Below are 55,558 nucleotides of genomic sequence, written 5' to 3'. Positions count from 1 at the left end.
CTGTCCATGATGGGCCTGGACGCACTGCCGATCCTGATGATCGGCGCATTCGTGGCCGCCATGATCGTCACCAGCGCCTACGGTTACAGCATCGAACGGGTCGCCTATCGCCCACTTCGCGGCAGTAACCGGCTGATCCCGCTGATCTCCGCGATCGGCATGTCGATCTTCCTGCAGAACGTCGTCCTGCTGGCCCAGGACTCCAAGGACAAGGCGATCCCCAACCTGATGCCGGGCAACCTGGTCATAGGCGAAAGCGCCATGAACGGCGTGGTGATCTCCTACATGCAGATCCTGATCTTCGTGGTCACCTTCGTCGCAATGTACGGCCTGACCCTGTTCATCTCGCGGTCACGTCTGGGTCGCGCCTGTCGCGCCTGCGCCGAAGACCTGAAGATGGCCAACCTGCTGGGCATCAACACCAACAGCATCATCGCCCTGACCTTCGTCATCGGCGCTGCGCTGGCCGCCGTCGCGGCGGTGCTGATCAGCATGCAGTACGGGGTGATCAACCCGCACATCGGCTTCCTTGCCGGTATCAAGGCATTCACCGCGGCAGTGCTAGGCGGTATCGGCAGTATCCCGGGTGCCATGCTCGGCGGGCTGGTGCTTGGCGTCGCGGAAGCCTTCGGTGCGGACATCTTCGGTGACCAGTACAAGGATGTCGTCGCGTTCAGCCTGCTCATCCTCGTTCTGCTGTTCCGCCCCACCGGCATCCTCGGCCGCCCGGAGGTGGAAAAGGTATGAGCGGCAATCTCCGTACAGCCTTCTTCAGCGCCTTGCTGGTCATCGCCGTGGCGGTACCGGTGTTCGGCCTGAAGCTCACCACCGTCGGCATCCGCGTCGAGGTGCATGGTGCCGATATCGGCACCTTCTGGATCATCGCCGCCTGCGCAGTGGCCATGTTCGTCTGGCAGCTGTTCCGCACGCACCTGGCCGCTGGCTGGGCCGCAAGCCCCAGCTTGCCAAGCGTGCCTGCCGGCGCCGGCAACTTCCTCACGCTGCCCTCGACCCAACGCTGGATCATCCTGGCGCTGGTACTGGTTGCGCTGGTCTGGCCGTTCTACGGCTCGCGTGGCGCAGTGGACATCGCCACGCTGATCCTGATCTACGTGATGCTCGGCCTCGGCCTGAACATCGTTGTGGGCCTGGCCGGCCTGCTCGATCTGGGTTACGTCGGCTTCTACGCCGTCGGTGCCTACACCTATGCGCTACTCTCGCACTACTACGGTGTCGGGTTCTGGACCGCCTTGCCCATCGCCGGCGCGATGGCAGCCCTGTTCGGCTTCCTGCTGGGCTTCCCGGTGCTGCGCTTGCGCGGTGACTACCTGGCGATCGTGACGCTCGGCTTCGGCGAGATCATTCGCATCCTGCTGCGCAACATGACCAGCGTGACCGGCGGCCCGAACGGTATCAGCGGCATCGACAAACCGACGCTGTTCGGCCTGTCCTTCGACCGCCGTGCCGCCGAAGGCATGCAGACGTTCCACGAATATTTCGGGGTGGCCTACAACTCGGTGAACAAGGTGATCTTCCTCTACCTGATCGCCCTGCTGCTAGTACTGCTGACGCTGTTCGTGATCAACCGGCTGCTGCGCATGCCGATCGGGCGCGCATGGGAAGCCCTGCGCGAAGACGAGATCGCCTGCCGCGCATTGGGCATGAACCCCACCGTGATCAAGCTTTCGGCGTTCACCCTGGGCGCGACCTTCGCCGGTTTCGCCGGCAGCTTCTTCGCCGCCCGTCAGGGGCTGGTATCACCGGAATCCTTCACCTTCATCGAGTCGGCGATCATCCTCGCCATCGTGGTGCTGGGTGGTATGGGCTCGCAGCTCGGGGTGATCCTCGCGGCGATCGTAATGATCCTGCTGCCCGAGCTGATGCGCGAATTCAGTGAATACCGCATGTTGATGTTCGGCGCCCTGATGGTGCTGATGATGATTTGGCGCCCGCAAGGTCTGCTGCCGATGCAGCGCCCACACCTGGAGCTGAAGCAATGAGCCGCCCGATTCTAGAAGTACGCGGCCTGATGATGCGTTTTGGCGGCCTGCTAGCCGTCAACGAGGTGGGGCTGACGGTACATGACAAGCAAGTGGTCTCGATGATCGGCCCCAACGGCGCCGGCAAGACCACCGTATTCAACTGCCTGACCGGCTTCTACCAGCCGACTGCCGGGGAAATCCTGCTCGACGGTACGCCGATTCACGGTCTACCCGGCCACAAGATCGCTCGTCAGGGCGTGGTACGCACCTTCCAGAATGTCCGCCTGTTCAAGGACATGACGGCGGTGGAAAACCTGCTGGTGGCACAGCATCGCCATCTGAACACCAACTTCCTCGCCGGCCTACTGAAGACTCCGGGGTTTCGCAAGAGCGAGCGCACGGCGATGGATTTCGCCGCGCATTGGCTGGAGCAGGTGAATCTGACCGACGTCGCCAACCGTCCGGCTGGCACCCTCGCCTATGGCCAGCAGCGCCGCCTGGAAATCGCCCGTTGCATGATGACGCGCCCGCGCATCCTCATGCTCGACGAGCCGGCGGCCGGCCTCAATCCGAAGGAAACCGAAGACCTCAAGGCGCTGATCGCCATGCTGCGCGACGAGCATGGCGTCACGGTGCTGCTGATCGAACACGACATGAAGCTGGTCATGAGCATCTCCGACCACATCTATGTGATCAATCAGGGAACGCCGCTGGCCGATGGTTCGCCCGAACAGGTGCGCAACAATCCGGACGTGATCAAAGCCTATCTGGGGGAGGCGTAAGCATGCTGACTTTCGAAAACGTCTCGACCTTTTACGGCAAGATCCAGGCGCTACACGACATCAATGTGCAAGTGGAGCAAGGCGAAATCGTCACCCTGATCGGCGCCAACGGTGCCGGCAAGTCGACCCTGCTGATGACCCTATGCGGCTCGCCGCAGGCGGCCAGCGGCAGCATTCGCTTCCAGGGCGAGGAGCTGGTTGGCCGGCAGACCTGCGACATCATGCGCAAGGCGATCGCCGTGGTACCCGAAGGGCGGCGGATCTTCGCCCGTCTGACGGTTGAAGAGAACCTGTCCATGGGCGGTTTCTTTACTGGCAAGACGGACTTCCAGGAGCAGCTGGACAAGGTGCTCGGCCTGTTCCCGCGGCTCAAGGAACGCTATCAGCAGCGGGGCGGCACCATGTCCGGTGGCGAGCAGCAGATGCTCGCCATCGCCCGCGCACTGATGAGCAAGCCCAAGCTGCTGTTGCTCGACGAGCCGTCACTCGGTCTGGCACCGATCATCATCCAGCAGATCTTCGAGATCATCGAACAGCTGCGCGAGGACGGTGTAACAGTGTTCCTGGTCGAGCAGAACGCCAACCAGGCACTCAAACTGGCCGACCGCGGTTACGTGCTGGAGAACGGGCACATCGTCATGCAGGGCAGCGGCGAGGACCTGCTGACCGATCCGAAGGTACGTGACGCCTACCTGGGAGGTTGACGCCAGCCATTCCCGTGGAAGAAAAGCCCCGCCGCTCGGCGGGGCTTTTTTATTCGCGGCACATACGCGTCCCGCCAGCCCGGCAATTCCAGCTGCTGCGCACGCACTCGAAGAACCGCTATTCTTCGTCTAACCCCCTTCGCCAAGATACCGATCATCAAGGAGACCTCACGATGCGCCACTGCCTGTTCGGCCTGCTCATGGCTGCCAGCGTCACTGCGAATGCCGCGATTCAGACGCAGGAAATCCCCTACACCGCTGCCGACGGCACCGAGATGATCGGCTACTACGCCTACGACGACGCCATCGAGGGCAAGCGCCCCGGCATCGTCGTGGTCCACGAATGGTGGGGGCTGAACGACTATGCCAAGCAGCGCGCCCGGGACCTCGCCGAGCTGGGCTACAGCGCCCTGGCCATCGACATGTACGGTGAAGGCAAGAATACCGACCACCCGAAAGACGCCATGGGCTTCATGCAGGCGGCGCTGAAGGACGCCGATGCGGCCAAAGCGCGCTTCAATGCCGGCCTCGACCTGCTCAAGGAACAGGCGCAGACCGATACCGCCAAACTCGGCGCGGTCGGCTACTGCTTCGGCGGCAAGGTCGTGCTGGATATGGCCCGCCAGGGTGTTCCGCTGGATGGTGTGGTCAGCTTTCATGGCGCACTGGCCACCGAGACACGCGCCGCTCCGGGCAGCGTCAAGGCGCGCGTGCTGGTCGAACATGGCAGCGAAGACAGCATGATCAGCACCGACGACATCGCCGCACTGAACGTCGAGATGGTCAAGGCCGGCGCCGACTACCAATTCGTCAGCCTGCCAGGTGCCAAACATGGCTTTACCAATCCAGGCGCCGACGCCCACCAAGCGCATGGCCTCGATGTGGCCTATCAGAAAGCCGCGGACGAACGCTCCTGGCGCGATATGCAGCGCTTCTTCGAAGAGACGTTCGGCTCACCGGCAGCCGCCCAGGCGCAGTGACGACCGCTCCTCTCGGAAGTGATTCGTCCCGGCGGCACGCCTGCCGCCGGGGCGCGTGCTAGCATTGCACGCACAACTCACCGTCGAACACGAGTCATGGCCGAACACGATTTCCGCTACACCCTGCTCAACCCCGCGCACACCCTCACCGAATGCCGCGCCTTGGCGCCGGGCCGCTACCAGGTCACCGGAAATGGCGGCTCGATTCGCAGCGGCGATGTACTGATCGTCACCCTCAAGGGCAGCCGCGACCTGTCCCAGCGCCTGACGGTGGAGAAAGTGCGTCACCTGATCAACCCGCCTGGGCAATGGATGGCGGTGGCTAGCGGGCCGGTGTTCCGCGAACTGGAAATCCTCAACTGGCAGGTCGCTTGCGATAGCTGCGGCAAGCAGCTGGACTTCGAGTTCGCCGTCGACGCCAAGCTCGGCGAAGCCGCTCGCAAACCTGCCGCGCAGATCCGTGTCGCCGAGCAGGGCTGGTCAGACGTAAATGGCCAACACCTCTGCCCTGACTGTCAGAAGGAGAAACAGGCATGACTTTGCGTATGTTGCCTTTGGTCACGGCGCTTGGCCTGGCGGGTTGTGCGACAGAGCCTCTTGAGCTGCAGCGCGACGTTACCTATATCGCCGAGTGGATTGGCGACGAGCCCGTGATTGGCCGCACCGCAGTATCTCTCACGCTCAGCGAAGGGCGTGCGTATGGGAATGCCGGCTGCAATCACTGGTTCGGCAGCTACGAACAGAGCGGCCAGCAGATTCGCTTCGGCAACCTGGGTAGCACGCGGAAACTCTGCCCGGAAGAAATCATGGAGCAGGAACATCACTTCCTTGACCTGCTCAGCCGAGTCGAGCGCTGGGACGTTTCCAACATCGACCAGCTGCGGCTATGGCCCGCCGAAGGCACCCCGCTACGTCTTTGGCCCGAGCAGGAGTAATCGCGCCAAATGTGCGCATGCAACAGCGCCTGCGCACTCTGATCAGGCACCAGCCGCTCGCGCCCTCCGCCAGCATCGGCCACAGCGCTTGAGCCTCGGACAGTCCGAAAGCAGCCAAAGCCCGGTATTCCTTAGCTAAGCTACCCAAAGCAACCTCCTGCACCTGCGTTTAACGAAACTGGCATATCCAGTGCATAGACTGGTTTAGCCAGTTTCGGGGACCCTGGTACAGGCAGGCCAGGGATTCCCCTCTTTTATCTGCAACCACACGAAGCCGCTCCTCAGAGCGGCTTCGTGCTTCCGGGAGCGAGCGCTGCAAGGCGGGCCTCAGAACAGCCTCAGCTGCTCGAAGCCACCACGCAGATCGACCAAGCGTACGCCGACACCGATCAAGCGAACCGGCCGGGCGCCGCGAGCGAAAGCGGTGGCGAGCAGATCAGAATAGTCGTCCAACTCAAGCCCAGCGCCTGCTTGCTCTAAAGTGGTCTGGGTAAAGTCATGGAATTTGAGCTTTACGAAGGGCTTGCCGGGCCGATAACCGCTATCCAGCCGAGCCAAGCGGGTAGCGAGTTGCTGCAGCAGCTCCGGCAGTCGCTCGAGACAGGCAGTCAGATCGGGCAAATCCCGATCATAGGTTTGCTCAACACTCACCGACTGTCGGCGACTCTCGACCTGTACCGGCCGCTCGTCGATCCCACGCGCCAGGCCCCAGAGTCGCTCGCCGAACGCACCAAACTCGCGAACCAGTTCCAGTCTTCCCCACTCACGCAGGTCGCTGCAGGTGCGAATTCCAAGCCGCCCAAGCTTCTCAGCGGTGACGCGCCCTACCCCATGCAGCCGCTTGACCTCGAGCGCCTGCACGAACTCATCGACTTGCGCCGGCGTGATGACGTACAGGCCGTCAGGCTTGTTCCATTCGCTGGCGATCTTGGCGAGAAACTTGTTCGGCGCCACCCCCGCCGACACCGTAATGCGCAGCTGCTGCCAGACCCGCCGGCGGATGTCCTCGGCGATACGCGTGGCGCTGCCGGAAAAGTGCTCGCAGGCGGTGACATCCAGGTAGGCCTCGTCCAGCGACAGCGGCTCGATCTGTTCGGTATAGGTGCGGAAGATATTCTGAATCTCGCGCGATGCCTCCCGATAGGCGTCCATCCGCGGGCGCAGGATGAGCAGATCGGGACATAGCTTCAATGCGTGACCCGAAGCCATGGCCGAGCGCACCCCGTACGCACGCGCCTCGTAGTTGCATGTGGCGATGACCCCGCGCCGATCTGCAGCCCCACCCACGGCAATTGGCCGCCGAGCCAAGCTGGGATCGTCGCGCATCTCGATTGCGGCATAAAAGCAGTCGCAGTCGATATGGATGATTTTTCGAAGGCTGGACTGACTCACGAAAAACAGGGCACCGGGCAGGAGTGAACGAATCTTCAGCGCGACGGGTCGGTTATCGAGATGGTAAGTCCTTTACCGCCCCGATAGTCGGAGGTTCAGATGAAAATCTTGTACGCAGGCATCATCACGCTGGGCAGCTTGTTTGCCACAGTTGCGACGGCCGATCAGGACATGATGAATACGCAGCCGCAAGGCACCAATATTCAGCAGGAGAAGGAAGGCGAGGCCCGGGTTCGCGACAACGAAGATCGCGGCGCCGATCCGAAGATGAAAGAGCAGATCCAGGAGGATTGGCGCGACGACGCGGAGAAGCGTCGCGAGAGCGACGTTATGAAGCCCGAGCAGCGCGGATAACCGGCCCGGTTACAGCTCCAGCGGGTAAGGTTGCACCAGTGCCTTGCCGTAGCCGTCGATAAACTCTGGCGGCATGCGCTTGGGTTTCCCGCTGGAGAGCTCGATACAAACGAAAGTGGTCTGCGCGCGCAGCAGGGTCGCGCCATCGGCCGGCCTGATGAGCTGGAAGCATCGCTTCATTTTCAAACGCTGATCCGACTCGGATATCCAGGTTCCGAGCTGCAGCACGTCCCCCTCATAGGCTGCAGCAAGATAGTCGATCTCGTGTCGCAGCACCGCCATGGCTCGATCCAGGCGACGGTAGTCGTCGATTCCCAGTCCGAGACTTTGTGAATGCTGCCAGGCGCACCGCTCGAGCCAGGTCACGTAGACGGCATTGTTGGCGTGCCCGAGCTCGTCGATATGCTCAGGCTGCACCTGCAGGTCGATGATGAACGCTTGTGCCTGATCCCAGCTCATTCGTCAGATGCCTCGATGGCGGATTTGCGATGACCTATGAAAGCGCAGCGAAGGCGGCGAGTCACGCATGTCGCCGTGCGCAATGATGCGACATTCAGCAGCAAACCGCTCTATGTTGCTTTTCGACCGCACAAAACAAAAAGGGCCATCTCATGAAAGATGACCCCTTGAAGCCCAAAACGGGCAATAAAAATGGCGTCCCCTAGGGGACTCGAACCCCTGTTACCGCCGTGAAAGGGCGGTGTCCTAGGCCACTAGACGAAGGGGACGAAACCTTCGCAAACCTGCCGATGAACTGCTTATCGACAAGCCGTGATTGGTGGAGCTAGACGGGATCGAACCGTCGACCTCTTGCATGCCATGCAAGCGCTCTCCCAGCTGAGCTATAGCCCCGGATTTATCGTCTCTCGACGCGCGATAGCAACATCGCTGAATAATGGCGTCCCCTAGGGGACTCGAACCCCTGTTACCGCCGTGAAAGGGCGGTGTCCTAGGCCACTAGACGAAGGGGACGCAAACCCTTCAAGCGCAGCCCGTATTCGTCATGTTGCAAATACAGGCTGGTGGCAAATTCTGCTCTTCGAGATTGGTGGAGCTAGACGGGATCGAACCGTCGACCTCTTGCATGCCATGCAAGCGCTCTCCCAGCTGAGCTATAGCCCCATCTCGAGGACGGGGCGCATATTAGGGGCGCCCCCAGGTAGTGTCAACAACAATTTCGAAGGTGTCGAAGATTTTTTGGCATTAGGAACAACTACTTACCACCGACGGGCGGTAACGAACCGCCCTACGGCGAGACTGACCGGTTAAGTCGCCTCTGCTCAAACTGGTCAGACGATAGACGCCAACAGCTTTTCCCACTCCTTGGCTTCCTTCTTCGAGGCACCTCCGAGCAGCTCGAGCGCATTGCGCAGACGGAAGCGCGTCAGATCCGGGCCTATGATTTCCATGGCGTCCAGCACCGACACCGAACTGGCCTGCCCAGTGACGGCTGCGAACATCAGCGGCATCACATCGCGCAGTTTGAAGCCAAGGTGTTCGGCCACCTGAGTGATGCATGCGGTGATGCGCTCCTTCTCCCACTGGCGCAGCGCCTCCAGCTTCCACAGGATCAGCTGCATGACCTGGCGCACCTGCGTCGCGTCGAGTTTCTTGTGGGCGAACAGTGCCGGGTCGAGCGGCAGCGCACCGGAGAAAAAAAAGCCGGCCAGCGGCGCGATCTGGCTGAAGGTTTCCACCCGCTGCTGCACGTGGGGGGCGATCTGCATCATGTACTGCGGATTGAATGCCCACTTCTGCACTTCGGCAGCGAACTGCTCGACCGGCAGCTCGCGCAGCCACTGGCCGTTGAGCCAGGACAGCTTCTCCAGATCGAAGATCGGCCCACCGAGCGAGACACGATTGATGTCGAAGTGCTCGATCATCTCGTTCAGCGCGAATTTCTCGCGCTCGTCAGGCATCGACCAGCCCATGCGCCCGAGATAATTGAGCATCGCCTGCGGCAGAAAACCCATGCGCTCGTAGAAGGTCACCGAGGTCGGGTTCTTGCGCTTGGACAGCTTGCTCTTGTCGGGATTGCGCAGCAGCGGCATGTAGCACAGCTGCGGCTGCTCCCAGCCGAAGTACTCGTACAGTTTGATCAGCTTGGGCGCCGACGGCAGCCACTCCTCGCCTCGCAGCACATGGGTGATGCCCATCAGGTGATCGTCGACCACATTGGCGAGGAAGTAGGTCGGCAGGCCGTCGGCCTTCATCAGCACCTGCATGTCCATACGATCCCAGCCGATCTCGACGGTGCCACGCAGCATGTCCTGGACCTGGCACACGCCTTCGCTCGGCACCTTCATGCGGATCACATGGGATTCACCAGCAGCGATGCGACGCTGAGCTTCGGCCGGGTCGATGTGCATGCAATGCCCGTCATAACGCGGCGTTTCCTTGTTTGCCATCTGCTCGGCGCGCACCTGATCCAAGCGTTCGCTGCTGCAGAAGCACGGGAATGCATGGCCCTTGCTGACCAATTCGTCCGAGTATTTCTTGTAGATCTCACCGCGCTCGCTTTGCCGGTAGGGACCATGCGGGCCACCAACGTCGGGGCCCTCGTCCCACTCGATACCCAGCCAGCGCAGCGCATCATAGATCTGCTGCTCGGACTCACGAGTCGAGCGCACCTGATCGGTATCCTCGATGCGCAGGATGAACTGACCGCCGTGCTGTCGGGCGAAGCACAGGTTGAACAGCGCGATATAGGCAGTTCCAACGTGGGGATCACCGGTGGGAGATGGCGCGATACGGGTGCGGACGGTGGTCATGGAGGCTCTCGAACGAATAGGACGAACAGAAAATCAGAAGGGCCGAATGTTAACAGGCGAGGTGCAGCCGGCTCCAGCCGGACACCGACTGGAGCACTTTGCTATGCAGAAGCGAACGTACAGCCGCCTTAGGGCCACCGTAGAAGGATGGCCCTGAGGCCAAACAAGCACAGGAGCTTCAGACCTGCAGCAGGCGTTCGCGCAGCTTGTGGATTTCGTCGCGCGCCTCGGCAGCCGCCTCGAACTCCAGATCGCGCGCCAGACTCAGCATCTTCTCTTCCAGCTGACGAATCCGTTTGGTGATCTCGCTCGGTGAACGCAGTTCGTTCTCGTAACGCGCACTCTCCTCCGCCGCCTTCGCCTCTCCACGCCGCTTCTTGCTACGCGAGCCCGGCACTGTGGCGCCTTCGAGAATGTCCCGCACGTCCTTCTTCACACCCTGCGGCACGATGCCGTTAGCTTCGTTGAAGGCAATCTGCTTATTACGCCGCCGCTCGGTTTCATCCATGGCGCGCTGCATGGACCCGGTGATGTTGTCGGCATACAAAATCGCGCGGCCATTGAGGTTGCGCGCCGCGCGGCCGATGGTCTGGATCAGCGAGCGCTCTGAACGCAGGAAGCCTTCCTTGTCCGCATCGAGGATCGCCACCAGCGACACCTCGGGCATGTCCAGGCCTTCGCGCAGCAGGTTGATGCCCACCAGCACGTCGAAAGTGCCCAGCCGCAGGTCGCGGATGATCTCGACCCGCTCCACGGTATCGATGTCCGAATGCAGGTAGCGCACGCGCACGTCATGGTCGCTCAGATAGTCAGTGAGGTCCTCGGCCATGCGCTTGGTCAGCGTGGTGACCAGCACTCGCTCTTCCTTGACCACGCACTTGCGGATCTCCGACAGCAGGTCGTCGACCTGCGTCAGTGCCGGACGCACTTCAATCTGTGGATCGACCAGACCCGTCGGGCGCACCACCTGCTCGACCACGCGGCCAGCATGCTCGGCCTCGTAAGGGCCGGGCGTCGCGGAAACGAAGATGGTCTGCGGGCAGATCGCCTCCCATTCATCGAATCGCATCGGCCGGTTGTCCAGCGCCGATGGCAGACGGAAGCCGTACTCCACCAGGGTTTCCTTGCGCGAGCGGTCACCCTTGTACATAGCGCCGACCTGCGGCACCGAAACGTGGGACTCGTCGATCACCAGCAGCGCATCGGCGGGCAGATAGTCGAACAGCGTCGGCGGCGGCTCACCCGAATCGCGCCCAGAGAGGTAGCGCGAGTAGTTCTCGATGCCGTTGCAGTAGCCGAGCTCCATGATCATTTCCAGATCGAAGCGGGTACGCTGCTCCAGCCGCTGCGCCTCCACCAGCTTGTTCTGGCTACGCAGGTAGTCGAGGCGCTCGCGCAGCTCGTCCTTGATCTTCTCGATGGCGTCGAGCAGCGTCTCCCGCGGCGTCACGTAATGGCTCTTGGGATAGAAGGTAAAGCGCGGCAGTTTGCGGATTACCTCCCCCGTCAGCGGGTCGAAGGCCGACAGGCTCTCCACCTCGTCGTCGAACAACTCGATGCGCACGGCTTCGAGGTCCGATTCGGCGGGAAAGATGTCGATCACATCGCCGCGTACACGGAAGGTTGCACGGGCAAAATCCATGTCGTTGCGCGTGTACTGCAGGCCGGTCAGCCGGCGCAGCAGTTCGCGCTGGTCGAGCCGATCGCCGCGATCCACATGCAACACCATCTTCAGATAGGACTGCGGATCACCCAGACCGTAGATACACGACACCGTGGTGACGATGATCGCATCCGATCGCTCCAGCAACGCTTTGGTTGCCGACAGCCGCATCTGCTCGATGTGATCGTTGATCGATGCGTCCTTCTCGATGAAGGTGTCCGAAGACGGCACATAGGCTTCCGGCTGGTAGTAGTCGTAGTAGGAGACGAAATACTCCACCGCATTGTTCGGGAAAAACGCCTTGAATTCGCCATAGAGCTGCGCGGCCAGCGTCTTGTTCGGCGCCAGCACCAGCGTGGGGCGCTGCACATGAGCGATGACATTGGCGATGCTGAAGGTCTTGCCGGAGCCAGTCACGCCCAGCAGCGTCTGGTGCGACAGCCCCGCTTCGATGCCTTCGATCATCTGCCGAATGGCCTCCGGCTGATCGCCGGCCGGCTTGAAACGGGTGACCAGTTCGAACTTGGACATTTCGCCTCTCTAGGTAACGTTTGCCTGCTTGCCAGCCGGACCTTAGACAGCCATCCAGCGGTTTGGCGCGACGGCGGGCGCATCTCGACATCTGCCGGAGGCGATGGGCGCGCAAAGCTGAGAAACCGCCCATCTTTCCAGCATGCGAAACGCACCAATAATGCTCAGAAAAGCTCAGTAGCATATCGCAGGCCACAGGCATGATCGCTATACTACCGCCCCGTTTGCGCATCACCCTGCGCGCCGACGCGAGGGTGGTGAATCTAGTCACTCTTCTCTTTCGAGCCCCCTCACCATGAGTTTGTTCTCTGCTGTCGAAATGGCGCCGCGCGATCCTATCCTCGGCCTCAATGAAGCCTTCAACGCCGACACGCGGCCGAACAAGGTCAATCTCGGTGTCGGCGTCTACTACAACGAAGAAGGTCGCATTCCGCTGCTGCGCGCCGTGGTCGAGGCCGAGCATGCCCGCATCGCCACCCACGCACCGCGAGGCTACCTGCCGATCGAAGGCATCGCCGCCTACGACGCGGCCGTACAGAAGCTGCTGTTTGGTGAAGATTCCCCGCTGATCGCCGAAGGCCGGGTGGTGACTACCCAGGCGCTCGGTGGAACCGGCGCACTCAAGGTCGGGGCAGATTTCCTCAAGCGCCTGCTGCCTGACGCCGTGGTTGCCATCAGCAACCCGAGCTGGGAAAACCATCGCGCACTGTTCGAATCGGCCGGCTTTCCAGTACAGAACTATAGCTACTACGACGCAACCAACCACGGCATCGACCGTGCCGGCTTGCTGGAGGACCTGAAGAACCTGCCGCCCCGCTCCATCGTCGTGCTGCACGCCTGCTGCCACAACCCGACCGGTGTCGACCTGAACCTGGATGACTGGAAGCAGATCCTCGACGTGCTGCGCGCCCAGGATCACGTCCCGTTCATCGACATCGCCTACCAGGGTTTCGGCGACAGCATCGAAGAAGACGCCGCCGCCGTACGCCTGTTCGCCGAGTCGGGCATGACCTTCTTTGTTTCCAGCTCGTTCTCCAAGTCCTTCTCGCTGTACGGCGAGCGCGTCGGCGCGCTGTCGATGGTCACCCAGAGTCGCGAGGAGTCTGCGCGCGTACTCTCGCAGGTCAAGCGCGTAATCCGCACCAACTACTCCAACCCGCCGACCCATGGCGCCACAATCGTCTCCGCGGTGCTCAACAGCCCGGAACTGCGTGCCATGTGGGAAGCCGAGCTAGGCGAGATGCGCAGCCGCATCCGCGAGCTGCGGCTAAGCATGGTCGAGCAGCTGGCGGCTAAAGGCGCGAAGACCGATTTCAGCTTCGTTGCTGCCCAGCGCGGCATGTTCTCCTACTCCGGCCTCACAGCCGAGCAGGTCGAGCGGCTGCGTGTCGAGTTCGGCGTTTACGCCATCAGCACCGGTCGAATCTGCGCCGCCGCACTGAACCGCAACAACATTGGTCACGTCACTGACGCCATCGTCCAGGTGCTCTGATTCGATCCACCCCGGGGCTGTTTCAGGCCCCGGGCGTGGCATCCTCCCTGCCGGCGCGAAGGGTTGACTTCTCTTTTGCAAACAGTAGGATACGCACCGTTGTTCCGCGATAGCTCAGTCGGTAGAGCAAATGACTGTTAATCATTGGGTCCCTGGTTCGAGTCCAGGTCGCGGAGCCAAATTCGAAAGCCTCGGTTAATACCGGGGCTTTTTTATTGCCACTGGACTCTCACCAGGGACTACGTCCCAGGTTATTCGCTTCGCTCACCCCTTCGGGGCCGGGCTAAAGCGCGTTCTGCTAGCGCAGTCGAGTCCAGGTCGCGGAGCCAAATTCGAAAGCCTCGGTTGATACCGGGGCTTTTTTATTGCCACTGGACTCTCACCAAGGACTGCGCCCCAGGTTATTCGCTTCGCTCACCCCTTCGGGGCCGGGCTAAAGCGCGTTCTGCTGACGCAGTAGAGCCCAGGCTACGGAGTCACTCCGGCAGCGGTTCGCCTAGCCGCTGGCGCCACCAGCCCTGCGCCAGCATGGAACAACCCCAGCCCAACAGAACGCCAAGCACGTTAGCCAGCATGTCCCAGCGGGATGCAGTGCGATGCGGCAGCAAGCCCTGGCCCAGCTCGATCAGCAGCGCCGCGCAGACGGTCAGACAAAGCCCCCAGGTGAACGGTATGCGAGGAAAGCTCAGGCGCAGCGTGAACGCCAGCGCCGCAAAGCCCAGCAAATGGTGCAGTTTGTCCTGCTGATCGAACAGCTGCGGCACCGGCTCCGGCTTCAAACCATTGAAGAGCACGATCGCCAGCACGATCAGAAAAGGCAACACTCGCAGATAGGGCATAAGGGAAGGGTCTCTCACTCGAAGGCGCAATGCGTAAAAGAGGACGGTGCCCTCAACGCGACCTATGACCCACGAAAAGCGGTAAAGATCACTGAAAGCTGCTGCCCTTTCTTTACTTCATGTCTCGATCACAAACAAAAATGCCCGCATCACTTGATGCGGGCATACGCAAAGCATCTACGACTGGCGCCGTATTTATGCTTCGGCCTTGCCGACAGCGGACTTGATCAGAGTCTGCAGCTCACCCTTTTCGAACATCTCGAGGATGATGTCGCTGCCACCGACCAGCTCACCGCTCACCCACAGCTGCGGGAAGGTCGGCCAGTTGGCATAGGTCGGCAGGCTGGCACGAATTTCCGGGTTCTGCAGGATGTCGACATAAGCGAACTTCTCGCCACAGCCCATTACCGCCTGGGTCGCACGGGCAGAAAAGCCGCACTGTGGGGCGTTCGGCGAGCCCTTCATGTAAAGCAGCACCGGGTTGTTGGCGATCTGTTCTTTGATGGTTTCGATGATATCCATGGAGTACCTCGGCTAGACACGGTTGCCGCGCATTGTAACGGAAAACGCGCGGGAAAGCCGAGCGGAGGACTCGGCTTTGTGGTGGCGCAAAGGCCGTCAATACTGCGATTCAGCCCACCACAGGCCGTGGGTAGAGGATTTGCGCCTGCGCTCGCTTTCTGGATAAGATCGCGCCTTTCCCGTTTCGTCGCTCCCCGTGCGACCCCCAGTCGTCGGTCCCCTTTTTCTGTCGAAAAGCACTGGATCGCGCTGCGGCAATAAAGGTAGTTGATATGAGCGCAAGGCATTTTCTCTCACTGATGGACTGCACGCCCCAGGAGCTGAACAGCCTGGTCCGCCGCGGCATCGAGCTGAAGGATCTGCGCGAGCGCGGCGTCCTGTTCGAACCCCTGAAGAATCGCGTGCTGGGCATGATCTTCGAGAAAGCCTCGACCCGCACCCGACTGTCATTCGAAGCTGGCATGATCCAGCTCGGCGGCCAAGCGATCTTTCTTTCGCCGCGCGATACCCAGCTCGGCCGCGGCGAACCGATCAGCGATTCGGCCATCGTCATGTCACGCATGCTCGATGCCGTGATGATCCGCACCTTCGCCCATTCGACACTCACCGAATTCGCCGCCAATTCCAGCGTCCCAGTCATCAACGGCCTGTCCGATGACCTGCACCCCTGCCAGTTGATGGCCGATATGCAGACCTTCCATGAGCACCGCGGCAGCATCGCCGGCAAGACGGTGGCGTGGATCGGCGACGGCAACAACATGTGCAATACCTATATAGAAGCTGCCATCCAGTTCGACTTCCAGCTCAAGGTCGCTTGCCCCGAGGGCTACGAGCCCAACGCCGAGCTGATGGCACGCGCCGGTGATCGCGTGCAGATTCTGCGTGATCCGCGCGAGGCGGCCGCAGGCGCGCATCTGATCAGCACCGACGTCTGGGCCTCCATGGGCCAGGAAGACGAAGCCGCCGCGCGCCTAGCCACGTTCCGCCCCTATCAGGTCGACCGAGCACTGCTCGATTGCGCTGCCGCAAACGTGCTGTTCATGCACTGCCTGCCAGCCCACCGCGGTGAGGAAATCAGCCACGACCTGCTCGACGATCCGCGCTCCGTAGCCTGGGACCAGGCCGAAAACCGTCTGCATGTACAGAAGGCCCTGCTTGAGTTCCTCGTCGAGCCGGCCTATCACCACGCATGAAAAATGATCCGCCGCTGCTGCAATTGCGCGATCTGGCCTGCGGCTACGGCGAGCAGAGCATTGTTCAGCACCTCAACCTGCACCTGAACCGCGGTGATATCGGCTGCCTGCTGGGCCCATCCGGTTGCGGCAAGACCACTACGCTACGCGCCATCGCTGGGTTCGAGCCGGTACACCAGGGCGAAATCCAGCTGGAGGACACGGTCATTTCCCGCTCAGGCTTCACCCTGGCGCCGGAGAAGCGCCGCATCGGCATGGTGTTTCAGGACTACGCGCTGTTCCCCCATCTGACCGTGGCGGAGAACATCGCCTTCGGCATCCGCAAGCAGTCCGACTGTTCGCGAATCGTGTCGGAAATGCTCGAACTGGTGCACCTGTCCGCCTTGGGCAAACGCTACCCGCACGAACTTTCCGGTGGCCAACAACAGCGTGTGGCATTGGCCCGCGCCTTGGCGCCTGAGCCTGCGCTGTTGCTGCTGGACGAGCCCTTCTCTAACCTCGACGTCGAACTGCGTCGGCGTCTCAGCCATGAAGTGCGCGAGATCCTCAAGGCGCGCAACACCAGCGCCATTCTGGTCACCCACGACCAGGAAGAGGCCTTCGCCGTCAGCGATCAGGTCGGCGTATTCAAAGATGGTCGTCTGGAACAGTGGGACACCCCTTTCAACCTCTACCATGAACCGCTGACGCCCTTCGTCGCGAGCTTCATCGGACAGGGTTACTTCATTCGCGGGCAGCTGCTCGACCCGGAAACCGTGCAGACCGAGCTCGGCATTATTCGTGGCAATCGGGCCTACACCTGGCCGGCAGGCAGTTCGGTGGATGTGCTGCTACGCCCCGATGACATCGTCTACAAGCCGGACAGCCCGCTACGTGCGCTGATCGTTGGCAAAACCTTCCTCGGTGCGTCGACGCTGTACCGGCTGCAGCTGCCCACCGGCAATCAACTGGTGGCGATCTTCACCAGCCATGCGGACTACCCCACTGGGCAAGAAGTCGGCATCGCCATAGCCGCCGACCATCTGGTGGTCTTTCCGGCGCAGGGCAGCGTCGCCGCCCATGAAACGCTGCAGCCGACAACGGCAGCGCGCTAACCCTTCTGCCGGCGCTGGCGGAAGAATTCGCTGAGCTCCTTACCACACTCCTCGGCCAGCACGCCGCCCTCGACCAGCACCCGGTGGTTGAGAAAGCCCTGATCGAAAAACTGGCCGCGACTGACAACCACGCCGGCCTTCGGCTCGGTGGCGCCATAGACGACGCGCTGGATCCGCGAATGCACGATCAGACCGGCGCACATGCTGCAGGGCTCCAGCGTCACATAGAGTGTGCTACCGGGTAGCCGATAATTTTGTACTGCCAGCGCCGCGTCGCGCACCGCGACCATTTCCGCATGGGCACTGGGGTCGTGCCGGGAAATCGGACAGTTATAGCCGCGCCCGATGATCAGCCCGTCCTGCACCAGCACGGCGCCCACTGGCACCTCGCCCAGCGCCGCACCCTGCGCCGCCAGTGCCAGGGCTTCACGCATGAAGTGCTCGTCCTGGCTGCGGTCGATGATCAACGGTCTCCTCACTGCTGCGCCCTGCCCTTTCTCATACCACCTCGATCGCCGCCATCAGACCGGTTTCCATGTGGTCGATGACATGACAATGGAACATCCAGACACCGGGATTATCGGCGACCAGAGCGATACGCGCCGTCTCGTTCTTGCCCAGCAGGTAGGTATCGGTGAACCACGGATCGATCTTGCGGCGATTGGAGGAAATCACCTTGAAGGTCATGCCGTGCAGGTGAATCGGATGCTGGTACTGACTGAGGTTGCGCAGCTCGAAGATGTAATGGCCATCCTTTTTCAGCGTCGCAATCGGGCGATCGGCACAGGTCTTGTCGTTGATGTCCCAGGCCTGGCCGTTGATCTGCCAGAAGGTATAGGCGCCGCCCTGCTCGACGTCCGCCGACAGGTGGCCGGCCCATTCGAAGTTGAAGCGCAGTGTTTCCGCACGCTGCAGATCCGGCTCTGCCACCGGATTGGCCGGCAGCGCTGGCGGCCAGTCGCCAGCAGCGCCCTCGTACGCCACAGAACGCAGTGTCGCCAGTCGCAGCGGGCCATTGCGCAAGGATAGCTCCGTACCGATCTCCGGCACCTTCAGCGCCAGGTCGATGCGCATACCCGGTCCGAGCCAGTACTCCTTGCCCAGCGGCATCGGTACGACCGGATGGCCATCGAGCGCATAGATGCGCGCCTCGCCCTCCGGCAGGTTCAGCCGATAGGTCAGCGTATTGTCCAAGTTCAACACCCGTAGCCGCACGACCTGCCCGGCCGGCAGGTCAAGCGTGGGCGCATGTGTGCCATTCACCGTCGACAGCACGCCTGGCGTGCCACCTCGAGCAGCCTCGCGAGGCACGCTGAACTCGGTGAAAGCGCCCTGTTTATCGACATGCCAGCTTTTCAGATTGAGTGTGCGCTCGTGCCTGAAACCGCTCGGTTCGCGCTCCTCGACGATCAACGGACCGACCAGCCCACGGCCCAACTGGGCGGCACTGCTGGTATGCGGGTGATACCAGAAGCTGCCGGCATCGTGCAGCTGGAAGCGATAGTCGAAGAACTCACCGGGCAATACCGGCAACTGCGATACGTAGGGAACGCCATCCATTTCCAGCGGCAGACGAATGCCATGCCAGTGGATGGTGGTGGGCTCCGGCAGGTTGTTGATGAAGCGCACCCGCAGCCAGTCGCCCTGCCGGCCGCGCAATTCCAGGCCAGGTGCCTGCCCGCCATAGGCCCAGGCAGGCGTGACATGACCGGGCACCAGCTCTACGTCCAGCGGGGCGGCAATCAACTCATAGTCATGGGTGGTGATGTCGGCCGGGCGGCCAAGCCAGTAGCGCGCGCCACTGCCGGCAAGGCCGACCACGCCAAGACCGGCCAGGCCGGTGAGAATCTGTCTACGGGTAAAGGACATGCATGGGCTCCAGCCAGTCCGAATACATGGGCCCATCAGGCTCGACGCGCCCCTCTGGGGAGGCTGCGCATAGCATGAGGGCAGCCTGGGCTGCCCTCATTGCTTCAGATCACTCCCACTCGATGGTGGCGGGCGGCTTGCTCGACACGTCATAGGTGACGCGGGAGATGCCTTCGATTTCGTTGATGATGCGGTTGGACACCTTCTCCAGCAGCTCGTAAGGCAGGTGCGCCCAACGTGCAGTCATGAAGTCGATGGTTTCCACCGCGCGCAGCGCAACGACCCAGGCGTAGCGACGGCCGTCGCCGACCACACCGACCGACTTGACCGGCTGGAACACCACGAAGGCCTGGCTGGTCTTGTGGTACCAGTCGAAGTTGCGCAGCTCTTCGATGAAGATATGGTCGGCACGACGCAGCAGGTCAGCGTATTCCTTTTTCACTTCACCGAGGATGCGCACACCCAGACCCGGGCCAGGGAATGGGTGACGGTAGACCATGTCGTAGGGCAGGCCGAGTTCCAGGCCGATCTTGCGCACTTCGTCCTTGAACAGCTCACGCAGCGGCTCGACTAGCTTGAGGTTCATTTCCTCCGGCAGGCCGCCGACGTTGTGGTGCGACTTGATTACGTGTGCCTTGCCGCTCTTGGCGCCGGCCGACTCGATCACGTCGGGGTAGATGGTGCCTTGGGCGAGGAACTGGATGTTGTCCAGCTTGCTGGCCTCTGCATCGAACACGTCGATAAAGGTACGGCCGATGATCTTGCGCTTCTTCTCCGGGTCCGCCTCACCTTCGAGGTTACCGAGGAACTGTGCCTCGGCGTCGGCACGAATCACCTTGACGCCCATGTTCTCGGCGAACATGGCCATCACCTGGTCGCCCTCGTGCAGGCGCAGCAGGCCGTTGTCGACGAAGACACAGGTCAGCTGGTCGCCGATCGCCTTGTGCAGCAGCGCCGCAACCACCGACGAATCGACGCCACCGGAGAGGCCGAGCAGTACGTTGGCATCACCGACCTGGGCACGCACCTGGGCGATGGCATCTTCGACGATGTTGGACGGCGTCCACAGTGCTTCGCAGCCGCAGATGTCGAGGATGAAGCGGGAAAGGATGCGCCCGCCCTGGCGGGTGTGGGTCACTTCCGGGTGGAACTGCACGCCGTAGTAACCGCGGGAATCATCGCCCATGGCGGCTATGGGGCAGCTCGGGGTGCTGGCGAGAATGTGGAAACCAGCCGGAATCTCGGTGACCTTGTCGCCGTGGCTCATCCAGACATCGAGGCCGAACATACCGTCGTCATCCATGTGGTCTTCGATGCCGTCGAACAGCTTCGATTTGCCGACCAGGTCGACGCGGGCATAACCAAACTCGCGGACATCCGAGCCCTGTACCTTGCCGCCCAGCTGCTCGGACATAGTCTGCATGCCATAGCAGATGCCAAACAGCGGCACACCAAGATCGAACACAGCCTGCGGCGCGCGCGGGCTGCCCACCTCATGAACCGATTCCGGACCACCGGCGAGAATGATGCCGCGCGGGGCGAAGGCACGGATGTCGTCCTCGCTCATATCCCACGGATGCAATTCGCAGTAGACGCCAATCTCACGCACGCGGCGGGCAATCAGCTGGGTGTACTGGGAACCGAAGTCGAGGATCAGGATGCGGTGGGCGTGGATGTCAGGATGAGCCATGTGGGGCATCTCTCGTGGTAGTCACAAATGACACGGGGCTGATCGAACAGCCCCGTTGTTCATGCATTCCAAAAATCGGGTTGCCGCTTCGCGAGCAACGGACAGGCAATGCGCAGAGCAACGAGAAAGCGGAGTCTGCCGAAACAAATGAGGCATCGACTCGCTTCGTTCGCCCTCCGGGCCGTCCTGTCGGACGTTCGCTGGCAAGCCAGCGCCAAGTTTCCTCCAACGCAGCATGACCTAGCGCAGCTGCGTCAAATCGATCTTCAGCCGACGCGGTAGTTCGGAGCTTCCTTGGTGATCTGCACATCATGCACGTGCGACTCGGCCATGCCGGCGCCGGTAATGCGCACGAACTGCGGCTTGCTGCGCATCTCGTCGACGGTGGCGCTGCCGGTGTAACCCATGGAAGCACGCAGACCGCCCATCAGCTGGTGGATGATCGCTGCCAGCGAGCCCTTGTACGGCACACGGCCTTCGATACCTTCCGGCACCAGCTTCTCGGCGCCAGCGGCGGAATCCTGGAAGTAGCGATCCGAGGAGCCTTGCGCCTGGGACATGGCACCCAGCGAGCCCATGCCGCGATAGGCCTTGTAGGAACGCCCCTGGAACAGCTCTATCTCACCCGGCGCTTCTTCGGTACCGGCGAACATCGAACCCATCATCACGGCGTTGGCGCCGGCGACGATGGCCTTGGACAGGTCACCGGAGAAGCGGATGCCACCGTCGGCGATCATCGGCACGCCGGTGCCTTCCAGCGCGGCGGAGACGTTGGCAATGGCAGAGATCTGCGGCACGCCAACACCGGCAACGATACGGGTGGTGCAGATCGAGCCCGGGCCGATACCGACCTTGACCGCGTCGGCGCCGGCCTTGACCAGGTCCAGCGCCGCTTCGGCAGTGGCGATGTTGCCGCCGATCACCTGCACCTGCGGGAAGTTCTCCTTCACCCAGCGCACGCGGTCGATCACACCGCGGGAATGACCATGCGCGGTATCCACCACCACCACGTCGACACCGGCAGCGGCCAGCGCCTCGACGCGATCACCGGTATCAGCGCCAGTACCGACTGCTGCACCGACGCGCAGACGACCCTGGCCGTCCTTGGACGCCAGCGGATAGGTCTTGGCCTTCTCGATGTCGCGGAAAGTCACCAGACCGCGCAGGTGGAAATTGCCGTCTACCACCAGCATCTTCTCGATGCGGTGCTTGTAGAGTTCGGTTTTGATTTCTTCCAGGCCGGTGCCTTCGAGCACGGTCACCAGCTTGTCTTTGGGCGTCATGATTGCCGCGACGGAATCGCCGGCGTTGGGCGTGAAGCGCAAGTCGCGGCCAGTGACGATACCGACCAGCTCTTTGCCGGAGACCACCGGGAAGCCGGAGAAGCCCAGCTCATGTGCCTTGCGCAGCAGCTCGCTGATCTTGGTTTCCGGGGTGACGGTGACCGGATCGTGAACGATGGCGGTCTCGTGACGCTTGACCTTGCGCACCTCGGCAGCCTGCTGCTCGATGCTCATATTCTTGTGAATGATACCGATGCCGCCTTCCTGGGCCATAGCGATGGCCAGGCGCGCTTCGGTGACGGTGTCCATGGCCGCGGAAACCAGCGGAATGTTCAGCTCGATTTCGCGGGTCAGACGGGTCTTCAGACTGACATCCTTCGGCAAAACCTCGGAATATCCCGGGATCAGGAGAACATCATCGAAAGTCAGGGCTTCTTGGCTGATACGCAGCATGGCGGGGGCTCCCAGGCGGGAAAAAGGAAGCGCGGCATTATACCCACGCACTCCCTCACGCTCAATGCGGATGTGAGGCGCGGCGCGCGCACCAAAAAGCGTGGCATTGCTGAAATGACTGAATGGTCACGGGCGATCAACCACCAGCGCTACTTTGAAACCCAGGCGTTCGGCGAATTCGTCGAGAAATGACGGCTTGAAGCCCGCCTCGCCCCAGCCGTTGAAGATGAAGCCCAGATTAGAAAAGCCGCAGGCCGGGATGAACAGAAAGCCGTTGATATCATCCTCGAAGCCACATTCCGGACAGGTGAAATTATCGGTCTGGCGAGGCATCCACTCGTCCAGGCTCTCGAACAGCGCCTCGCCGATCTCGCGGCGGCACTCGGGACACCCAGCCTCCTCGGGAAAGTCGCGAGTAGGTGTATAGATGCAGCGCTTGGTCACAACTTCAAGGCCGTTGATGGCTTCTGCAAAGGGCAAGCGTTCCGGATGCATCACGACGTTTCGCGCGCCTGGAGCAATCGCGTAGCCCATGCCGCCAACACCGCGGCCGCAGGTGGTCGGCAGCGCCTCGACGATGTGCCGCTCGGCCAGCCAGCGCAGGATCATCCGCGCCTTGGCTTCGTGCCCTGGTAACGTGGAAATGCGCGGCACGATGATCGCTTGGCTTTGGCTCATGGATACTCGGAGCGTGAGATGGACGGAGGTCGCGCAGCTTAGCGCCATGCCCGAACCGGTCAAGGCCAGGCAGACCAGTGCCGTGCAGTTTCGGTTTGCGCAGGGTCGCGCCCGGCTTATCATCGCCGCCATGCTCAAAGATCCCTTCCAGCGTCTCAATCTCGATCGCGAAGTGCTGACTGTCAGTCAGCTCAACGGTCGCGCCCGCCTGCTGCTCGAGGACGTATTCGCCCAGGTCTGGGTCGAAGGCGAGATTTCCAACCTCGCCCGCCCGGCTTCCGGCCACATCTATTTCACCCTCAAGGACAAGAACGCCCAGGTGCGTTGTGCGCTGTTCCGGCAGAACGCGGCGCGGGTTCGCCAGGCCCTACGTGATGGCCTGGCGGTACGGGTGCGCGGCAAGGTCTCGCTGTTCGAGGGACGCGGCGACTATCAGCTGATTCTCGACACGCTGGAGCCGGCCGGCGACGGCGCGCTGCGCCTGGCGTTCGAAGCACTGAAAGAAAAGCTCAGCGCCGAAGGCCTGTTCGCCGCCGAACGCAAGGCCGCCCTGCCCGCCCATCCACGACGCATTGGCATCGTCAGCTCGCCGACCGGCGCAGTGATCCGCGACATCATTTCGGTGTTCAAACGCCGCGCGCCGCAGGTCGAGCTGACGCTGATCCCGACCGCGGTACAAGGCCGCGAAGCCACCGGGCAGATCGTCCGAGCGCTGCAGCTAGCCGACGCTCAGGGCTTCGATGCGCTGATCCTGGCCCGCGGCGGCGGTTCGCTCGAAGACCTCTGGTGCTTCAACGAAGAAGCCGTGGCACGCGCGGTGGACGCCTGCGTCACGCCGATCGTCAGCGCGGTGGGCCACGAAACCGATGTCTCGATAGCCGATTTCGTCGCCGATGTTCGCGCGCCGACGCCATCCGCGGCTGCCGAGTTGCTGGCACCAAGCAGCGCCGACCTGCAACACCGGCTGAGCGGGCTGCAACAGCGCCTGGTACTGCGCATGCGCGACCGCCTGCACCGTGATGCCATGCGCCTGGAAGGTCTGACCCGCCGCCTGCGCCATCCCGGCGAACGGCTGCAACAGCAGGCACAGCGTATCGATGATCTCGAGCAGCGCCTGCTGCGCGCGGTCGACCGTCGCCTGTGCAGCAGCCAGGAGCGCCTGGCTCGGCTGGAAACGCGCCTGGCCTCACAACATCCGGGCCGTTCGCTGAATCTGTTGCGCCAGCGCCTCGACCACCTTTCCTCGCGACTGCCGCGGGCGATGCAGGCCAGTCTGAAAGGCCGCCGTCAACAGCTTCAGGGGCTCGTCCAGACGCTCAATGTGGTGAGCCCGCTGGCCACACTCAGCCGCGGCTACAGCATCCTGCTCGACGAGCGCGGCCAGGCGATCCGCAGCGCCAGCCAGACCCAACCCGGGCAACGTCTCAAGGCTCGACTCGGCGAGGGCGAACTCCAGGTGCGGGTGGAAGACAATCATCTGGAGCCAGTAACGCTGCCGTTGCTGTAGACCCTGCGGCAGCCGCTTGGCCGGAAACGTTCTGACATCCCTGGGTCTTTCTCTATTCCAGCGTTTACGCGAGGATGGGCCGTTTCCTGCAACGGACCCACCCATGCCTCGCGTCTTCGCCCTGCTGTTCGCCCTCACCCTTGCCCTCCCCGCCCATGCCGAGGGATTCATCACCCGCCTGCTCAACAAACCCGTACCCGGCGGCGTAGCCGTGATCGAACTCGGCAACGGCCCGAGTGCGCCGCAGGCCCGCTACCAGGGCAAGCCGACGCTGGTGGTACGCGAGGATGGCCAGCGCTGGATCGCTATCGTTGGTATCCCGCTTTCGGTGAAGCCGGGCGCGCAGCAGTTGGAGATCGATGGTCGCGCGCAAGCCTTCCAGGTCGAAAGCCGTGAATATCGCGCACAGCACATCACCCTGAAAAATCAGCGCCAGGTCAATCCCAACCCGGCCGACCTCAAGCGCATCGAACGTGAGCTGGACGAGCAGAACCGCGCCTATCGCCAGTTCAGCGCTAACCAGCCGAGCAATCTGCTGTTCGATCGCCCGGTCGACGGCCCGCTGTCATCGCCCTTCGGCCTGCGCCGTTTCTTCAACGGCGAGGAACGCAACCCGCATTCCGGCCTGGATTTCGCCGCCAAGACCGGCACGCCAATCAAGGCACCGGCAGCCGGCAAGGTCATACTCACCGGTGACTACTTCTTCAATGGCAAGACGGTATTCGTCGATCACGGCCAGGGGCTGATCAGCATGTTCTGCCATCTTTCCGAGATCGGCGTGAAAGTCGGCGAGCAACTGGCGCGGGGTCAGGAACTGGGCAAGGTCGGCGCAACCGGACGCGCAACCGGTCCGCACCTGCACTGGAACGTGAGCCTGAACGACGCGCGGGTCGACCCAGCCATCTTCATCGGCGCGTATAAGCCTTGAACACATCACGAGGAACGACAGCGATGCGCATCAAAGCAACGGATTCCACCCTGCTGATCATCGACATCCAGGAGCGCCTGTTCCCGGTCATTCTCGAAAGTGAAGCCATGGCCGAGCACACTGCCTGGCTGCAGCAGGTAGCACAGCGAGTAGGCGTGCCGGTGCTGCTGACCGAGCAGTACAGCAAGGGCCTCGGCCCGACCATCGCCGCCCTGCGTGACGGCGTCGACGAGGCCGCCATTCTGGAGAAGCTGCACTTCTCCGCGGCTGGCGACGGCGAGCTGTTCCAGCGCCCCGGCGGCGAACGCCGGCAGTTCGTCATCTGCGGCTGCGAGACTCACGTGTGCGTGCTGCAGACCGTGCTCGACCTGCGCGCCCGCGGCAACGAAGTTTTCGTCGTCGAAGAAGGCGTCAGCTCGCGGCGGGCCAGCGACAAGGCGCTCGCGCTGGCGCGGATGCGTCAGGCTGGTGCGGTGATCGTCTCGCGGGAGATGGTCGCCTTCGAATGGATGGAACGCGCCGGCACCGAACTGTTCAAGAGTATCAGCCGCGAATTTATCCGCTGACCAAGCCACATCGACAAGCCGGGCAGCGACCAAGGCGATTTGCCAAGGCCGCGCCCTCACCTCTCAATGGAGATTCACATGTCTGACGATCTGGCCGGCTGGCTGGACTGGCTCAGAGCCCACCCCGAACTGCAGACGCTGCTCGCCAGTGCCACGCTGATCTTCGCCGCCTGGCTGTCTAACTGGATCGTCAAACGCATCCTGGTGCGTGGCCTTTACCGTTTACTGCGCCACACCCGCGATGGCGAACTGCAGGATTTCGGCATCATCAAGCGGCTGTCGAACATCGTCCCCGCACTGGTGCTGTCGCTTGGCGTGACGACCGTACCGGGCCTGCCGGAAGCCGCGGTGACCGTGGTGCAGAACGTCTGCGGCGGCTTCATCGTGCTGACCATCGCGCTGGCCCTGGGCGCGGTGCTGGACATCGTCAACCTCATCTACCAGCGCCGTCCGGATTCCCGCCTGCACCCGATCAAGGGTTATCTGCAGGTGGTGAAGATCGTCGTCTACGCCATCGCGACGATTCTGATCATCGCCACGCTGATCGACCGTTCACCGCTGATCCTGCTGTCCGGCCTGGGTGCCATGGCGGCGGTGCTGATGCTGATTTTTCAGGACACCCTGCTCTCGCTGGTGGCCAGCGTGCAGATCACCTCCAACGACCTGATTCGCGTCGGTGACTGGGTAGAGATGCCGCAGCTCAACGCTGACGGCGACGTGATCGACATCGCCCTGCATACCGTCAAGATTCAGAACTGGGACAAGACGATCACCAGCATCCCGACCAAGCGCTTCATTTCCGATTCGTTCAAGAACTGGCGCGGCATGCAGGAAAGTGGTGGCCGGCGCATCAAGCGCAGCCTGTATCTGGATCAGCAGAGCGTGCATTTCCTAGACGCCGACGAGCGCAAGCGGCTCTATCGCTTCAGCCTGCTGGAGGATTACCTGGTCAACAAGCGCAAGGAAATTGATGAGTGGAACGCCAAGCTCGCCGAGCGCGGGCAGGACCCGGTCAATACCCGCCGGGTCACCAATCTGGGGACGTTCCGCGCCTATGTTGAACGCTATCTGCGCGCCCATCCCGGCGTGCACCAGCAGATGACGCTGATCGTACGGCAGCTGAGCCCAACCGCCGACGGTCTGCCGCTGGAGATCTACTGTTTCACTAACACGGTAGCCTGGACGCAGTACGAAGCGATCCAGTCGGACATCTTCGATCACTTGCTGGCGATCCTGCCGGAATTCGGCTTGCGCGTGTTCCAGCACCCGAGCGGCGCCGACATGCGCAACTGGGGCGAGTCGCTGATGCCCCGCGGCGCACCAGTACTGGCGGCGCGTGAGGAACATTCGACCGAAGATGATGGCAAGGACTTGCCGGGCGCATTCCAGCAAAGATAGACAAGAACGGTGACGATGCTGACCGAGCAGCCAGGCATGCGGCATCGACTAATCGGAGGTTGGCGCTGAGGCACGAAGCAGATGGCGCAGCCTTGAGCACTGCCCATTGCGTCCTCCCTGACGCCAGCGCCGCGGGCCACACCTTCAAACCCCGCGCCTCAGCGCCAACCTACGTCCGGAGCGAGGGAACGCCTCGCTCCTTTACCGCCGTTATTTCCTTCAGAAGCTCATGTCGACCCGCGCCCAATAGGTGCGGCCCGGCTCGTTGACCCGACTGGTGGGTTCGAGTCCGTAATCGGCGAAGCCCGCACTGCCAGCGAGATTGAGGTGCTCGCTATAGTTCTTGTCCAGCAGGTTGTCGACGCCCGCGCTGAGCTTGAAGTTCTTGTTCAGCCGGTAGGCGCCATTGACCGCCAGCACGCCGAAACCGGCGCTCTCGTCGAAGTCCTTGCCGACCACGGTGCCCTGGTTCTCGGCAACGCGGTTCTGCGCAGCGACGACCCGCCACAAGCCACTGGTGCTCCAGTTGTCGCGCTCATAGGTCAACCCAAGACGCCCTTCCAATGGCGGAATCTGCGGCATGGCGCGGTCATCGCTGCGGTTCTTGCCCCAGGCGTAAGCCAGGCTCGCATCACCCTTCCAGTTGCTAGTGAAACGGTAACTTGCGCCCATCTCGGCACCGGCGATGGTGGCGTCGATGTTGCTGACTTCGGCGCGAAGCATGCCGGGCATCACGCCGGGCACATAGCTGAACAGGATGTAGTCCTCGACAAGGCCGGCATAGGCTGAAACCCAGGCTTCCAGCGGCCCCTTGGCGTATTGCAGGCCGATGTCGAGCTGGGTGGTCTTCTCCGGGCGTACCGAATCGAACGGCTGCACCGTGCCGACCGGACCGGGGTTGGAAACGAACAGCTCCCAGTAGTCAGGGAAGCGCTGTGCATGACCGAGGCCGGCGTACCAGGTCGCCGGCAGGCTGACCAGCTCTTCCTCGTAGCGCACGAAGCCGCTGTACAGCGTATCGCGACGGGTTTCGCCGGCGGTGGGGTTGTCCCAGTCCTGACTGACGGGCATACCCATCCCGTTCTTGAGCGTCGGATGGTGGCTGTTGAAGTAGTCGCGCTCATCGGTCGCCTCATGCAGATCCAGACGCAGACCGCTGATCAGCTTCTCGCGCTCGCTTAGCTGCCAGGTCAACTCGCCAAAGACGCCGTAGCTGTGCAGCATCGCGTCCGGCACCCAGGGCAATGCATCGCTACCAGCCGCAGCAACCATCTGGTTCACGTGCAGATTCGGATTCATCACCTTGCGATGCTCGCTGCGCTGCGCATCGACGCCGGCCTTGAGTTCGACATCGGTCCACTGCCAGGTGCCGACCAGCCGGCCCCCTAGGGTGCGACGATCCACGCGCGACAGTGTCGGCACCTTCATCATCGAGGTCGGCACGAAGTCACGCAGGCTGTAGTTGTCCATGATGTGATCGGCGTAGTTGTAGTAGACCTGCGCCTCCAACCCATAGAACGTCTCGCCGATATTGCTCTTCTCGAAGCGCAACCCCAGGCTTTCGCGCTGGAACTGACTGCCGTCCATGCCGCGCCCGGCATAGCGTGCGAAGCCGTCACCACGGCCGGCGGTCAGCTCGACCAGCGTGTCTTCATCCGGAGTCCACCCCAGCGCCACATCGGTGTTCCACTTGTCGTAACGCGACGGCACGGTATCGCCGTTGCCATCGGCGTAATCATCAGCCTGGGAGCTGTTGGCCATCAGTCGTGCATAGCCCTGACTGTTGCCGGCGGCGGCATCCAGGTTGCGGTCGAAGCGACCGTTGGAGGCGATCAGCAGACTGCCGTTGATGCGGTAATCCGGCTCGCTGAACTGCTCCGGCTCGCGTTCGAAGAGCACCGTGGCGGCCGACGCTCCTGGCCCCCAGAGCACTGTTTGCGGGCCCTTGATGACGGTCAGCTTGTCGAAGGTATCCGGGCTGATATAGGAACTCGGCGAATCCATGCGGTTGGGGCAGGCGCCGAGCATTTCACCGCCATTGGAGAGCAGCTTCAGCCGCGAGCCGAACATGCCACGGAACACCGGATCGCCGTTCACCCCGCCGTTACGTACCGCGGAGAAACCGGGAATGGTCTTCAAGTAGTCGGCGCCATCGCTGGCCGGCATCGGCTGCCGTGGAATCTTGGGATCGGTCACCACGGTGAGTGGGGATTGCTGGCTAACGCCGGTGATGATCATCGGCGCCAGCTCGACGGCATCGGACTGCTCTGCATGAGCGGAGTGGTCGGCTTCGGCCAGCGCGCTGCCGGCGAGCATTCCCAGCAGGGCGGCATGGGCGAACTGCCAGCGCAGGCGGGATGGTTGAATCGAAAAACGCTCAGACAGGCGCGCACGCGCCTTACAGCCATGAGTAATGCGGGACATAGGAACTTCCACTTCTGCATGTAATTAGGCCGCACGAGGCGGCTGATGACGGTCAGCTGTGGAAATGCGGAGGGGCGCGAGGATGGCCGCTGCTGCGGCGCAGCGCTGGCGGCAAGGGCTGTTCGGGAAGTGACTGGAAATAGCCCGGCTCGTGCCGCGGCAGAACCAGGTGAACGGACAGGCTGAGTGGCGGATTGACCGTCAGCAGCTCGCAATAACCGCAGAGTTCGAGTGCCGTCAGCCAGGCGGGTTCGCCTGCGCGCGCGCGGCCATGATGACCGTGAGCGGAGGATTCATGCTCGGCGTGGTGATGATGTTCGCTGACCTGCGCGACTTCGGCGGCTTGGGCGGCCTGCACCGCCGAGTACAACGGGCCGACATGGATCATCAGCATGGCGAACAGGCCAAGCCAGATGCTCATTGTCGAATACCGTTTGCGTGTCACCAGCGTGTCCTTCGTGACATGACCCTATGAAGTGGCGGGATGATCGCACAGCCTTTTCGCCCCGTCCGCTGCGACATGAGGCCGCAACAGAGTCGAGCAATCAATCTTCTCTTTTTACCTGCGAACCAGCACAAATCACCGGAAGGCTTTTAATACAGCAATAAATCATCAACTTTATATCACGACTTGCAATAGCCAACCATTAAGCAATAGCTTTGCACCATAAACCACTGCCCGTACTGGGCAAACAAGTTGCTAGCTCAAGCTTCACCTGGGGAAACGCCATGACCATGCTCAAGAACCCGTCGAAAAAATATCGCGCCTTTCCGGCCATCGACATCCCGGATCGCACCTGGCCGTCCAAGTCGATTACCCAGGCGCCGATCTGGCTGAGCTCCGATCTGCGCGACGGCAACCAGTCGCTGATCGAGCCAATGGACGCGGCGAAGAAGATGCGTTTCTTCAAGACGCTGGTTCAGGTCGGTATTAAGGAAATCGAGGTCGGCTTCCCCTCCGCCTCGCAGACCGATTTCGACTTCGTCCGCGAGCTGATCGAAGGCGGCCACATCCCCGACGACGTCACCATCCAGGTGCTGACCCAGGCCCGCGAGGATCTGATCACTCGCACCTTCGAGTCGCTGAAGGGCGCCAAGCAAGCCATCGTCCATTACTACAACGCCACCGCGCCGAGCTTTCGCCGCATCGTTTTCAACCAAGACAAAGCCGGCGTGGTGAAGATTGCGGTCAACGCAGCGCAGATCATCAAGCGCCTGGCCGCGCAGAATCCGGAAACCGCCTGGCGCTTCGAGTACTCGCCGGAGATCTTCAGCTCCACCGAGCCGGAATTCGCTGTCGAGGTGTGCAACGCCGTGATCGAGGTGTTCCAGCCGACGCCCGAGCAGAAGCTGATCCTCAATCTGCCGGCCACCGTAGAAGCCGCCACGCCGAACATCTATGCCGACCAGATCGAGTGGTTCTGCCGCCACGTCAACCGTCGCGACAGCGTGCTGGTCAGCCTGCACACCCACAACGACCGCGGCACCGGCGTGGCCGCCACCGAACTGGGCCTGATGGCCGGCGCCGATCGCGTCGAAGGCTGCCTGTTCGGCAATGGCGAGCGCACCGGCAACGTAGACCTGGTGACCGTGGCACTGAACATGTACACCCAGGGCATCGACCCACAACTGGACTTCTCCGACATTGACGCCGTGCGCAAGGTGGTTGAGGAATGCAACCAGCTGCCGGTACACCCACGCCATCCCTACGTCGGCGACCTGGTGCATACCGCGTTCTCCGGCTCGCACCAGGATGCGATCCGCAAGGGCTTTTCCCAGCAGGACCCGGAAGGCGTCTGGGAGGTGCCGTATCTGCCGATCGACCCGGCCGATATCGGCCGCAGCTACGAGGCAGTGATTCGCGTCAACAGCCAGTCCGGCAAGGGCGGCATCACCTTCCTGCTTGAGCAGGAGTACGGCATCAGCCTGCCACGCCGCATGCAGATCGAGTTCAGCCAGGTGGTGCAGAAGGAAACCGATCGCCTCGGCCTGGAGATGAGTGCCAAGCAGATCTACGCCCTGCTGGAAGCCGAATACCTGCAGGCAACCGCGCCCTATACGCTCAAGGGGCATCGCCTGCAGGAAGAGAACGGCACCAGCGCGGTGGACGTGGAAGTCGCGACCGATGGCGAGATCGCTCACTGGCGCGGCATCGGCAAGGGGCCGCTGGAGGCGCTGGTAGCTGCGTTGCCAGTGAAGCTGGAGATCATGGACTACCACGAGCATTCCATCGGCGCCGGCAGCAATGCCAAGGCCGCTGCCTATATCGAGGTGCGTCTGGACGGTGAGCGGCCGCTGCACGGTATCGGCATCGACGAGAACATCACCACTGCCAGCATCCGCGCCCTGTTCAGCGCCATGAACCGCGCCCTGCGCGAGGCCCAGGACAAGGCAGCCTGAGCCTGAACGGCGGGCCCGCATCCGGGCCCGCCTTCGTTTCACCCTGCGGCCTATCGCACGGCCCGCCTTCCCCGCCCGCTATCCGCCATCAGTGGCAACCTCCAAACAGCGATGAGCGACTGAACTGTTCGTCACTGAACGCCTCCCAACTCAGTCTGCGCTAACAGCCCTGGCGACCATTGCGGCAGAAACGCACCAGCCTTCGGCAGGATTGTGCAAACGCAGCCGACTTCGCCGCCATTAGGCTTGGCCTCTGTAAATTCCGAACACACAAAGGAGCCGTCATGAGCAACAGCATCGGTTACGCCGCACTCGATCCAAGCGCCCCGCTCGCCCCCTACTCCTTTTCGCGCCGCGAAGTAGGACCAAACGATGTGCGCATTGAAATTCTCTTCTGCGGCGTTTGCCATTCGGACCTGCACACCGCACGCAACGAGTGGAACAACACCCTGTATCCCTCAGTGCCCGGCCACGAGATCGCTGGCCGTGTGAGCGCGGTCGGCGCGAACGTCAGCAAATTCAAGGCGGGCGATATCGCCGGCGTCGGCTGCCTGGTCGACAGCTGCCGCACCTGCTCGTCCTGTGGCGAAGGGCTGGAGCAGTATTGCGAGAACGGTTTCGTCGGCACCTACAACGGTCCGGCCTTCGGCGGTGGCGAGAACACCCTCGGCGGCTATTCCGACAACATCGTGGTGGACGAAAAGTACGTGCTGCGCATCAACCACACCGACAACCTCGCCGCCGTCGCGCCGCTGCTTTGCGCGGGCATCACCACCTACTCGCCGCTGCGCCAGTGGAAGGTCGGCCCGGGGCAGAAGGTCGGTGTGGTCGGCCTCGGCGGTCTCGGCCATATGGCGGTGAAGATCGCCAACGCCATGGGCGCGAAGGTCGTGCTGTTCACCACCTCGCCAGACAAGCGGGAAGATGCCCTGCGCCTCGGCGCCTCGGAGGTGGTGGTGTCGAAGAACAAGGAGGAGATGGCTGCACACGTCAACAGCTTCGACTTCATCCTCAACACCGTTGCCGCGCCGCACAACCTCGACGCCTTCGTCAATCTGCTCAAGCGCGACGCCACCATGACCCTGGTTGGCGCACCGGCTTCGCCGCACCCGTCGCCGAGCGTGTTCGGCCTGATCTTCAAGCGTCGCCGCATCGCCGGCTCGCTGATCGGCGGCATCGCCGAAACCCAGGAGATGCTCGACTTCTGCGCCGAGCACGGCATCGTCTCGGACATCGAGATGATCCGCATGCAGGACATCAACGAAGCCTACGAGCGCATGCTCAAGAGCGACGTGAAGTACCGCTTCGTCATCGACATGGCCACCCTGAAGCAGGCCTGATCGTTCGGCTGGCGAGCCCAGTGGGCGCGCCGGCCCTTCCCTCTTTCATGCGCAGCCGCTAAGGTCGCCGGCCTTCGTCGTGGAGGCGGCATGCGCTATCTGATCTTCGTCACCCTGCTCTGGGCCTTTTCCTTCAACCTGATCGGCGTTTACCTGGCCGGCCAGGTGGACAGCTATTTCGCCGTGCTGACGCGGGTGATTCTCGCCGGCCTGGTGTTCCTGCCATTTACCCGCTGGCGCGGCGTGGCGCCCGGCTTCATCGCTGGCGTGACCCTGGTCGGCGCGCTGCAATTCGGCGTCACCTACCTGTGCCTGTACATGAGTTTCAACGTGCTCACGGTCGCCGAAGTGCTGCTGTTCACCGTGCTCACCCCGTTGCACGTGACACTGATCGACGATGCGCTCAATCGGCGCTTCAACCCCTGGGCGCTGGTTGCGGCAGCCGTGGCGGTGTTCGGCGCCGGCCTTATCCGTTACGACGGCGTCTCCGGCGACTTTCTCGGTGGCTTCCTGCTGATGCAGCTGGCCAACTTCACCTTCGCTGCCGGCCAGGTGTTCTACAAGCACTTGGCGCAGCGCTACCCCTCCGACGTGCCGTTACATCGACGCTTCGGCTACTTCTTCCTCGGCGCACTGGTGATCGTGCTGCCGGCGTGGCTGCTGTTCGGTAATGCGGAAAAACTGCCGACCACCACGACGCAATGGGCGGTGCTGATCTGGATGGGCGTGCTGGCCACCGCCGTCGGCCAGTTCTGCTGGAACAAGGGCGCGACACTGGTGGATGCCGGCACCCTGGCGGTGATGAACAACATGGCGGTGCCGGTGGGTCTGGTACTCAATCTGCTGTTCTGGGGCACCACGACCAATCTGCTAATGCTCGCGGTGGGTGGGGCGATCATCCTCGCCTCGCTATGGCTCAATCGACTGGGGCAAATGAAGGCCCAGTGATATCACGCAAGTTATTGTTTTATATGGCTTTTAATAGCCAGGACGGTAGAATGCCGGCCCTTCGCATGGATGCGACACTCGTTCAGTTGTCGAGAGCCCCATGCGCCGCTTCAGCCTTTTCCTGCTTGCCCTGTTCTGCTGCTCCATTACCTATGCCGATGCACCTCGCACCTTCCGCGAAGCGAAGAAGGTTGCCTGGACGATCTATGCCGAACGACCAGTGGATTTCTACTGCGGCTGCAGTTTCAAAGGCAATCGCATCGACCTGAGCAGCTGCGGCTACATTCCACGCAAACAGCCCAAGCGAGCCGAACGGGTGGAGTGGGAGCACATCGTGCCGGCCTGGGTCATCGGCCACCAGCGCCAGTGCTGGCAACAGGGCGGACGCAAGCAGTGCACCGCCAAGGACCCCGTTTTCAGCCTGGCCGAGGCCGACCTGCACAACCTGGTCCCGGTGGTCGGTGAGGTCAACGGCGACCGCAGCAATTTCGGCTTCGGCATGCTCAGCGAAAAGCCCAGCCAGTACGGCGCCTGTCCCTTCGTGGTCAACTTCAAGCAGCGCACGGCGATGCCGCCCGAATACAGCCGCGGCGCCATTGCCCGCACCTATCTGTACATGAGCGAGCGCTACAAGCTGCGCCTGTCGAAGCAGGACCGGCGTCTGTACGACATCTGGAACCGCCAGTACCCGGTCAGCGAATGGGAGCGCTGGCGCAACCAGCGCATCGCCTGCGTACAGGGCAACGCCAACGACCATGTCGGCAGCGTTGACCGGCGAAGTTGCAGCAAGGCCCCGTCGGTCGCTGCGCGCTGACGCTCCAAGCGACCGCTTGCCGTAGTTGCAACGCAGCGCCATGCTAGCGCCAGTATTCGCCCAAGGCAGACCCTATGCAGCGAACCTCCGTCAATGTTGCGCTGGTGGGCGCCGTCCTGCTGGCGCTGATCGTTTCCGGGATAGCTCCCTACGATAGGCCGACCTGGCTACTGGAGGTCGCGCCGGTGCTGATCGCGGCGCCGATACTGCTCTGTACCTACCAACGGGCGCCGCTTACACAGCTGCTGTACGTACTGATCGCGGCCCATGCGCTGGTACTCATTCTCGGCGGCGCCTATACCTACGCGCGGGTGCCATTGGGCTTCTGGGTGCAAGACTTCTTCGAACTCAGTCGTAACCCATATGACAAGCTGGGGCATTTCATGCAGGGGCTGGTGCCGGCGCTGATCGCCCGGGAAATTCTGCTGCGCGGCGGCTATCTGGCCAGGGGCTGGATGCTCAATCTACTGGTGGTCTGCGTAGCGCTGGCGATCAGCGCCTTCTACGAGCTGATCGAGTGGTGGGTGGCGCTGATCGCCGGCCAGGGCGCCATCGAATTTCTCGGCACCCAGGGAGACCCGTGGGATACCCAGTCGGACATGCTCCTGGCATTGATCGGCGCCCTGAGTGGCCTGTTGCTGTTCACAAAGCTGCAGGACCGCCAGCTTGCCGAGCTGCCCGGTGCCCGTCCCGCCAGGTCATCGCCATGATCTACCGCGTTGCAGCGGACGGGTTGCTGCTTCTGCACCTTGCCTTCGTGCTGTTCGCTCTGCTGGGCGGCCTCCTTTGCCTGTGGCGCCCAAGCATGATGCTATGGCATTTGCCGGCGGCGGCCTGGGCTATATTCGTCGAAATAGCCGACCGTGGATGCCCACTGACACGTTGGGAGCAGCTGCTGCGTCTACGTGCGGGCGACGCTGGCTACAGCGAAGGCTTCGTCGAGCACTATCTGATGCCGCTGATCTACCCAGACTGGCTGACCCTGCCGGCGCAATACGTGCTGGCCGCGGTGGTGCTGCTGGTCAATGTGGGCATCTATGGCTGGGTATGGCTACGCCGCCGCTCAACGCATCTTTGAAGCGAGCTGGATTTCCTTTCCGGCCAGCATGAACTTGCCGTAGCCCCGATGATGCAGCGTACGTGGCGCAGTGACGGAAGGATCGATCCACGCCTGCACCACCTGCAGGATGAAGAAGTTGTAGCGATCCACCAGCTGCCGATCCACCACGCGGCATTCCAGATTCGCATAGCACTCCTCCACTCGCGGCACCGCCACCTCTGCCGAGGGCAACGGGGTAAGCCCGAAACAGGCGAACTTGTCGCACTGATCGCCATGACAATTGCCGCAACCAACCAGTTGCCGAGCGAGTGACTCGGTCGGGACGTTGATCACGCATTCGCCGGTGGCCTGCAGGGCGCTGAACGAATGGTTTCCAGCGCTGACCACGCAGCCGACCAGTGGTGGCGCAAACTCCATCATGCAATGCCATGACAGCGGCATAAGATTGGCCCGCCCGCCCAGCGCGGTGCCAAGCAACACCACCGGGCCCGGCTCGAGAATGGCATAGACTTCGCTGAGCTGAAGAAGGCTCTTCACCGGACACCTCCCAGGTGGCTGGACTTCCGAATGGTGGCTTGCTGCTCAGGGGAAGCCAATGAATACGCAGCGATCAGCGGCCCAGCGACCCAGCTGGGTTCTTTACCGGATCGACGATAACGGCAACGAAGTGGAAATGCGGCGTTTCCATGATCGCGCCAGCGCCGAGCGGTGGATGGAAACCTACCAGCGACGCGGACACAAGCAGACCTATCTGGTCACGCGGACCGCTGAACAGCGCTGATCGGCATTCCGTCAGAGTTTCAGCTCGAACTCGTCGCCATCGTGATAGGCCGGGAAACGCTCTCGGAACGCCGCCAGGTCGCGCGCGCGCAATGTGCAGCGCAATACGGCGTCGCGATCTTCGCCGTTCAGCAGCGTGTCGCCCTTGAAGTCGAGCACCTGGCTGTCGCCGCTGTACGGGTAGCCCTTGCCGTCCTCGCCGACCCGGTTGACCGCGGCCACGTAGCACAGATTTTCGATGGCACGCGCCGGCAGCAGGCGATTCCAGGCATCGCGACGCGCGGCTGGCCAGTTTGCCGTGTAGAGCAGCAGGTCGGTGCCGTGCGGGTCGCGACTCCAAACAGGGAAGCGCAGGTCGTAGCAGATCAGCGGGCGCACGCGCCAGCCGTTCAGCTCGAACAACGCCTGCTGCTGCCCGGGGGTGTAGTGCTTGTGCTCTCCAGCCATGCGGAACAGGTGGCGCTTGTCATAGTGCAGCACCTCACCATCCGGACGCGCCCAGAGCAGGCGGTTGCGGTGACTGCCGTCCGCCGCCTCGATGATCACGCTGCCGGTGATCACCGCTTCCAGCCGTGCGGCCTGGGTGCGCAACCAGGCATAGGTAGCGCCCTCCTCCGGCTCGGCGAGCGCGGAAGATTCCATGGAGAAGCCGGTGGTGAACATTTCCGGCAGCACGATCAGATCCGCGCCGCTGGCCTGATCCAGCAGCGTGGCGAAGCGTTCGTGATTGGCGGCAGCGTCCTGCCAGATCAGGCTGGTCTGGACCAGCGCCAGTTCCAGGTCGGGCAGATTGTTTAAATCGCGCATAGTCGTTCCGCCGCTTGTCGCAGCGTCTCCTCTCGTTTGGCAAAGCAGAAGCGCACCAGCCTGAGATCGGCCGGCGGGTTCTGGTAGAAAACCGATATCGGAATGCATGCAACGCCGTGCTCGCGGGTCAGCCACTCGGCCATGGCGACGTCGTCGAGATCAGGGCGAATCGCCGAATAATCGGCCAGCTGGAAGTAGGTGCCGGCAGCACGGGTAAAGCTGAAGCGGGAACCGGCCAGCAGATCGCAGAACAGATCGCGCTTGGCCTGGTAGAACGCCGGCAATTCGGTGATGTGCTCGGGATGCGCCGCCATGAAATCGGCCAAGGCCCACTGCAGCGGCGTCACGCCGGTGAAACTGACGTACTGATGCACCTTGCGCAGCTCGACGCTGAGCATCGGCGGCGCAACGACGTATCCGGTTTTCCAGCCGGTGACGTGGTACGTCTTGCCAAAGGAACTGATGACGAATGCACGCTGGTAGAGCTCATCATGGCGGAGCACGCTGGCATGCTCGCGGCCGTCGAACAGCAGGTGTTCATAGACCTCGTCGCTAAGCAGGTAGATATCGCGCTCGCGAATCAGCGCAGCCAGCCGATCGAGATCATCGGCATCGATCAATGCGCCGCTGGGATTGTGTGGCGTGTTCAGCACGATCATCCGCGTGCGCGGTGTGATGGCGTCAGCCAGGCGCTGCCAGTCGATGCGGAAATCCGACAGGCTCAGCTGCTGGTGGATGCAGACGCCACCAGCCAGCTGGACCGATGGCTCGTAACTGTCGTAGCAGGGGTCGAATACGATGACCTCGTCACCGGGGCGGATCGCCGCCTGGATCGCGCAGAAAATGGCCTGGGTAGCGCCGGGGGTGATGGTGACCTCGGCGGCGGCATCCACATCGCGCCTATATAAGTCAGCGACCTTCGCCGCGACCTGCTCACGCAACGCCGGCAGACCGGTCATCGGCGCGTACTGGTTGTGTCCCGCCATGACGTGGCGCGCGACGGCTTCGCGCAATGCCTCAGGGCCGTCGAAATCGGGAAAGCCCTGGGACAGGTTCAACGCCCCCGTGTCCGCAGCCAGCTGCGACATGGTGGTGAAAATGGTGGTGCCAACGTTGGGCAGTTTACTGATGAGCATGACGGCCTTCCGACAAGCCTGCCGCATGGGGGACGGCAGGAAGGCAAACAGAATAGCCGATGACGACTGCCCGATACGAGGCCGCCACAGCAGCCGCTGTCGGACTGCTACAGTTGCAGCCAACGGGCATCACTCGTATCGAACATAAGGAATTTCCCATGCCGAGCCATTCCGTCAGCGCTTTGTGGAACGACCTGCGCAATCAGGCGCAACATGCACTGGATACGGAGCCGACGCTGGCCACGGTGTTTCGCCAGGCCGTCCTCGATCGTCCCGACTTCGGCTGTGCGCTGGCGTATCGCATCGGCCATGCGCTGGCCGAAAACGCCGACCAGAGCCACACGTTGGCCGATCGCTTCGCCGGCATACACCACCACGCCCCACAGCTCGCCGAGGCGGCGTGCAGCGACTTGCAGGCAATCGTCAGCCGCGATCCGGCGTTCGATACGGCACTGGAAGTCTTTCTGTTTTCAAAAGGCTTTCTTGCCCTGCAGGCCTATCGCGTCGGGCACGACCTGCAAGCCCGGGGCGAGCGTCTGCTGGCGATGTTCATCCAGGCGCGCTGCAACGAACGCCTCGGTATCGATATCAACCCGGCCAGCCGCATCGGTAGTGGCATCATGCTCGACCACGGCACCGGCATCGTCATTGGCGAGACCGCGGTGGTAGGCGATGACGTGTCGATTTTGCAGGGCGTTACCCTGGGCGGCACCGGCAAGGAAGGCGGCGACCGTCATCCGAAGGTTCGCAGCGGGGTGATGATCGGCGCAGGCGCGAAGATTCTCGGCAATATCGAGATTGGCGAGGGGGCCAAGGTGGGTGCCGGCAGCATCGTGCTGCATCCCGTTGCGCCACATACCACGGTGGTCGGCAACCCGGCGCGCCAGGCCGGCACGCCGCGCCACGCACGACCGGCCCTGGATATGGACCAGTCGTTCGACGGAGATCGCTGAGCAGTCAGCGCTTGTCGCGGCGCTTCTTCTCGGCCTTCTTGTGGTGCGACATGAGACGGCGCTTCTTGTTGACCTGGCGGTCGGTAAGCGTGTTTTTCTTGCCCTCGTAAGGGTTTTCTCCGCCCTTGTACTCGATCCGGATGGGCGTACCGACCAGCTTCAAAACACGCCGATAGGTGTTCTCCAGATAGCGCGTATACGACTTGGGTATCGAATCCACCTGGTTTCCGTGAATCACGATCAGTGGCGGATTGGCGCCACCCAGGTGCGCATAACGGAGCTTGATCCGACGGCTGGCAACCATCGGTGGTGCGTGTTCGCGCACCGCGTCCTCGAGGATCTGCGTAAGGCGGCTGGTCGGCCAGCGGGTAATGGCCGACTTGAATGCAGCCTGTACCGACTTGTACAGATGGCCCACGCCGGTGCCGTGCTTGGCTGAGATGAAGTGGATATCGGCGAAATCGACGAAGAACAGCCGGCGCTCCAGCTCGGTCTTCACATAGTCGCGCTCGCCCGGCTCCATGCCGTCCCACTTGTTCAGGGCGATGACCAGCGCGCGACCGGTTTCCAGCACGAAGCCCAGCAGATTGAGGTCGTGCTCGACGACCCCTTCGCGGGCATCCATGACGAAGATGACCACGTTGGCATCCTGGATAGCCTGTAGCGTTTTGACTACCGAGAACTTTTCCACCGCCTCGAAGATCTTGCCGCGACGACGTACGCCTGCGGTGTCGATCAGGGTGTATTTCTCGTCGTCACGCTCGAAGGGGATGTAGATGCTGTCCCGGGTGGTGCCGGCCTGGTCGTAGACGATGACCCGCTCCTCGCCGAGCATGCGGTTGACCAGCGTCGACTTGCCGACATTGGGGCGACCGATGATGGCGATCTTGATGCCGTCTTTCTCGCTGGGCCCGGGGATGCGCTTGGGCTCCTGGCCCTCGGCGACGACTTCCTCACCGTCGATCAACTCGGCAGCGTCGACGCCTTCGGCGTCCTCGGCATTGTCCTTGGGGAAAATGCCCAGCGCTTCTTCGAGCATGTGACTGATGCCACGGCCGTGAGCGGCGGCGATCGGTAGCGCATCACCCAGACCCAGCGGACTGAATTCCGCGCGGGCGATGTCCGGGTCGACGCTGTCGACCTTGTTCGCCACCAGGAAGCAGCGCTTGTTTCGCTTGCGCAGATGCTCGCCGATCATCTGGTCCGCCGCGGTCATTCCGGCGCGGGCATCGACCATGAACAGCACGGCATCGGCCTCTTCGATGGCCTGCAGTGATTGCTCGGCCATCTTGGCATCAATGCCCTCTTCGTCACCGGAAATACCGCCAGTGTCGATCACGATATAGGTCCGCCCCTGCCACTTGGCCTCGCCGTACTGGCGGTCACGGGTCAGACCGGCGTATTCGGCAACGATGGCGTCGCGGCTCTTGGTCAGGCGGTTGAACAGGGTGGACTTGCCGACGTTCGGGCGGCCCACCAGGGCGATTACGGGAACCATGCGGCTCTCCACTGCGATATTTCAGAAAACACGAAGGCCGCTGCAAGGCAGCGGCCGAATATTCATGGCTCCGCCAGGCGGAGCCGTAGGCACAACCTGCGGTCAGTCGGCCTGACGAATCGTCAGCGCCACCAGCTTGCCGTCGTTGCCGAATGCGTACAGCCAGTCACCTTCGACTACTGGCCGTGCACGTACGCCGGAGCTGTCGATACGCTCGCGGGCGACGAAACGACCATCGACCTGGCTCAGCAGATGCAGATAGCCTTCGATGTCGCCCACCACAACATAGCTGGAAAACACGGCGGGAGCCGAAAGCTGGCGACGGGCCAAGGAATCGTTACGCCACAAGGCAGTGGTGGAGCGCTCATCGATGCCTTCGACGGTGCCGTCGGCAAGGCTCAGATAAACACTGCCATAACCCAGCGCGGCGCCCGAATAACTGGAGGCATCGCGCTGCCAGAGGATACGACCACTCTCCAGTTCCAGCGCTGCGGCACGGCCCTGATAGCTTGCGACGTAAAGCGTGCCGCCGGACAGCAGCAGACCACCGTCGATATCAACGACCCGATCGAGCTCCGAACGACCTTGCGGAATGGCTACGCGCTGCTCCCAAACCGGAAGTCCGCGGCGGGTATCCAGCGCAACGACCTTGCCACTCGAAAGACCGGCGATGGCCAGCTGATTGGTCAGCAGTGGCGCGCCAGTGCCGCGCAACGTCAGCACGGCAGGCGAACTTTCATAGCTCCAGCGCTGCGCGCCGGTGTCCATTTCCAGGGCGATCAGGCGATCATCCTGGGTCTGGACCAGCACGATGTCACCGTTGACGGCCGGAGCGGCCAGCACTTCACTGCTGACCTGACTGCGCCAGCGCTCCTCGCCCGTACTGACGTCCAGTGCCAGCACTTCCCCGCGCAGGGTGCCGACCAGTACGAGACCGTATCCGGCACCGACTGCGCCGGATACCGGCTTGTCGAGCTTCTTCTTCCAGTTGACCTTGCCGGTCAGGCGGTCCATGGAAACCACCAGCCCTTCGACATCGGCGGCATAGATCTGATCGCCGTATACCACTGGCGTCAGCAGATTATAGGTCTTGCCCTGGCCTTCGCCGATTGAGCGGCTCCATTCCTTTTTCAAGGAAATTTCAGCCTTGAACTTGACCAGTTCTGCCGGCTCCGGCTGTTTGGTGTCCTTGCTGCTGCAACCTGCGGCCAGTACGGCCAAGGTCAGCAACGCTGCAGTCTTCCAGCGCATTGTTTACGCCTCCCCTCGGGCCAGATCATCCAGCTTCATTTGCAGGCCACCAATGGCGGCATCCTGGGACAGCGATTCCTTGGCCTTGGTGTAAGCGGCATGAGCGTCGTCGTTGCGGCCAAGCTGCACCAGCAGATCGCCCTTGAGTTCTTCGCGGCTGGCGGCGAATGGCTGATCGACCTTGCCATCCAGCAGCTTGAGCGCCTCCTCAGCCTTGTCCTGTGCCGCCAGCACGCGCGCCAGTCGCTGACGCGCCAACTCGTCCAGCGTCTTATCAGCCGGTTTGTCGACAACGGCGCGCAGCTCGCTCGCCGCCTCGTCCAACCGGCCCGACTCCACGGCCACCTTGGCTACGAACAGACTGCCGTACTGCGCATAATGCGTGCCGGCGAAATCTTTCTTCAGTAGATTGCCCAGTCGCGAAACTTCCGCTGCATCCGCTTCGCCGTCTTCCAGCGCCGCGCCGAGCAGCTGCTGATAAACCACCGAGGCATTCTGCGCCTGGTTGACCTGATGGTTCTGCCAGAACTGCCAGCCGAACACCAACACCAGGGCAAGCACAGCACCCAACAGAAGGGGCTTGCCGTTGCGCTGCCACCAGTCTTTGATCTGCGCCAGTGTTTCTTCTTCGGTACCCGAGGTCACGCTGTCACTCCTTTCATTCGCTTAGTCTCAGACCTGCTCGAGGCAGGCAGCCAGACGCTCGGGCAGAGCATCCCAGGCAATGCTTTGTTGCTCGCTGTCGTCGCGCAGCGGCTTGCAACCTACCACGCGCCCTGCCAGTTCGTCCTCACCCAGGATCAGCGCAAAGCGCGCGCCGCTCTTGTCAGCCTTTTTGAATTGGCTTTTGAAGCTGCCGCCACCGGCGTTCACCAGCAGGCGCAGGCACGGCAGCGCATCACGCAGGCGCTCGGCCAGAGCTAGCGCAGCCAGCTCGGCAGGCTCACCGAACGCGCAGATATAGGCATGCGGTACCGGGCTCAAGGCATCCGGCACCAGACCAAGGGTTTCCAGCAGCAGCACCAGGCGTTCTACGCCCATGGCGAAGCCGACACCCGGAGTAGGCTTGCCGCCAAACTGGCTGATCAAGCCATCGTAACGGCCGCCGGCGCAGACCGTGCCCTGCGCGCCCAGTTTGTCGGTAACCCACTCGAACACCGTGCGCCCGTAGTAATCCAGGCCACGCACCAGCTTGGGATTGATTTCGTAGGCGATGCCGACAGCATCGAGACGTGCCTTCAGGCCTTCGAAATGCACGCGCGACTCTTCGTCGAGGTAATCATGCAGCGTCGGCGCATCGGCCAGCAGCGCCTGGGTCTGGGCATTCTTGCTGTCAAGAATACGCAGTGGATTGGTCGTCAGACGCCGCTGGCTGTCCTCGTCGAGCTGATCAAAACGCTGCTGCAGGTAGGCCACCAGCGCATCGCGGTAGCGCGCACGGGCTTCGCTGGAACCCAGGCTGTTGAGCTGCAGCGTCACGGCGCTGGCGAGACCTAGCTGCTTCCACAGACGCGCGGTCAGCACGATCAGTTCGGCGTCGACGTCCGGCCCGGGCTGATTGAAGACTTCCACCCCGATCTGGTGGAACTGCCGATAGCGGCCCTTCTGCGGTTTCTCGTAACGGAACATCGGCCCGGTGTACCAGAGCTTCTGCACCTGGCCGCCGCCGGTCATACCATGCTCGAGCACGGCCCGCACACAGCCGGCAGTGCCTTCAGGACGCAGGGTCAGCGACTCTTCGTTGCGATCGAGGAAGGTATACATCTCTTTGTCGACCACGTCGGTGCCTTCACCGATGCCGCGAGCGAACAGATCGGTGAACTCCAGGATGGGCAGGCGAATCTCGCTGTAGCCGTAGCTGTCGAGCAGTTGCGCGAAGGTGCTTTCCAGATAACGCCAGATCGGGGTCTGCGCAGGCAGGATGTCGTTCATGCCACGAATGGCTTGCAGGGACTTGCTCAATGGGATTCCTTAAAGATCAGCTGCGCGCGATGACCGCCGCGTCGGCCGCAAGCTTCTCGGCGGCCTTGCGTCGGATGAGCTGCTCCAGCTCATCGACGAGATTTTCGTTGTTCAGTTTCTGCGCCGGCTTGCCGTCGATGTAGACAAGATTGTTCGGGCTGCCGCCGGTAAGGCCAACGTGCGCCTCCTTGGCCTCCCCCGGGCCGTTCACCACGCAGCCGATCACGGCGACGTCTATCGGCACCAGCAGGTCTTCAACCCGGGTTTCCAGCTCGTTCATGGTCTTGACCACATCGAAGTTCTGCCGCGAGCAGCTCGGGCAGGCGATGAAGTTGATGCCACGCGAACGCAGACGCAGAGACTTGAGGATATCGAAGCCGACCTTGATCTCCTCGACAGGATCTGCCGCCAGCGACACGCGAATGGTGTCACCGATGCCTTCGGCCAGCAGCATGCCCAGCCCGACGGCAGACTTCACCGTGCCGGAACGCAGGCCACCCGCCTCGGTAATGCCCAGGTGCAGCGGCTGCTCGATCTGCCCGGCCAGCAATCGATAGGCCTCGACCGCCATGAACACGTCGGACGCCTTGACGCTGACCTTGAAGTCCTGGAAGTCCAGGCGATCGAGGTGATCGACGTGGCGCAGGGCGGACTCCACCAGCGCCTGCGGCGTCGGCTCGCCGTACTTCTTCTGCAGGTCCTTTTCCAGCGAACCGGCATTCACCCCGATGCGGATCGGGATGCCCTTGTCACGAGCAGCATCGACCACGGCGCGCACGCGATCCTCGCGGCCGATGTTGCCTGGATTGATCCGCAGGCAATCCACGCCGAGCTCTGCTACTCGCAGCGCAATCTGATAATCGAAGTGGATATCGGCTACCAGGGGCAACTGCACCAGTCGCTTGATGCGGCCAAAGGCCTCGGCTGCCTCCATCGAAGGCACCGAAACCCTGACGATATCGGCCCCGGCATTGGCCAGACGCTGGATCTGCGCAACCGTTGCCTCGACGTCGCAGGTTTCGGTATTGGTCATGCTCTGTACGGAAATCGGCGCATCGCCGCCGACCGGAACGCTGCCCACCCAGATTTTTCGGGATTGGCGGCGCTTGATAGGAGATTCGGAATGCATGGTCAACTTACTGTCCGAGCTTGAGGCGAGCTGTCTCGCCGCGCATGTGAGGAGCGAGGTTCACGGCTTCGCCGTTGTAGCTAAGCTGTGCGCCGCGAGCGTAGCCCAGGTGCACATCCAGCGGCGCCTTGCCGCTGACCGTAGTGCTGGTACCTGCCTTGGCCAACGCGCTGAAGAGCATACGTCCTTCGGCATCGCTCACCCGAGTCCAGCAATCGGCGGTAAAGCGCAACTCCAACTGAGCCTCACCGGGGACTGGAGCAACGGTGCTGGGAGAAGGTGTCGCAACTGGGGCCGCAGCCTCGGCGGGCGCGGCAGGGCTTTCGGGCGCAACTTCAGTCAACGCCAGCGGCAATGACTGCGACGCATCCCCAGCTGACGCGCTGGCACTGCTCGACTCAGCGGGAGCTGGCGATGCCTCGCCGGATTCCGGATTTAGGCCTTCGCTAGGATCGGCAATCGGCGTCGATTGTTCGGCTTGTTGCTCGGCAGCCTCGTCGGCACGGTCGAGCAGATGAATCTCGGTGGTGCCGTCAGCACCTTGCACCTCAATCCGCTCCAGCGCCGAGACCGGAGGCGGTGTGGCCTCACGCGCCGCTCGCTCCTGCCACCAGTACCAGGCCACAGCGGCCAGAACCAAAAGCAAGGCAAAACCGAAGAAGCGCATGAAGGTTCGCGACAGACGGCCAGGCTCTTCGATACGCCCGAGGCTGTTGACATTGCTGCCAGAGGCATTAGTGCCGGTGTGCTGGTCGAACTCCTGGACCAGGCGGGTCTGGTCCAGACCCAGCAACTTGGCATAAGCGCGTACATAACCACGGGCAAAGGTATGCCCCGGCAGCTGACTGAAGTCGCCAGCCTCGATACGGGCCAGCGAGCGCTCGGTGAGGTTCAACTGCTGCGCAACTGCAGCCAGCGTCCAGCCCTTGTCTTCACGGGCTTTACGCAGCGTTTCGCCGGGATTGTTGCCCATCGGTGCAGCGGATTCTTGGTGCGGCGCGGTCATCGTTGCTCCGAAAGATATTGCTTGTACTCATCCGTACCGGGATACAACCGCCTCAGCTGCAGCCCCAGGCTGGCAGCCGTATCGCGGTCCTGATGGATGTTGGCCAGGCGAATACCTAGCAGCAGACTACGTGCATTCTGCTCGGATACCTGGCTGAAGCTATCGTAGTAACGCTTTGCGGGAACGTACTGCTTGTCGTCGAAGGCCATGAGCGCGAGCTCGAGCAATGCGCGAGGCTGACGGCTGTCGAGGCGCAGCGAACGGGTGAAATGAAGCTCGGCCTCCTCACGCTGCCCCAACTGCAAAGCAGTCATGCCGAGATTCTGAAATACCCGCGCCCGCTCTGGATACATGTTGTCCTCAGCTGCCTGACGAAAACGCTCCATGGCCTCTGGGTAACGTTTTTGCTCGAACAGAAAACTGCCGTAGTTGTTCAAAATGCGAGCGTCCTTGCGGCTGGACAGCGCCTCGCGGTAATGCTTATCCGCCAGGTCGTTCTCCATCTCGGTCTGGAACACAAGGGCAAGCGCGGCGTGCGCGTCCGCACTGCGCGGATCAATCTCCAGCGCCTTGCGCAAAGGTGTCTTGGCGCGCGCGGCGGCGCCCTGCTGCAGGTAACCGATGCCCAACTGAATATAGGCGTCACGCGCCTGCTGACGTCCCTCGTCAGTTCTCAGCGGATCGACGGTTCCCGAAGACACACAACCGGCCAAAAGGCCGGTCAGTAGAAGCAGCAGCGCAGCGCGCAGAATCATCAGCATCCCCCTCAGGATCGGTTCGAAGCAACGTGCGCCGCACCGGGCTCGCTCTGTAGCTCACGCACAGCGATGTATCTCTCGCTTCGACGCGTCCGGTCCAGAACCTGGCCGACGAGCTGACCGCAAGCCGCGTCGATGTCTTCGCCGCGGGTGGTACGCACCGTCACATTGTGCCCACCTTTATGCAGGATGTCCTGAAAACGGCGGATGGCATTGTTGCTCGGCCGCTCATATCCGGAATGAGGGAATGGATTGAACGGAATCAAATTAATCTTGCAGGGAATGTCCGCCAGCAGAGCAATCATTTGCTCGGCATGTTCAGGCTGGTCATTGATGCCCTTGAGCAGCGTGTATTCGACGGTCAGCACGCGTTTCTCGCCAAGCTGCGAGATGTAACGCTTGCAGGCCGCTAGCAACATATCCAGCGGATACTTCTTGTTGATCGGTACCAGCTGATCGCGCAGCGCATCGTTTGGCGCATGCAGCGACAATGCCAGGGACACGTCGATGACCTTGGCCAGCTCATCGATCATCGGCACGACGCCGGAGGTCGACAGCGTTACCTTGCGCTTGGAGATGCCGTAACCGAGGTCGTCCATCATGATCTGCATGGCAGCGACGACGTTGTCGAAATTCAACAGTGGCTCGCCCATCCCCATCATCACCACGTTGGTAATCGCACGATCGATTTTCGCTGGGATGGAGCCGAATGATTTGTTGGCAATCCAGACTTGGCCGATTACCTCGGCGGCTGTCAGGTTACTGTTGAAGCCTTGCTTACCAGTGGAACAGAAGCTGCAATCCAGCGCACAACCGGCCTGCGAGGAGACGCACAGCGTTCCACGTCCGCCCTGCGGGATATACACGGTTTCCACACAGCTGCCCGATGCGACACGAACGACCCATTTACGGGTGCCGTCGCTGGAGATGTCTTCGCTGACGATCTCCGGGCCGCGAATCTCGGCGCAGGCCTTGAGCTTTTCGCGCAAGGCCTTGCCGAGATTGCTCATGGCGTCGAAATCATCGACGCCAAAATGATGAATCCACTTCATGACCTGACCGGCGCGAAAACGCTTCTCCCCGATCGAGTCGAAGAAGCTCTCCAGTTGCGACTGGGTAAGCCCGAGCAGATTCACTTTACCGGTGGTGGCAATCATTGAATTCACCTTCGCTCAATCAGCGAATGCGTGCGCACACTTCGGTGGCAGCGAAGAAGTAAGCGATTTCACGAGCAGCGGAAGCTTCCGAATCGGAACCGTGCACAGCGTTCTCGTCAATGGAAACAGCGAAATCGGCGCGAATGGTGCCGGCAGCAGCTTCTTTCGGGTTGGTAGCACCCATCAGCTCACGGTTCTTGGCAATGGCGTCTTCGCCTTCCAGAACCTGAACGATGACCGGACCGGAAGTCATGAAAGCAACCAGGTCCTTGAAGAAGCCACGCTCGCTGTGCTCGGCGTAGAAGCCGGCAGCTTCGCGCTCGGACAGCTGAACCATCTTGGAAGCGACGACGCGCAGGCCGGCCTTCTCGAAACGGGTGGTGATTTCGCCAATGACGTTCTTGGCGACAGCGTCAGGCTTGATGATGGAGAAGGTGCGTTGCAGGGCCATGTAGGACTCCAAAACTGATGGGTTAAAGCGAACGAGTAAACCCGCGGATTATACGCGGGTTCATGTCAAAACATAAGGGTAGAGGGTGGAACCCTGGAAGACGCAATTGACCGCCGAACGGCTCCGACATGCCCAACTGGAAGAGAACCGACAGCTTATAACCGCCCTATTCGGCCTCTTCGATCCAGGCCGCCTGAATAGCTTCGAGAACCTTCTCTCCACCGCGATTGGGTTCGTCGGCAAAATCCGATAGCTCCAGCACCCACCGGTGCAAGTCAACGAAATTCACGTAGCGCGGATCGACATCGGGCCTGCGCTCGGCTAGCTCGATGGCAATTTCCTGCACATCACCCCATTTAAGCTGCATGACTGCCCTCAATGCCCTTCGGAAACCTGGTTGATGGTGTACTTCGGTATCTCCACGACGAGGTCGGCGTCAGCCACCACCGCCTGGCAGGACAACCGCGAATTGGGCTCCAGCCCCCAGGCCTTGTCTAGCATGTCGTCTTCCAATTCATCGGAGGCTCCCAACGACTGAAAGCCTTCGCGCACTACTACGTGGCAGGTTGTACAGGCACAGGATTTTTCGCACGCGTGCTCGATATCGATGCCATTGCGCAGCGCGGCATCCAGCACCGTCTCACCGGTTTGCGCCTCAATAACGGCGCCTTCAGGGCAATGGTCGGCATTGGGCAGGAAAATGATCTGCGGCATCTGGGTCAATCCTCGATATCGTTTAGCCGCCGCCCGGCCAGCGCGGCCTTGACGGTGGAATCCAGCCGGCGCGCAGCGAAGGCGTCGGTGATCTGGCTCAGGCGTTTGGTCTGGCGCTCGATGACTACAACATCCTGACTGTCCAGCAGCCCGCGCAATTCGGCGACCTGGGAGTCGATCGCCACGCGCTCTTCAGCGGACAGCAAGCGCTCACCATCGGCGACCAGCGCAGCCTCGACCGCCTCAAGCAGACGCTGAGCATCAACCAGCTGCTCACGCAGGGCACGGGCGTCACGGTCCTCGTCTGCCTTACGGAAGGAGTCCTCTAGCATCCTGGCGATTTCGCCATCGGTGAGGCCGTAAGAAGGCTTGACCTGAATACTCGCTTCGACGCCGGATGCCAACTCACGCGCGGACACACTGAGCAAGCCATCAGCATCGACCTGGAAAGTGACGCGAATCTTTGCCGCCCCGGCGACCATCGGCGGAATGCCACGCAACTCGAATCGAGCCAGCGAACGGCAGTCGGAGATCAGCTCGCGCTCGCCCTGCAGCACATGAATCATCATGGCCGACTGGCCGTCTTTGTACGTGGTGAAGTCCTGCGCACGCGCCACCGGAATCGTGGTATTGCGCGGAATGATCTTCTCCATCAGACCGCCCATGGTCTCCAGCCCGAGAGACAGCGGGATCACATCGAGCAGAAGCAGCTCTTCACCATCGCGATTGTTGCCCGCCAACGTCTCGGCTTGAATCGCCGCACCAATGGCTACAACCTCGTCAGGGTCGATGTCCGTCAGCGGATCGCGACCGAACAGCTGCCCTACTGCCGAGCGTACTCTCGGCACTCGGGTCGAACCGCCGACCATGACCACGGCAGTGATCTCTTCCAGCTCCACACCCGAGTCACGCACAGCGCGCCGACACGACTTGAGACTGCGCGCAATCATCGGCTCGATCAGCGCATCGAAGGTCTCGCGATGCAGCACACCCGACCAGCCGGCGTACGCGATATTCACGCTATCGACATCGCTGAGACGCTCCTTGGCGTCACAGGCAATCTTCAGCAATTCACGCTGCGCGCCCGGCTCAAGATCGCCGGAAACACCAGCACGCTCGAGAATCCAGTCCGCTATGGCATGATCGAAGTCATCACCACCGAGCGCCGTGTCGCCGCCAGTCGCCAACACCTCAAAGACGCCCTTGGTCAGACGCAGAATAGAGATATCGAAAGTGCCGCCACCAAGATCATAAATGGCGACAACCCCTTCTGCCTGTCGGTCCAGACCGTAAGCAACAGCAGCCGCGGTGGGCTCGTTGAGCAGACGCAGCACATTGAGGCCGGCGAGCCGCGCAGCGTCCTTGGTCGCCTGACGCTGGGCATCGTCGAAATAGGCCGGAACGGTAATCACCGCCCCAACCAGCTCACCGCCCAAGGTCGCCTCGGCACGCTGGCGGAGTATGCGAAGGATTTCCGCCGAGACCTCCACGGGACTTTTGGCACCCTGCACCGTCTCGATGAAGGGCATCTGCGATTCAGCCTGACGGAAGCGATAAGGCAGCTGCTCACCCAACTGCTTCACGTCGGCTAGACCGCGCCCCATCAGCCGCTTGACGGAGCTGATGGTATTGAACGGGTCAACCGCGGCAGCAAGCTTGGCTTGCGCACCAACCTCGACGCGGTCAGCGTGATAGCGCACTACCGACGGCAGGATCACCTGCCCATCGGCATCGGCCAGCGGCGCCGTGACACCGCTGCGCAATGCAGCTACGAGTGAATTCGTTGTCCCCAGGTCTATCCCGACAGCCAGGCGCCGCTGATGAGGCTGTGGGGTTTGTCCGGGCTCAGCAATCTGAAGTAAGGCCATGTCTGTCTGATATCGGGCGCAGCGCTGAGCGCTGCGCGGGGTTAATCGTCGAGGCGCTCTTCGAGTTGGCGCACTTCCTGAGTCAGCTTGTCGAGAAACTGCATGCGTCGAACCAGGCGCTCGGCATCGGCGCGCCGCTCAGGAACCCGCCAGATCTGGGCAAAATCATCGTTGAGACCTTGCTGCGCCTGCTTCAAGCGCGATTTGAACGCCGCAACCCCGTCGAGATCGGCCTGCTCCTGAAGCTCTTCGAGCTCCTCACGCCAGTGCATCTGCTGCATGAGAAAGGCCGGATCCTGAACAGTCGCTTCCAGCGGAACCTCATGTCCCTCGATGGCCAGCAGATACCTTGCCCGACGGCTCGGACTCTTGAGCGTCTGGTAGGCCTCATTGAGGTTGGCGGAACGTTCCAACGCTTGGCGTTGCTCGCTTTCGCCAGCGTCGGCGAAGCGGTCCGGGTGAACCTGACGAGCAAGCTCTCGATACCGATCCGCGAGATGCGCAAGATCCAGCTCGAACTCGGGCTTCAACTCGAACAGTGCAAAATGACAGGGAGTACCCACGGCGTCCTCAGATATTGAAGCTCTCGCCGCAGCCACATTCGCCACGCACGTTCGGATTGTTGAACTTGAAGCCCTCGTTGAGCCCTTCGCGAACGAAATCGAGCTCGGTGCCGTCGAGGTATACGAGGCTTTTGGGATCAATGATCACCTTGACCCCGTGACTCTCGAACACCGAATCCTCGGCTGCCGCTTCGTCGACGAACTCGAGAACGTACGCCAAGCCGGAGCAGCCGGTCGTACGCACCCCAAGCCTCACACCTACACCCTTGCCACGCCCGTCCAGCGAGCGCCGAACATGCTGGGCTGCTGCGGGCGTCATGGTGATAGCCATTGCAACCTCCCTTAGAGCAGACCTTTCTTCTCGCGGTAATCACGCACCGCCGCCTTGATCGCGTCTTCGGCGAGCACGGAGCAGTGAATCTTCACCGGCGGCAGAGCCAGCTCCTCGGCCAGCTGAGTATTCTTGATGGTCTCCGCTTCTTCCAGAGTCTTGCCCTTCATCCACTCAGTGGCGAGGGAGCTGGAGGCGATCGCCGAGCCACAACCGTAGGTCTTGAACTTGGCATCTTCGATGACGCCCTCTTCATTGACCTTGATCTGCAGGCGCATCACGTCGCCGCAGGCCGGTGCGCCAACCATGCCGGTACCGATGCTCGGGTCTTCAGCGTCGAACTTGCCGACGTTGCGCGGGTTTTCGTAGTGGTCGATGACCTTATCGCTGTATGCCATGGTGCAATCCTCTTAGATCAGGCTGTGCGGCGCTTGACGCCGGTCAGTGGGCTTGCCACTCGACCTTGGAAATGTCGACGCCGTCTTTGAACATGTCCCACAGGGGCGAAAGCTCGCGCAGCTTGGTGACGGCCTCACACACCTTCTGCGCTGCGTAGTCGATTTCTTCTTCGGTCGTGAATCGGCCAAAGGTGAAACGGATGGAGCTGTGCGCCAGCTCATCGTTGCGACCCAAGGCACGCAGCACGTAGGAGGGTTCCAGGGAAGCGGAGGTGCAGGCGGAACCGGACGATACAGCCAGGTCCTTGAGCGCCATGATCAGCGATTCGCCCTCAACATAATTGAAGCTGAGATTCAGGTTGTGCGGCACGCGAGCCGTCATACTACCGTTCACGTACAGCTCTTCGAGATGCTCGACCTGCTTGTAGAAGCGATCACGCAACGAGCGGATACGCTCGTTTTCCTGAACCATCTCTTCCTTCGCGATACGGAAGGCTTCACCCATGCCAACCAGCTGATGTGTCGCCAGGGTGCCGGAGCGCATGCCGCGCTCATGACCGCCGCCGTGCATCTGCGCTTCCAGACGGACGCGTGGCTTACGGCGGACATACAGCGCACCAACGCCTTTCGGACCATAGGTCTTGTGCGCAGAGAAGGACATAAGGTCGACCTTCATCTTCTCGAGATCAATCTCGACCTTACCTGTGGATTGGGCTGCATCGACATGGAACAGAATGCCGCGGGAGCGCGTCAACTCACCAATAGCAGTAATGTCATTGATAGTGCCAATCTCGTTGTTCACGTGCATGACCGACACCAGAATGGTGTCGTCACGCAGCGCAGCCTCGACCATGGCAGGAGTGACGATGCCGTCCTCACCGGGTTCGATATAGGTTACTTCGAAGCCTTCGCGCTCGAGTTGGCGAGTGGTATCCAGCACCGCCTTGTGTTCGATCTTCGTGGTGACGATGTGCTTGCCCTTGGATGCGTAGAAATGCGCAACACCCTTGATCGCCAGGTTGTCGGATTCGGTTGCACCGGAGGTCCAGACGATTTCGCGCGGGTCAGCATTTACCAGCTCGGCGACCTGGCGACGAGCATTCTCTACAGCTTCCTCGGCCTTCCAGCCAAACGCGTGAGAGCGCGACGCCGGATTGCCAAAGTTGCCTTCGTTGGTGAGGCACTCGATCATCTTGGCGGCAACACGCGGATCCACAGGAGTGGTCGCGGAGTAGTCCAGGTAAATCGGCAATTTCATTCAGATATCTCCTATCAGGCAGTCGCCCTGCTCATTCGATGGCGGACGTTTCTATCTTGTCCATCTGCGGCGAAGTGCCACTAGCCTTGCGCATGTCCTGCCGCAGGGCGACCTGCTGCACGTCCTGGCGCTTGACCAGATCGGCCAGGCTGATGCCGCTGAGGAATTCATGAATCTGCTGGCTGAGGTCACACCATAGATGGTGGGTAAGACAGGTATCGCCAGAGTGGCAGCCGCCCAGACCTTGGCAGCGCGTGGCATCGACCGACTCATTGACAGCGTCGATGACCTGGGCGACCTGAATACCGGCCATGTCGCGAGAAAGTTGATAGCCGCCGCCGGGGCCTCGCACGCTGGTCACCAGGCTGCCGCGGCGCAGCTTCGCGAAAAGCTGCTCGAGATAGGAAAGGGAAATACCCTGCCGCTCGGAAATATCGGCCAGGGAGACCGGCCCATGCTGCGCATGCAGCGCCAGATCAAGCATGGCGGTCACGGCATAACGGCCTTTGGTGGTTAATCGCATCGGTCTGCACCAAGCATTACGGTTTGGCGCAATTATGCAATTCCCGAGTATTTGAGTCAACTATAAGACCTATTAATTCAGTAGGTCTTTAGTCTGGAAGCCACATCTGGCTAGAGGCAGCGGGCCGGCATGATACCAGCTGCAACCGGCCTGCGCACTTCAGGTGCGGCCGTCGCCGGCATCCGACTTCACCTCAACGAAGTCTTCCTCTCGCAGCTCAGGGAGTTCCTTGGCGCAATAGTCGCTACCAAGCGCCTTGAGGGCTCCGCACATGCCTTCCAGACGCTCTTCAACTGCCTGCACGTGATCGAGCAGCTGACCAATCGCCCGCGCTACCGGATCCGGCATATCCTCGCTGACGCCATAGGCGTCGAAGCCAATCTTCTCAGCAATGGCCTTGCGCCGCGCCTCCTGCTCATCACT

At 61.9% G+C, this 55,558-nt stretch carries 57 protein-coding genes and 5 tRNA genes (2 of these 62 only partly in view); 24 read left to right on the top strand and 38 right to left on the bottom strand.

Annotated features, from left to right (window positions below; translation table 11 throughout):
* The 7 genes from livH to UIB01_RS06015 form a co-directional block, all read left to right on the top strand.
* Positions 1-747 carry the 3' portion of a high-affinity branched-chain amino acid ABC transporter permease LivH gene (gene livH, locus UIB01_RS06045; RefSeq protein WP_015276181.1) on the top strand. It extends 177 nt beyond the left edge of the window, so the window shows 747 of its 924 coding nt (coding positions 178-924); its start codon lies beyond the left edge, outside the window; it ends in the stop codon at positions 745-747.
* On the top strand, positions 744-2,000 hold the full coding sequence (locus UIB01_RS06040; protein WP_038657816.1) for a high-affinity branched-chain amino acid ABC transporter permease LivM: 1,257 nt from the start codon (positions 744-746) through the stop codon (positions 1,998-2,000). The genes livH and UIB01_RS06040 overlap by 4 nt, the downstream gene beginning before the upstream one ends.
* Complete coding sequence (gene livG / locus UIB01_RS06035) at positions 1,997-2,764, top strand: high-affinity branched-chain amino acid ABC transporter ATP-binding protein LivG (RefSeq protein ID WP_038657814.1); 768 nt, start codon at positions 1,997-1,999, stop codon at positions 2,762-2,764. Before UIB01_RS06040 ends, livG begins: the two co-directional genes overlap by 4 nt.
* A gap of 2 nt (positions 2,765-2,766) precedes the next feature.
* Positions 2,767-3,468, top strand: coding sequence for an ABC transporter ATP-binding protein (locus tag UIB01_RS06030; protein ID WP_015276179.1), 702 nt, complete (start codon positions 2,767-2,769; stop codon positions 3,466-3,468).
* Between the two features lie 173 nt (positions 3,469-3,641).
* Complete coding sequence (locus tag UIB01_RS06025) at positions 3,642-4,448, top strand: dienelactone hydrolase family protein (RefSeq protein ID WP_038657812.1); 807 nt, start codon at positions 3,642-3,644, stop codon at positions 4,446-4,448.
* A gap of 96 nt (positions 4,449-4,544) precedes the next feature.
* Entirely contained in the window at positions 4,545-4,985 is a 441-nt protein-coding gene (locus tag UIB01_RS06020) for a hypothetical protein (RefSeq protein WP_038657810.1), read from the top strand.
* Entirely contained in the window at positions 4,982-5,383 is a 402-nt protein-coding gene (locus UIB01_RS06015) for an META domain-containing protein (RefSeq protein WP_038657808.1), read from the top strand. The genes UIB01_RS06020 and UIB01_RS06015 overlap by 4 nt, the downstream gene beginning before the upstream one ends.
* Before the next feature lie 327 nt (positions 5,384-5,710).
* Here the strand turns inward: UIB01_RS06015 and dinB are convergent, their stop codons facing one another.
* Positions 5,711-6,775: a DNA polymerase IV gene (dinB, locus tag UIB01_RS06010; protein WP_038657806.1), complete on the bottom strand. Its 1,065-nt coding sequence runs from the start codon at positions 6,773-6,775 to the stop codon at positions 5,711-5,713.
* A 99-nt stretch (positions 6,776-6,874) separates the two neighbouring features.
* Between dinB and UIB01_RS06005 the strand changes: the two genes are divergently transcribed.
* Positions 6,875-7,129 carry a hypothetical protein gene (locus UIB01_RS06005; protein ID WP_038657804.1) on the top strand — a complete coding sequence of 85 codons (255 nt, stop codon included), beginning with the start codon at positions 6,875-6,877 and terminating at the stop codon, positions 7,127-7,129.
* Positions 7,130-7,138: 9 nt separating this feature from the next.
* Here the strand turns inward: UIB01_RS06005 and UIB01_RS06000 are convergent, their stop codons facing one another.
* The 7 genes from UIB01_RS06000 to uvrB all read right to left on the bottom strand — a co-directional run bounded on the left by UIB01_RS06000 (position 7,139) and on the right by uvrB (position 12,094).
* Positions 7,139-7,588, bottom strand: coding sequence for an acyl-CoA thioesterase (locus UIB01_RS06000; protein WP_038657802.1), 450 nt, complete (start codon positions 7,586-7,588; stop codon positions 7,139-7,141).
* A gap of 193 nt (positions 7,589-7,781) precedes the next feature.
* Positions 7,782-7,857 (bottom strand) — tRNA-Glu (locus tag UIB01_RS05995).
* A gap of 48 nt (positions 7,858-7,905) precedes the next feature.
* Positions 7,906-7,981: transfer RNA gene (locus UIB01_RS05990), tRNA-Ala, on the bottom strand.
* Positions 7,982-8,025: 44 nt separating this feature from the next.
* Positions 8,026-8,101 (bottom strand) — tRNA-Glu (locus UIB01_RS05985).
* 74 nt (positions 8,102-8,175) lie between these two features.
* Positions 8,176-8,251: transfer RNA gene (locus tag UIB01_RS05980), tRNA-Ala, on the bottom strand.
* Positions 8,252-8,418: 167 nt separating this feature from the next.
* Entirely contained in the window at positions 8,419-9,900 is a 1,482-nt protein-coding gene (gltX, locus tag UIB01_RS05975; protein ID WP_038657801.1) for a glutamate--tRNA ligase, read from the bottom strand.
* A gap of 178 nt (positions 9,901-10,078) precedes the next feature.
* On the bottom strand, positions 10,079-12,094 hold the full coding sequence (gene uvrB, locus UIB01_RS05970) for an excinuclease ABC subunit UvrB (protein ID WP_038657799.1): 2,016 nt from the start codon (positions 12,092-12,094) through the stop codon (positions 10,079-10,081).
* 295 nt (positions 12,095-12,389) lie between these two features.
* Between uvrB and UIB01_RS05965 the strand changes: the two genes are divergently transcribed.
* Positions 12,390-13,586, top strand: a complete 1,197-nt coding sequence (locus tag UIB01_RS05965; protein WP_038657797.1) for an amino acid aminotransferase — start codon at positions 12,390-12,392, stop codon at positions 13,584-13,586.
* A 103-nt stretch (positions 13,587-13,689) separates the two neighbouring features.
* A tRNA-Asn gene (locus UIB01_RS05960) sits at positions 13,690-13,765 on the top strand.
* A gap of 297 nt (positions 13,766-14,062) precedes the next feature.
* On the opposite strand, the gene UIB01_RS05955 is transcribed toward UIB01_RS05960, so the two are convergent.
* Both UIB01_RS05955 and grxD read right to left on the bottom strand, forming a co-directional pair.
* Positions 14,063-14,425, bottom strand: coding sequence for a VanZ family protein (locus UIB01_RS05955; protein ID WP_038657795.1), 363 nt, complete (start codon positions 14,423-14,425; stop codon positions 14,063-14,065).
* A gap of 195 nt (positions 14,426-14,620) precedes the next feature.
* A complete protein-coding gene (gene grxD, locus UIB01_RS05950; RefSeq protein WP_038657793.1) occupies positions 14,621-14,947 on the bottom strand; it encodes a Grx4 family monothiol glutaredoxin in 327 nt (108 codons plus the stop codon).
* 272 nt (positions 14,948-15,219) lie between these two features.
* On the opposite strand from grxD, the gene argF reads away from it, so the two are divergent.
* Together argF and UIB01_RS05940 are read left to right on the top strand one after the other, a co-directional pair.
* Entirely contained in the window at positions 15,220-16,140 is a 921-nt protein-coding gene (gene argF, locus UIB01_RS05945) for an ornithine carbamoyltransferase (RefSeq protein ID WP_038657791.1), read from the top strand.
* Complete coding sequence (locus UIB01_RS05940; protein WP_038657789.1) at positions 16,137-17,234, top strand: ABC transporter ATP-binding protein; 1,098 nt, start codon at positions 16,137-16,139, stop codon at positions 17,232-17,234. Before argF ends, UIB01_RS05940 begins: the two co-directional genes overlap by 4 nt.
* Here UIB01_RS05940 and tadA read toward each other — a convergent pair.
* The 5 genes from tadA to UIB01_RS05915 form a co-directional block, all read right to left on the bottom strand.
* On the bottom strand, positions 17,231-17,713 hold the full coding sequence (gene tadA / locus UIB01_RS05935; RefSeq protein ID WP_038657787.1) for a tRNA adenosine(34) deaminase TadA: 483 nt from the start codon (positions 17,711-17,713) through the stop codon (positions 17,231-17,233). The two genes, UIB01_RS05940 and tadA, sit on opposite strands and share 4 nt — an antisense overlap.
* A 19-nt stretch (positions 17,714-17,732) precedes the next feature.
* The gene (locus tag UIB01_RS05930) at positions 17,733-19,103 is read right to left on the bottom strand and encodes a multicopper oxidase family protein (RefSeq protein WP_038657786.1); all 1,371 of its coding nucleotides are present in this window, start codon (positions 19,101-19,103) and stop codon (positions 17,733-17,735) included.
* Positions 19,104-19,212: 109 nt separating this feature from the next.
* Entirely contained in the window at positions 19,213-20,793 is a 1,581-nt protein-coding gene (gene guaA / locus UIB01_RS05925; RefSeq protein WP_038657783.1) for a glutamine-hydrolyzing GMP synthase, read from the bottom strand.
* 266 nt (positions 20,794-21,059) lie between these two features.
* On the bottom strand, positions 21,060-22,529 hold the full coding sequence (guaB, locus tag UIB01_RS05920; protein ID WP_038657781.1) for an IMP dehydrogenase: 1,470 nt from the start codon (positions 22,527-22,529) through the stop codon (positions 21,060-21,062).
* 126 nt (positions 22,530-22,655) lie between these two features.
* Positions 22,656-23,207, bottom strand: coding sequence for a hypothetical protein (locus UIB01_RS05915; protein ID WP_038657778.1), 552 nt, complete (start codon positions 23,205-23,207; stop codon positions 22,656-22,658).
* A gap of 130 nt (positions 23,208-23,337) precedes the next feature.
* Between UIB01_RS05915 and xseA the strand changes: the two genes are divergently transcribed.
* From xseA to UIB01_RS05895, 4 genes are all read left to right on the top strand, one after another.
* Complete coding sequence (xseA, locus tag UIB01_RS05910) at positions 23,338-24,714, top strand: exodeoxyribonuclease VII large subunit (protein ID WP_038665444.1); 1,377 nt, start codon at positions 23,338-23,340, stop codon at positions 24,712-24,714.
* Positions 24,715-24,817: 103 nt separating this feature from the next.
* Positions 24,818-25,642: a M23 family metallopeptidase gene (locus UIB01_RS05905; protein WP_038657776.1), complete on the top strand. Its 825-nt coding sequence runs from the start codon at positions 24,818-24,820 to the stop codon at positions 25,640-25,642.
* Positions 25,643-25,665: 23 nt separating this feature from the next.
* Positions 25,666-26,208 (top strand): hydrolase, encoded by a 543-nt coding sequence (locus UIB01_RS05900; RefSeq protein ID WP_038657773.1) that lies wholly within the window; start codon positions 25,666-25,668, stop codon positions 26,206-26,208.
* Between the two features lie 78 nt (positions 26,209-26,286).
* Positions 26,287-27,606 (top strand): mechanosensitive ion channel family protein, encoded by a 1,320-nt coding sequence (locus tag UIB01_RS05895; RefSeq protein ID WP_038657771.1) that lies wholly within the window; start codon positions 26,287-26,289, stop codon positions 27,604-27,606.
* A 219-nt stretch (positions 27,607-27,825) separates the two neighbouring features.
* Here UIB01_RS05895 and UIB01_RS05890 read toward each other — a convergent pair whose 3' ends face one another.
* Both UIB01_RS05890 and UIB01_RS05885 read right to left on the bottom strand, forming a co-directional pair.
* Positions 27,826-30,030 carry a TonB-dependent copper receptor gene (locus UIB01_RS05890; protein WP_038657769.1) on the bottom strand — a complete coding sequence of 735 codons (2,205 nt, stop codon included), beginning with the start codon at positions 30,028-30,030 and terminating at the stop codon, positions 27,826-27,828.
* A gap of 52 nt (positions 30,031-30,082) precedes the next feature.
* Positions 30,083-30,451, bottom strand: coding sequence for a DUF2946 domain-containing protein (locus tag UIB01_RS05885; RefSeq protein ID WP_038657767.1), 369 nt, complete (start codon positions 30,449-30,451; stop codon positions 30,083-30,085).
* A gap of 308 nt (positions 30,452-30,759) precedes the next feature.
* Here UIB01_RS05885 and leuA point away from each other — a divergent pair, with 308 nt between their 5' ends.
* The 6 genes from leuA to UIB01_RS05855 all read left to right on the top strand — a co-directional run bounded on the left by leuA (position 30,760) and on the right by UIB01_RS05855 (position 36,610).
* Positions 30,760-32,430 carry a 2-isopropylmalate synthase gene (leuA, locus tag UIB01_RS05880; RefSeq protein WP_038657765.1) on the top strand — a complete coding sequence of 557 codons (1,671 nt, stop codon included), beginning with the start codon at positions 30,760-30,762 and terminating at the stop codon, positions 32,428-32,430.
* A 284-nt stretch (positions 32,431-32,714) separates the two neighbouring features.
* On the top strand, positions 32,715-33,770 hold the full coding sequence (locus UIB01_RS05875; protein WP_038657763.1) for an NAD(P)-dependent alcohol dehydrogenase: 1,056 nt from the start codon (positions 32,715-32,717) through the stop codon (positions 33,768-33,770).
* 90 nt (positions 33,771-33,860) lie between these two features.
* Positions 33,861-34,718, top strand: coding sequence for a carboxylate/amino acid/amine transporter (locus UIB01_RS05870; protein ID WP_038657761.1), 858 nt, complete (start codon positions 33,861-33,863; stop codon positions 34,716-34,718).
* A 100-nt stretch (positions 34,719-34,818) separates the two neighbouring features.
* Positions 34,819-35,532, top strand: coding sequence for an endonuclease (locus UIB01_RS05865; protein ID WP_038657759.1), 714 nt, complete (start codon positions 34,819-34,821; stop codon positions 35,530-35,532).
* Positions 35,533-35,606: 74 nt separating this feature from the next.
* Positions 35,607-36,242, top strand: coding sequence for a DUF2238 domain-containing protein (locus UIB01_RS05860; protein ID WP_038657757.1), 636 nt, complete (start codon positions 35,607-35,609; stop codon positions 36,240-36,242).
* Positions 36,239-36,610 (top strand): DUF2784 domain-containing protein, encoded by a 372-nt coding sequence (locus UIB01_RS05855; protein WP_015276148.1) that lies wholly within the window; start codon positions 36,239-36,241, stop codon positions 36,608-36,610. The genes UIB01_RS05860 and UIB01_RS05855 overlap by 4 nt, the downstream gene beginning before the upstream one ends.
* Here UIB01_RS05855 and UIB01_RS05850 read toward each other — a convergent pair.
* Complete coding sequence (locus tag UIB01_RS05850) at positions 36,596-37,129, bottom strand: flavin reductase family protein (protein ID WP_038657754.1); 534 nt, start codon at positions 37,127-37,129, stop codon at positions 36,596-36,598. The two genes, UIB01_RS05855 and UIB01_RS05850, sit on opposite strands and share 15 nt — an antisense overlap.
* Before the next feature lie 58 nt (positions 37,130-37,187).
* Here UIB01_RS05850 and UIB01_RS05845 point away from each other — a divergent pair, with 58 nt between their 5' ends.
* Positions 37,188-37,373, top strand: a complete 186-nt coding sequence (locus UIB01_RS05845) for a hypothetical protein (protein ID WP_038657752.1) — start codon at positions 37,188-37,190, stop codon at positions 37,371-37,373.
* Positions 37,374-37,384: 11 nt separating this feature from the next.
* On the opposite strand, the gene UIB01_RS05840 is transcribed toward UIB01_RS05845, so the two are convergent.
* Both UIB01_RS05840 and UIB01_RS05835 read right to left on the bottom strand, forming a co-directional pair.
* Positions 37,385-38,179 carry an amidohydrolase gene (locus UIB01_RS05840; RefSeq protein ID WP_038657750.1) on the bottom strand — a complete coding sequence of 265 codons (795 nt, stop codon included), beginning with the start codon at positions 38,177-38,179 and terminating at the stop codon, positions 37,385-37,387.
* Entirely contained in the window at positions 38,167-39,315 is a 1,149-nt protein-coding gene (locus tag UIB01_RS05835) for a pyridoxal phosphate-dependent aminotransferase (RefSeq protein WP_038657748.1), read from the bottom strand. The genes UIB01_RS05840 and UIB01_RS05835 overlap by 13 nt, the downstream gene beginning before the upstream one ends.
* A 158-nt stretch (positions 39,316-39,473) precedes the next feature.
* Between UIB01_RS05835 and cysE (UIB01_RS05830) the strand changes: the two genes are divergently transcribed.
* Entirely contained in the window at positions 39,474-40,268 is a 795-nt protein-coding gene (gene cysE, locus UIB01_RS05830) for a serine O-acetyltransferase (RefSeq protein ID WP_038657746.1), read from the top strand.
* Positions 40,269-40,272: 4 nt separating this feature from the next.
* On the opposite strand, the gene der is transcribed toward cysE (UIB01_RS05830), so the two are convergent.
* The 18 genes from der to cysE (UIB01_RS05740) form a co-directional block, all read right to left on the bottom strand.
* Complete coding sequence (der, locus tag UIB01_RS05825; RefSeq protein ID WP_038657744.1) at positions 40,273-41,766, bottom strand: ribosome biogenesis GTPase Der; 1,494 nt, start codon at positions 41,764-41,766, stop codon at positions 40,273-40,275.
* A 102-nt stretch (positions 41,767-41,868) separates the two neighbouring features.
* A complete protein-coding gene (gene bamB, locus UIB01_RS05820) occupies positions 41,869-43,017 on the bottom strand; it encodes an outer membrane protein assembly factor BamB (protein ID WP_038657741.1) in 1,149 nt (382 codons plus the stop codon).
* Between the two features lie 3 nt (positions 43,018-43,020).
* Positions 43,021-43,662: a tetratricopeptide repeat protein gene (locus tag UIB01_RS05815; protein ID WP_038657739.1), complete on the bottom strand. Its 642-nt coding sequence runs from the start codon at positions 43,660-43,662 to the stop codon at positions 43,021-43,023.
* A 27-nt stretch (positions 43,663-43,689) separates the two neighbouring features.
* Entirely contained in the window at positions 43,690-44,979 is a 1,290-nt protein-coding gene (gene hisS / locus UIB01_RS05810) for a histidine--tRNA ligase (RefSeq protein WP_038657737.1), read from the bottom strand.
* Positions 44,980-44,995: 16 nt separating this feature from the next.
* Positions 44,996-46,108 (bottom strand): flavodoxin-dependent (E)-4-hydroxy-3-methylbut-2-enyl-diphosphate synthase, encoded by a 1,113-nt coding sequence (gene ispG / locus UIB01_RS05805; RefSeq protein ID WP_038665442.1) that lies wholly within the window; start codon positions 46,106-46,108, stop codon positions 44,996-44,998.
* Between the two features lie 7 nt (positions 46,109-46,115).
* Positions 46,116-47,114 carry a RodZ domain-containing protein gene (locus tag UIB01_RS05800; RefSeq protein WP_038657735.1) on the bottom strand — a complete coding sequence of 333 codons (999 nt, stop codon included), beginning with the start codon at positions 47,112-47,114 and terminating at the stop codon, positions 46,116-46,118.
* Entirely contained in the window at positions 47,111-47,869 is a 759-nt protein-coding gene (gene pilW / locus UIB01_RS05795; RefSeq protein WP_038665441.1) for a type IV pilus biogenesis/stability protein PilW, read from the bottom strand. The genes UIB01_RS05800 and pilW overlap by 4 nt, the downstream gene beginning before the upstream one ends.
* Before the next feature lie 11 nt (positions 47,870-47,880).
* Complete coding sequence (rlmN, locus tag UIB01_RS05790; RefSeq protein WP_038657733.1) at positions 47,881-49,029, bottom strand: dual-specificity RNA methyltransferase RlmN; 1,149 nt, start codon at positions 49,027-49,029, stop codon at positions 47,881-47,883.
* A 19-nt stretch (positions 49,030-49,048) separates the two neighbouring features.
* On the bottom strand, positions 49,049-49,480 hold the full coding sequence (ndk, locus tag UIB01_RS05785; protein WP_003284654.1) for a nucleoside-diphosphate kinase: 432 nt from the start codon (positions 49,478-49,480) through the stop codon (positions 49,049-49,051).
* Positions 49,481-49,646: 166 nt separating this feature from the next.
* Entirely contained in the window at positions 49,647-49,847 is a 201-nt protein-coding gene (gene iscX / locus UIB01_RS05780; RefSeq protein ID WP_038657731.1) for a Fe-S cluster assembly protein IscX, read from the bottom strand.
* Between the two features lie 8 nt (positions 49,848-49,855).
* Positions 49,856-50,194, bottom strand: coding sequence for an ISC system 2Fe-2S type ferredoxin (gene fdx, locus UIB01_RS05775; RefSeq protein WP_038657729.1), 339 nt, complete (start codon positions 50,192-50,194; stop codon positions 49,856-49,858).
* Positions 50,195-50,199: 5 nt separating this feature from the next.
* On the bottom strand, positions 50,200-52,062 hold the full coding sequence (gene hscA / locus UIB01_RS05770; RefSeq protein WP_038657727.1) for a Fe-S protein assembly chaperone HscA: 1,863 nt from the start codon (positions 52,060-52,062) through the stop codon (positions 50,200-50,202).
* A gap of 41 nt (positions 52,063-52,103) precedes the next feature.
* On the bottom strand, positions 52,104-52,625 hold the full coding sequence (hscB, locus tag UIB01_RS05765) for a co-chaperone HscB (protein ID WP_038657725.1): 522 nt from the start codon (positions 52,623-52,625) through the stop codon (positions 52,104-52,106).
* A gap of 7 nt (positions 52,626-52,632) precedes the next feature.
* A complete protein-coding gene (gene iscA / locus UIB01_RS05760) occupies positions 52,633-52,956 on the bottom strand; it encodes an iron-sulfur cluster assembly protein IscA (protein ID WP_038657723.1) in 324 nt (107 codons plus the stop codon).
* Between the two features lie 11 nt (positions 52,957-52,967).
* On the bottom strand, positions 52,968-53,354 hold the full coding sequence (gene iscU, locus UIB01_RS05755) for a Fe-S cluster assembly scaffold IscU (RefSeq protein WP_038657721.1): 387 nt from the start codon (positions 53,352-53,354) through the stop codon (positions 52,968-52,970).
* A gap of 43 nt (positions 53,355-53,397) precedes the next feature.
* A complete protein-coding gene (locus UIB01_RS05750) occupies positions 53,398-54,612 on the bottom strand; it encodes an IscS subfamily cysteine desulfurase (RefSeq protein WP_038657719.1) in 1,215 nt (404 codons plus the stop codon).
* A gap of 31 nt (positions 54,613-54,643) precedes the next feature.
* Complete coding sequence (iscR, locus tag UIB01_RS05745) at positions 54,644-55,135, bottom strand: Fe-S cluster assembly transcriptional regulator IscR (RefSeq protein ID WP_038657717.1); 492 nt, start codon at positions 55,133-55,135, stop codon at positions 54,644-54,646.
* Between the two features lie 159 nt (positions 55,136-55,294).
* On the bottom strand, positions 55,295-55,558 hold the final stretch of the coding sequence (gene cysE, locus UIB01_RS05740; protein ID WP_038665438.1) for a serine O-acetyltransferase. Its footprint extends 513 nt past the window's final position; only the last 264 of its 777 coding nucleotides appear in the window; its start codon lies beyond the right edge, outside the window; its stop codon occupies positions 55,295-55,297.

This window comes from Stutzerimonas decontaminans (assembly GCF_000661915.1).
Taxonomy (GTDB): Bacteria; Pseudomonadota; Gammaproteobacteria; order Pseudomonadales; family Pseudomonadaceae; genus Stutzerimonas; species Stutzerimonas decontaminans.
The sequence above is the reverse complement of the archived record's forward strand: the minus strand, read 5'-3'. Positions and strand labels throughout refer to the sequence as shown.

Bases quoted from the DNA above. Each gene is read 5' to 3' on its own strand.
- UIB01_RS06025 (WP_038657812.1), top strand. From the start codon at position 3,642: ATGCGCCACTGCCTGTTCGGCCTGCTCATGGCTGCCAGCGTCACTGCG.
- UIB01_RS05835 (WP_038657748.1), bottom strand. From the start codon at position 39,315: ATGCTCATCAGTAAACTGCCCAACGTTGGCACCACCATTTTCACCACC.
- iscU (WP_038657721.1), bottom strand. From the start codon at position 53,354: ATGGCATACAGCGATAAGGTCATCGACCACTACGAAAACCCGCGCAAC.
- argF (WP_038657791.1), top strand. From the start codon at position 15,220: ATGAGCGCAAGGCATTTTCTCTCACTGATGGACTGCACGCCCCAGGAG.
- fdx (WP_038657729.1), bottom strand. From the start codon at position 50,194: ATGCCGCAGATCATTTTCCTGCCCAATGCCGACCATTGCCCTGAAGGC.
- guaA (WP_038657783.1), bottom strand. From the start codon at position 20,793: ATGGCTCATCCTGACATCCACGCCCACCGCATCCTGATCCTCGACTTC.
- ndk (WP_003284654.1), bottom strand. From the start codon at position 49,480: ATGGCCCTGCAACGCACCTTCTCCATCATCAAGCCTGACGCTGTCGCC.
- gltX (WP_038657801.1), bottom strand. From the start codon at position 9,900: ATGACCACCGTCCGCACCCGTATCGCGCCATCTCCCACCGGTGATCCC.
- iscX (WP_038657731.1), bottom strand. From the start codon at position 49,847: ATGCAGCTTAAATGGGGTGATGTGCAGGAAATTGCCATCGAGCTAGCC.
- UIB01_RS05905 (WP_038657776.1), top strand. From the start codon at position 24,818: ATGCCTCGCGTCTTCGCCCTGCTGTTCGCCCTCACCCTTGCCCTCCCC.
- UIB01_RS06040 (WP_038657816.1), top strand. From the start codon at position 744: ATGAGCGGCAATCTCCGTACAGCCTTCTTCAGCGCCTTGCTGGTCATC.
- UIB01_RS05865 (WP_038657759.1), top strand. From the start codon at position 34,819: ATGCGCCGCTTCAGCCTTTTCCTGCTTGCCCTGTTCTGCTGCTCCATT.
- rlmN (WP_038657733.1), bottom strand. From the start codon at position 49,029: ATGATTGCCACCACCGGTAAAGTGAATCTGCTCGGGCTTACCCAGTCG.
- guaB (WP_038657781.1), bottom strand. From the start codon at position 22,529: ATGCTGCGTATCAGCCAAGAAGCCCTGACTTTCGATGATGTTCTCCTG.
- UIB01_RS05885 (WP_038657767.1), bottom strand. From the start codon at position 30,451: ATGAGCATCTGGCTTGGCCTGTTCGCCATGCTGATGATCCATGTCGGC.
- pilW (WP_038665441.1), bottom strand. From the start codon at position 47,869: ATGATTCTGCGCGCTGCGCTGCTGCTTCTACTGACCGGCCTTTTGGCC.
- UIB01_RS05800 (WP_038657735.1), bottom strand. From the start codon at position 47,114: ATGACCGCGCCGCACCAAGAATCCGCTGCACCGATGGGCAACAATCCC.
- ispG (WP_038665442.1), bottom strand. From the start codon at position 46,108: ATGCATTCCGAATCTCCTATCAAGCGCCGCCAATCCCGAAAAATCTGG.
- UIB01_RS05875 (WP_038657763.1), top strand. From the start codon at position 32,715: ATGAGCAACAGCATCGGTTACGCCGCACTCGATCCAAGCGCCCCGCTC.
- UIB01_RS05965 (WP_038657797.1), top strand. From the start codon at position 12,390: ATGAGTTTGTTCTCTGCTGTCGAAATGGCGCCGCGCGATCCTATCCTC.
- UIB01_RS05750 (WP_038657719.1), bottom strand. From the start codon at position 54,612: ATGAAATTGCCGATTTACCTGGACTACTCCGCGACCACTCCTGTGGAT.
- livG (WP_038657814.1), top strand. From the start codon at position 1,997: ATGAGCCGCCCGATTCTAGAAGTACGCGGCCTGATGATGCGTTTTGGC.
- UIB01_RS05915 (WP_038657778.1), bottom strand. From the start codon at position 23,207: ATGAGCCAAAGCCAAGCGATCATCGTGCCGCGCATTTCCACGTTACCA.
- UIB01_RS05855 (WP_015276148.1), top strand. From the start codon at position 36,239: ATGATCTACCGCGTTGCAGCGGACGGGTTGCTGCTTCTGCACCTTGCC.
- UIB01_RS05930 (WP_038657786.1), bottom strand. From the start codon at position 19,103: ATGTCCTTTACCCGTAGACAGATTCTCACCGGCCTGGCCGGTCTTGGC.
- hscA (WP_038657727.1), bottom strand. From the start codon at position 52,062: ATGGCCTTACTTCAGATTGCTGAGCCCGGACAAACCCCACAGCCTCAT.
- UIB01_RS05840 (WP_038657750.1), bottom strand. From the start codon at position 38,179: ATGCGCGATTTAAACAATCTGCCCGACCTGGAACTGGCGCTGGTCCAG.
- xseA (WP_038665444.1), top strand. From the start codon at position 23,338: ATGCTCAAAGATCCCTTCCAGCGTCTCAATCTCGATCGCGAAGTGCTG.
- UIB01_RS06005 (WP_038657804.1), top strand. From the start codon at position 6,875: ATGAAAATCTTGTACGCAGGCATCATCACGCTGGGCAGCTTGTTTGCC.
- bamB (WP_038657741.1), bottom strand. From the start codon at position 43,017: ATGCGCTGGAAGACTGCAGCGTTGCTGACCTTGGCCGTACTGGCCGCA.
- UIB01_RS05890 (WP_038657769.1), bottom strand. From the start codon at position 30,030: ATGTCCCGCATTACTCATGGCTGTAAGGCGCGTGCGCGCCTGTCTGAG.
- cysE (WP_038657746.1), top strand. From the start codon at position 39,474: ATGCCGAGCCATTCCGTCAGCGCTTTGTGGAACGACCTGCGCAATCAG.
- UIB01_RS05870 (WP_038657761.1), top strand. From the start codon at position 33,861: ATGCGCTATCTGATCTTCGTCACCCTGCTCTGGGCCTTTTCCTTCAAC.
- leuA (WP_038657765.1), top strand. From the start codon at position 30,760: ATGACCATGCTCAAGAACCCGTCGAAAAAATATCGCGCCTTTCCGGCC.
- UIB01_RS05940 (WP_038657789.1), top strand. From the start codon at position 16,137: ATGAAAAATGATCCGCCGCTGCTGCAATTGCGCGATCTGGCCTGCGGC.
- UIB01_RS05955 (WP_038657795.1), bottom strand. From the start codon at position 14,425: ATGCCCTATCTGCGAGTGTTGCCTTTTCTGATCGTGCTGGCGATCGTG.
- UIB01_RS06000 (WP_038657802.1), bottom strand. From the start codon at position 7,588: ATGAGCTGGGATCAGGCACAAGCGTTCATCATCGACCTGCAGGTGCAG.
- UIB01_RS05845 (WP_038657752.1), top strand. From the start codon at position 37,188: ATGAATACGCAGCGATCAGCGGCCCAGCGACCCAGCTGGGTTCTTTAC.
- UIB01_RS05900 (WP_038657773.1), top strand. From the start codon at position 25,666: ATGCGCATCAAAGCAACGGATTCCACCCTGCTGATCATCGACATCCAG.
- uvrB (WP_038657799.1), bottom strand. From the start codon at position 12,094: ATGTCCAAGTTCGAACTGGTCACCCGTTTCAAGCCGGCCGGCGATCAG.
- iscR (WP_038657717.1), bottom strand. From the start codon at position 55,135: ATGCGATTAACCACCAAAGGCCGTTATGCCGTGACCGCCATGCTTGAT.
- UIB01_RS06030 (WP_015276179.1), top strand. From the start codon at position 2,767: ATGCTGACTTTCGAAAACGTCTCGACCTTTTACGGCAAGATCCAGGCG.
- iscA (WP_038657723.1), bottom strand. From the start codon at position 52,956: ATGGCTATCACCATGACGCCCGCAGCAGCCCAGCATGTTCGGCGCTCG.
- der (WP_038657744.1), bottom strand. From the start codon at position 41,766: ATGGTTCCCGTAATCGCCCTGGTGGGCCGCCCGAACGTCGGCAAGTCC.
- grxD (WP_038657793.1), bottom strand. From the start codon at position 14,947: ATGGATATCATCGAAACCATCAAAGAACAGATCGCCAACAACCCGGTG.
- UIB01_RS06020 (WP_038657810.1), top strand. From the start codon at position 4,545: ATGGCCGAACACGATTTCCGCTACACCCTGCTCAACCCCGCGCACACC.
- UIB01_RS06015 (WP_038657808.1), top strand. From the start codon at position 4,982: ATGACTTTGCGTATGTTGCCTTTGGTCACGGCGCTTGGCCTGGCGGGT.
- UIB01_RS05895 (WP_038657771.1), top strand. From the start codon at position 26,287: ATGTCTGACGATCTGGCCGGCTGGCTGGACTGGCTCAGAGCCCACCCC.
- UIB01_RS05860 (WP_038657757.1), top strand. From the start codon at position 35,607: ATGCAGCGAACCTCCGTCAATGTTGCGCTGGTGGGCGCCGTCCTGCTG.